General features: G+C 59.0%; 54 protein-coding genes (2 of these 54 running past the window's edge). 22 read left to right on the top strand and 32 right to left on the bottom strand.

What is annotated here, in order from left to right:
• The 4 genes from MEFOE_RS08815 to MEFOE_RS08800 all read left to right on the top strand — a co-directional run.
• On the top strand, positions 1–478 hold the 3' portion of the coding sequence (locus tag MEFOE_RS08815) for a YeeE/YedE thiosulfate transporter family protein (RefSeq protein WP_067051210.1). The gene continues 80 nt to the left of window position 1, outside the view; 478 of the gene's 558 nt are visible here — the last part of the coding sequence; the start codon falls outside the window, past its left edge; it ends in the stop codon at positions 476–478.
• A 157-nt stretch (positions 479–635) separates the two neighbouring features.
• Positions 636–1874, top strand: a complete 1239-nt coding sequence (locus MEFOE_RS08810; RefSeq protein ID WP_067051207.1) for a hypothetical protein — start codon at positions 636–638, stop codon at positions 1872–1874.
• A gap of 19 nt (positions 1875–1893) precedes the next feature.
• Positions 1894–2850: a hypothetical protein gene (locus MEFOE_RS08805; RefSeq protein WP_067051203.1), complete on the top strand. Its 957-nt coding sequence runs from the start codon at positions 1894–1896 to the stop codon at positions 2848–2850.
• A gap of 37 nt (positions 2851–2887) precedes the next feature.
• Positions 2888–3631: a class I SAM-dependent methyltransferase gene (locus MEFOE_RS08800; RefSeq protein WP_067051200.1), complete on the top strand. Its 744-nt coding sequence runs from the start codon at positions 2888–2890 to the stop codon at positions 3629–3631.
• Positions 3632–3702: 71 nt separating this feature from the next.
• Here MEFOE_RS08800 and MEFOE_RS08795 read toward each other — a convergent pair whose 3' ends face one another.
• The 3 genes from MEFOE_RS08795 to MEFOE_RS08785 all read right to left on the bottom strand — a co-directional run bounded on the left by MEFOE_RS08795 (position 3703) and on the right by MEFOE_RS08785 (position 7495).
• Positions 3703–5463, bottom strand: a complete 1761-nt coding sequence (locus tag MEFOE_RS08795; protein ID WP_067051198.1) for an ABC transporter ATP-binding protein — start codon at positions 5461–5463, stop codon at positions 3703–3705.
• A gap of 529 nt (positions 5464–5992) precedes the next feature.
• Positions 5993–6301 (bottom strand): Fic family protein, encoded by a 309-nt coding sequence (locus tag MEFOE_RS08790; RefSeq protein ID WP_067051196.1) that lies wholly within the window; start codon positions 6299–6301, stop codon positions 5993–5995.
• Positions 6302–6568: 267 nt separating this feature from the next.
• The gene (locus MEFOE_RS08785) at positions 6569–7495 is read right to left on the bottom strand and encodes a hypothetical protein (RefSeq protein WP_067051193.1); all 927 of its coding nucleotides are present in this window, start codon (positions 7493–7495) and stop codon (positions 6569–6571) included.
• Between the two features lie 166 nt (positions 7496–7661).
• On the opposite strand from MEFOE_RS08785, the gene MEFOE_RS08780 reads away from it, so the two are divergent.
• On the top strand, positions 7662–8549 hold the full coding sequence (locus tag MEFOE_RS08780; RefSeq protein WP_067051190.1) for a hypothetical protein: 888 nt from the start codon (positions 7662–7664) through the stop codon (positions 8547–8549).
• 10 nt (positions 8550–8559) lie between these two features.
• Here MEFOE_RS08780 and MEFOE_RS08775 read toward each other — a convergent pair whose 3' ends face one another.
• Both MEFOE_RS08775 and MEFOE_RS08770 read right to left on the bottom strand, forming a co-directional pair.
• Complete coding sequence (locus tag MEFOE_RS08775) at positions 8560–8790, bottom strand: GIY-YIG nuclease family protein (protein WP_153015921.1); 231 nt, start codon at positions 8788–8790, stop codon at positions 8560–8562.
• The gene (locus MEFOE_RS08770) at positions 8787–9434 is read right to left on the bottom strand and encodes a hypothetical protein (RefSeq protein WP_067051179.1); all 648 of its coding nucleotides are present in this window, start codon (positions 9432–9434) and stop codon (positions 8787–8789) included. The genes MEFOE_RS08775 and MEFOE_RS08770 overlap by 4 nt, the downstream gene beginning before the upstream one ends.
• A gap of 87 nt (positions 9435–9521) precedes the next feature.
• Between MEFOE_RS08770 and yaaA the strand changes: the two genes are divergently transcribed.
• Entirely contained in the window at positions 9522–10271 is a 750-nt protein-coding gene (gene yaaA / locus MEFOE_RS08765; RefSeq protein WP_067051177.1) for a peroxide stress protein YaaA, read from the top strand.
• A gap of 31 nt (positions 10272–10302) precedes the next feature.
• Here yaaA and MEFOE_RS08760 read toward each other — a convergent pair whose 3' ends face one another.
• The 9 genes from MEFOE_RS08760 to MEFOE_RS08720 all read right to left on the bottom strand — a co-directional run bounded on the left by MEFOE_RS08760 (position 10303) and on the right by MEFOE_RS08720 (position 22445).
• Positions 10303–14700 carry a coiled-coil domain-containing protein gene (locus MEFOE_RS08760; protein ID WP_067051174.1) on the bottom strand — a complete coding sequence of 1466 codons (4398 nt, stop codon included), beginning with the start codon at positions 14698–14700 and terminating at the stop codon, positions 10303–10305.
• A complete protein-coding gene (locus MEFOE_RS08755) occupies positions 14693–15442 on the bottom strand; it encodes a DUF6063 family protein (RefSeq protein ID WP_067051173.1) in 750 nt (249 codons plus the stop codon). The genes MEFOE_RS08760 and MEFOE_RS08755 overlap by 8 nt, the downstream gene beginning before the upstream one ends.
• Complete coding sequence (locus MEFOE_RS08750; RefSeq protein WP_153015920.1) at positions 15432–16961, bottom strand: hypothetical protein; 1530 nt, start codon at positions 16959–16961, stop codon at positions 15432–15434. The genes MEFOE_RS08755 and MEFOE_RS08750 overlap by 11 nt, the downstream gene beginning before the upstream one ends.
• Positions 16939–18033 carry a Wadjet anti-phage system protein JetD domain-containing protein gene (locus MEFOE_RS08745; RefSeq protein ID WP_067051171.1) on the bottom strand — a complete coding sequence of 365 codons (1095 nt, stop codon included), beginning with the start codon at positions 18031–18033 and terminating at the stop codon, positions 16939–16941. Before MEFOE_RS08745 ends, MEFOE_RS08750 begins: the two co-directional genes overlap by 23 nt.
• A gap of 162 nt (positions 18034–18195) precedes the next feature.
• Complete coding sequence (locus MEFOE_RS08740) at positions 18196–18723, bottom strand: CHAT domain-containing protein (protein ID WP_067051168.1); 528 nt, start codon at positions 18721–18723, stop codon at positions 18196–18198.
• 5 nt (positions 18724–18728) lie between these two features.
• Complete coding sequence (locus MEFOE_RS08735; protein ID WP_153015919.1) at positions 18729–19418, bottom strand: hypothetical protein; 690 nt, start codon at positions 19416–19418, stop codon at positions 18729–18731.
• A 160-nt stretch (positions 19419–19578) separates the two neighbouring features.
• Entirely contained in the window at positions 19579–20259 is a 681-nt protein-coding gene (locus tag MEFOE_RS08730; protein ID WP_067051160.1) for a sensor histidine kinase, read from the bottom strand.
• Between the two features lie 216 nt (positions 20260–20475).
• Positions 20476–21858, bottom strand: a complete 1383-nt coding sequence (locus tag MEFOE_RS08725) for an N-6 DNA methylase (RefSeq protein ID WP_067051157.1) — start codon at positions 21856–21858, stop codon at positions 20476–20478.
• The gene (locus tag MEFOE_RS08720) at positions 21855–22445 is read right to left on the bottom strand and encodes a restriction endonuclease subunit S domain-containing protein (RefSeq protein ID WP_067051154.1); all 591 of its coding nucleotides are present in this window, start codon (positions 22443–22445) and stop codon (positions 21855–21857) included. Before MEFOE_RS08720 ends, MEFOE_RS08725 begins: the two co-directional genes overlap by 4 nt.
• A 202-nt stretch (positions 22446–22647) precedes the next feature.
• Between MEFOE_RS08720 and MEFOE_RS13760 the strand changes: the two genes are divergently transcribed.
• Positions 22648–22836: a hypothetical protein gene (locus MEFOE_RS13760; protein ID WP_153015918.1), complete on the top strand. Its 189-nt coding sequence runs from the start codon at positions 22648–22650 to the stop codon at positions 22834–22836.
• Between the two features lie 49 nt (positions 22837–22885).
• Positions 22886–23080: a hypothetical protein gene (locus MEFOE_RS08715; RefSeq protein ID WP_153015917.1), complete on the top strand. Its 195-nt coding sequence runs from the start codon at positions 22886–22888 to the stop codon at positions 23078–23080.
• A 111-nt stretch (positions 23081–23191) separates the two neighbouring features.
• On the opposite strand, the gene MEFOE_RS08710 is transcribed toward MEFOE_RS08715, so the two are convergent.
• The 6 genes from MEFOE_RS08710 to MEFOE_RS08685 all read right to left on the bottom strand — a co-directional run bounded on the left by MEFOE_RS08710 (position 23192) and on the right by MEFOE_RS08685 (position 36805).
• Entirely contained in the window at positions 23192–24430 is a 1239-nt protein-coding gene (locus MEFOE_RS08710) for a hypothetical protein (protein ID WP_235809596.1), read from the bottom strand.
• A gap of 92 nt (positions 24431–24522) precedes the next feature.
• Positions 24523–26520, bottom strand: a complete 1998-nt coding sequence (locus MEFOE_RS08705; RefSeq protein WP_067051145.1) for an ATP-binding protein — start codon at positions 26518–26520, stop codon at positions 24523–24525.
• Complete coding sequence (locus tag MEFOE_RS08700) at positions 26521–27402, bottom strand: DNA adenine methylase (RefSeq protein WP_083523401.1); 882 nt, start codon at positions 27400–27402, stop codon at positions 26521–26523. It lies immediately after the preceding gene.
• A gap of 362 nt (positions 27403–27764) precedes the next feature.
• The gene (locus MEFOE_RS08695) at positions 27765–31046 is read right to left on the bottom strand and encodes a DEAD/DEAH box helicase family protein (protein ID WP_067051142.1); all 3282 of its coding nucleotides are present in this window, start codon (positions 31044–31046) and stop codon (positions 27765–27767) included.
• On the bottom strand, positions 31024–34053 hold the full coding sequence (locus tag MEFOE_RS08690) for a site-specific DNA-methyltransferase (protein ID WP_067051139.1): 3030 nt from the start codon (positions 34051–34053) through the stop codon (positions 31024–31026). Before MEFOE_RS08690 ends, MEFOE_RS08695 begins: the two co-directional genes overlap by 23 nt.
• 10 nt (positions 34054–34063) lie before the next feature.
• Positions 34064–36805 carry an ATP-dependent DNA helicase gene (locus MEFOE_RS08685; protein WP_067051136.1) on the bottom strand — a complete coding sequence of 914 codons (2742 nt, stop codon included), beginning with the start codon at positions 36803–36805 and terminating at the stop codon, positions 34064–34066.
• A gap of 177 nt (positions 36806–36982) precedes the next feature.
• Between MEFOE_RS08685 and MEFOE_RS08680 the strand changes: the two genes are divergently transcribed.
• From MEFOE_RS08680 to MEFOE_RS08655, 6 genes are all read left to right on the top strand, one after another.
• Entirely contained in the window at positions 36983–37441 is a 459-nt protein-coding gene (locus MEFOE_RS08680; RefSeq protein ID WP_067051133.1) for an EVE domain-containing protein, read from the top strand.
• Positions 37442–37445: 4 nt separating this feature from the next.
• Positions 37446–38357, top strand: a complete 912-nt coding sequence (locus tag MEFOE_RS08675) for a DUF5655 domain-containing protein (RefSeq protein ID WP_067051130.1) — start codon at positions 37446–37448, stop codon at positions 38355–38357.
• Positions 38358–38421: 64 nt separating this feature from the next.
• Complete coding sequence (locus tag MEFOE_RS08670; protein ID WP_067051127.1) at positions 38422–38850, top strand: DUF365 domain-containing protein; 429 nt, start codon at positions 38422–38424, stop codon at positions 38848–38850.
• A gap of 19 nt (positions 38851–38869) precedes the next feature.
• The gene (locus tag MEFOE_RS08665; protein WP_067051123.1) at positions 38870–39388 is read left to right on the top strand and encodes a TATA-box-binding protein; all 519 of its coding nucleotides are present in this window, start codon (positions 38870–38872) and stop codon (positions 39386–39388) included.
• A gap of 38 nt (positions 39389–39426) precedes the next feature.
• Entirely contained in the window at positions 39427–39735 is a 309-nt protein-coding gene (locus tag MEFOE_RS08660) for a hypothetical protein (protein ID WP_067051120.1), read from the top strand.
• Between the two features lie 124 nt (positions 39736–39859).
• On the top strand, positions 39860–40867 hold the full coding sequence (locus tag MEFOE_RS08655; protein ID WP_067051116.1) for a hypothetical protein: 1008 nt from the start codon (positions 39860–39862) through the stop codon (positions 40865–40867).
• Positions 40868–40906: 39 nt separating this feature from the next.
• Here MEFOE_RS08655 and MEFOE_RS14020 read toward each other — a convergent pair whose 3' ends face one another.
• Positions 40907–41074: a hypothetical protein gene (locus MEFOE_RS14020; RefSeq protein WP_160329520.1), complete on the bottom strand. Its 168-nt coding sequence runs from the start codon at positions 41072–41074 to the stop codon at positions 40907–40909.
• A 58-nt stretch (positions 41075–41132) separates the two neighbouring features.
• Between MEFOE_RS14020 and MEFOE_RS14015 the strand changes: the two genes are divergently transcribed.
• Positions 41133–41288: a hypothetical protein gene (locus MEFOE_RS14015; protein WP_160329519.1), complete on the top strand. Its 156-nt coding sequence runs from the start codon at positions 41133–41135 to the stop codon at positions 41286–41288.
• 161 nt (positions 41289–41449) lie between these two features.
• Here MEFOE_RS14015 and MEFOE_RS08650 read toward each other — a convergent pair whose 3' ends face one another.
• Positions 41450–42646, bottom strand: a complete 1197-nt coding sequence (locus MEFOE_RS08650) for an ORC1-type DNA replication protein (protein ID WP_067051114.1) — start codon at positions 42644–42646, stop codon at positions 41450–41452.
• 65 nt (positions 42647–42711) lie between these two features.
• On the bottom strand, positions 42712–42855 hold the full coding sequence (locus MEFOE_RS08645; protein WP_328585449.1) for a hypothetical protein: 144 nt from the start codon (positions 42853–42855) through the stop codon (positions 42712–42714).
• 180 nt (positions 42856–43035) lie between these two features.
• Here MEFOE_RS08645 and MEFOE_RS08640 point away from each other — a divergent pair, with 180 nt between their 5' ends.
• Both MEFOE_RS08640 and MEFOE_RS08635 read left to right on the top strand, forming a co-directional pair.
• Entirely contained in the window at positions 43036–43539 is a 504-nt protein-coding gene (locus MEFOE_RS08640; protein ID WP_067051111.1) for a hypothetical protein, read from the top strand.
• A 278-nt stretch (positions 43540–43817) separates the two neighbouring features.
• Positions 43818–44582, top strand: a complete 765-nt coding sequence (locus tag MEFOE_RS08635; RefSeq protein ID WP_067051108.1) for an NYN domain-containing protein — start codon at positions 43818–43820, stop codon at positions 44580–44582.
• A 63-nt stretch (positions 44583–44645) separates the two neighbouring features.
• On the opposite strand, the gene MEFOE_RS08630 is transcribed toward MEFOE_RS08635, so the two are convergent.
• Complete coding sequence (locus tag MEFOE_RS08630) at positions 44646–46013, bottom strand: ATP-binding protein (RefSeq protein WP_067051105.1); 1368 nt, start codon at positions 46011–46013, stop codon at positions 44646–44648.
• Between the two features lie 66 nt (positions 46014–46079).
• A complete protein-coding gene (locus MEFOE_RS08625) occupies positions 46080–47297 on the bottom strand; it encodes a cation diffusion facilitator family transporter (RefSeq protein WP_067051103.1) in 1218 nt (405 codons plus the stop codon).
• A 111-nt stretch (positions 47298–47408) separates the two neighbouring features.
• Here MEFOE_RS08625 and MEFOE_RS08620 point away from each other — a divergent pair, with 111 nt between their 5' ends.
• Positions 47409–48623: a hypothetical protein gene (locus tag MEFOE_RS08620; RefSeq protein ID WP_067051100.1), complete on the top strand. Its 1215-nt coding sequence runs from the start codon at positions 47409–47411 to the stop codon at positions 48621–48623.
• Here the strand turns inward: MEFOE_RS08620 and MEFOE_RS08615 are convergent.
• The 3 genes from MEFOE_RS08615 to MEFOE_RS08605 all read right to left on the bottom strand — a co-directional run bounded on the left by MEFOE_RS08615 (position 48571) and on the right by MEFOE_RS08605 (position 51302).
• A complete protein-coding gene (locus MEFOE_RS08615; protein ID WP_067051097.1) occupies positions 48571–49455 on the bottom strand; it encodes a DUF308 domain-containing protein in 885 nt (294 codons plus the stop codon). The two genes, MEFOE_RS08620 and MEFOE_RS08615, sit on opposite strands and share 53 nt — an antisense overlap.
• Before the next feature lie 73 nt (positions 49456–49528).
• Positions 49529–50131, bottom strand: coding sequence for a hypothetical protein (locus tag MEFOE_RS08610; protein ID WP_153015914.1), 603 nt, complete (start codon positions 50129–50131; stop codon positions 49529–49531).
• A gap of 301 nt (positions 50132–50432) precedes the next feature.
• A complete protein-coding gene (locus MEFOE_RS08605; protein WP_067051091.1) occupies positions 50433–51302 on the bottom strand; it encodes a CPBP family intramembrane glutamic endopeptidase in 870 nt (289 codons plus the stop codon).
• Between the two features lie 140 nt (positions 51303–51442).
• On the opposite strand from MEFOE_RS08605, the gene MEFOE_RS08600 reads away from it, so the two are divergent.
• Positions 51443–51994, top strand: coding sequence for a GNAT family N-acetyltransferase (locus MEFOE_RS08600; protein ID WP_067051088.1), 552 nt, complete (start codon positions 51443–51445; stop codon positions 51992–51994).
• Here MEFOE_RS08600 and MEFOE_RS08595 read toward each other — a convergent pair.
• A complete protein-coding gene (locus MEFOE_RS08595) occupies positions 51948–52682 on the bottom strand; it encodes a flavodoxin family protein (RefSeq protein ID WP_153015913.1) in 735 nt (244 codons plus the stop codon). The genes MEFOE_RS08600 and MEFOE_RS08595 overlap by 47 nt on opposite strands.
• 320 nt (positions 52683–53002) lie before the next feature.
• The gene (locus tag MEFOE_RS08590; RefSeq protein WP_067051082.1) at positions 53003–53242 is read right to left on the bottom strand and encodes a hypothetical protein; all 240 of its coding nucleotides are present in this window, start codon (positions 53240–53242) and stop codon (positions 53003–53005) included.
• 23 nt (positions 53243–53265) lie between these two features.
• On the opposite strand from MEFOE_RS08590, the gene MEFOE_RS08585 reads away from it, so the two are divergent.
• The gene (locus MEFOE_RS08585) at positions 53266–53589 is read left to right on the top strand and encodes a protein kinase domain-containing protein (RefSeq protein ID WP_268872636.1); all 324 of its coding nucleotides are present in this window, start codon (positions 53266–53268) and stop codon (positions 53587–53589) included.
• Between the two features lie 169 nt (positions 53590–53758).
• Positions 53759–54406, top strand: a complete 648-nt coding sequence (locus MEFOE_RS08580) for a YczE/YyaS/YitT family protein (protein WP_153015912.1) — start codon at positions 53759–53761, stop codon at positions 54404–54406.
• A 159-nt stretch (positions 54407–54565) separates the two neighbouring features.
• On the opposite strand, the gene MEFOE_RS08575 is transcribed toward MEFOE_RS08580, so the two are convergent.
• Positions 54566–55177, bottom strand: coding sequence for a hypothetical protein (locus MEFOE_RS08575; RefSeq protein ID WP_067051077.1), 612 nt, complete (start codon positions 55175–55177; stop codon positions 54566–54568).
• Positions 55174–55809 carry a hypothetical protein gene (locus tag MEFOE_RS08570; protein ID WP_083523400.1) on the bottom strand — a complete coding sequence of 212 codons (636 nt, stop codon included), beginning with the start codon at positions 55807–55809 and terminating at the stop codon, positions 55174–55176. Before MEFOE_RS08570 ends, MEFOE_RS08575 begins: the two co-directional genes overlap by 4 nt.
• Positions 55810–56114: 305 nt before the next feature.
• Here MEFOE_RS08570 and MEFOE_RS08565 point away from each other — a divergent pair, with 305 nt between their 5' ends.
• Positions 56115–56431, top strand: the 5' portion of a protein-coding gene (locus tag MEFOE_RS08565; RefSeq protein ID WP_067051071.1) for an acetoacetate decarboxylase family protein. It continues 478 nt past the right edge of the window; 317 of the gene's 795 nt are visible here — the first part of the coding sequence; its start codon is at positions 56115–56117; the stop codon falls past the right edge of the window.

Here is a 56431-nt window from a genome sequence, read left to right as displayed (position 1 = left end):
CCAGAAGGGGGGCGTCACCAGTTATGACGTCATCATGGGCCAGCTCCTCCTCCGGGACTTCACGGTGGTGAAGCTGATGCTCTCGGCGGTGATCGTCGGGATGATCGGCTTCTACCTCCTCAAGGGGAGGGAGATGGTGCGTATCCACTGCAAGAACGTGACCCTCGGGACGGTGGGGATCGGCGGCCTCATCTTCGGCGCCGGTTTCGCGGTCCTCGGCTGGTGTCCGGGGACGGTCGCGGGTGCGGTCGGGGCGGGCGCTCTCGACGCCCTCTTCGGCGGCATGGTCGGGATGGTCGTCGGCGCCGGCGTCTTCGCCCGCCTGTACCCCCGCCTGGTCGGCGGCATCCTGGGGAGGGGCGAGTACGAGATCCTGACGGTCCCGGAGTATCTCCATGTGAACGCCTGGGTGGTGGTCGTCCCCTTCGTGCTGGTGATGATCGGCATCCTCTGGGGGCTCGAGGTGCTCGGGCTGTGATGGCCCTCCCGGAGATCGGCCCGGTAAAAACCGATCATATTTTTCAAATAACTTTATAATTACAAAATCAATATCGAACTCTTTTTATATCGTATTTTCCATTACTGGTACCTGTCCGGGCCGCTCTCCCCCCACCGGCCCTGACCGGAGCATACACATGAAAAGAGGCACGACCACCCGATCCGAAGACCAGACGCCGCGGCCGGCGGCGGCCATGGGACTGTTCCTTCTCTGTATGATCCTCATCTGGTTTGTCCCGGGTTTTTTCGAGCCCGGCCTGTTTATCTGCGGCTCCGACTCCCCCGACTCTTTTATGAAGCATGTCTGGTTCATTCCCGACGGGTCGGGCACGCCGGGATCCCCCTTCACCGTCCACACCCGTGCGGGCGACTTTCACCTGGACCCGGGGGATGTCGACGACGGCCCCTTCCTCTCTTTCTCCTCCCGGTCCGCGACCGCCCTCCATGCCGTGTGCACGCGGGGGCAGACAGGCGAGGAGTACGTCGTCGGCCAGTGGTGGTACACCGACGAAGAGGCCTTCAGGGACGAGAAGAAGGTGTTCTTCGAGTCGCTGGCCGCCCGCGGCGAGGTATCTCCTGTGACTCTCGACCTCGGCGACCATCTCCCGGCCGCCGCGGCGGAGCAGGTATGTCCGGCCTTGTTCTTCACGAACGAGACGGCGATGGGGTACGTTCTCACCTACGTGAGGCCGTTCGATAATGGAGATGATTTCTTCATCGTCTATTACGGGACCCAGGGGGACGTCGTCGGCCCCGACCCGGAGGGTGCGCTGGAGGCGCTGATCGCGGAACGCTTCTCCCCGTCCGCTGTCAGGCCGCCGGGAGAAGATCCCGAACCGGCGGTCAGGATGCCGGACATAGGCGTCCCCCCTATCGTCAGGTGCGCCGCCGCCCTCCTCTTCCTGGGCGTGAAGACTGAGGTGCAGGCCAGGCCGCGGCGTCTGTTGATCCTTTTCGCCCTCCTCGCCGCCCTCTATCTCGTCCCCGCCTCCCTGATGGGGGCGTCGACGCGTATGGACCTGCCGAATTTTATCTCCGGGTGGTCGTACTTCGACGCCCCTCCCCTCCTCGACGCCCTGCTGAGCCTTCTGACATTCCTTCCGGGACTCAGCCTCCTCTTCCTTGCGACGGTCGCACCGTTCCTCCTCCTCACGCGTCACCTCCCGCTGAGACGGCCCATCCCCGCCGTCCTTCTCTCAGGCACCCTCCTCTTCCCGTACCTCGTGGTGCTCGTCCTCTGGACGGACCCGCTCGACCTCTCCCTTCCCCCCTCACTCGCCCTCCCCGTCTCGACCCTCCGGGGCGTCTGCATCGCCGCTGCAGGAGCGGTGGCACTCTTCGCGGCATGGGCGGCGGTGGAGAGGGCCAGAACCTGAACCTTCACCTGGTGATATCATGAAAAAAGAACAGACACTCACGGCCCTCAAACGTCTCCTCCCCGCCTCGCTCCTTGCCGGGCTTCTTTGCGGCGGACTGCTCAAATTCCTGAGTTCGTATGCCGATACGTGGTGCTGGCATGGAATCATCTGTCTCAACCACGGCATTTTCGACACCGTCAGCACTCTCCATGCACTCGTGCTCAGCATCCTGGCCCTCTTCCTTAGTGGGATGCTCGCGGTCGCGCTGCAACGGGGCGAGGTCGAGAGCCAGGTGCAGGCCGCCTTTGCTGGCGGGGTTTCGGGGTGTATGGTCTGCCTTGTCATTATGGTCTATGCTCGGGTCTCAGATCTCCTCAGTCGCGGGAGCACCGATCTGGTTGAGGGCCTTATTTACGAGGTTTCCTTCATTCTTCGTCTGGCTCCCTCCGTCCTCCTCTGGGCCCTGATAATGGCGGTCCTTGCCGTCCTCGGCGCCCTCCTCCTCTTCTCCTCGCAGGAGAAGACGGCCACCCCCGGAGAGAATGCCCGGGCATCGCGGCTGGTCATCGGCTCGACAGCCTTCATCATCCTCGCCCTTATGGTCATCCCGCCGCTCGTCGCCCACCTGATGCTCGGTGCCGGGATGATCGGGGTGCACCCCTCGGCGGCGATAGGTATGACCGTCATCTCGGTCGAACGCACCGCCCCCGACGCCATCGTCCTCACCGCCCGGGACATACCCTCCGCTTCCGCTCTTGCGGACCCCCCCTTCTCGGTCTATCTGAACGGTGTCGTGGTCTCGAACGCCTCCGCCGCTGCCGCGAGCGGCCTTGACGTCTCGGTCGACCCTGCCGGCGGACTGCAGGCCGCCGAGGGGTCGCGGGCCGCCTGGAAGGGGACGGCGGTCATGAACAACGGCACGCCGGTGAGCGTCGCCGTCGCGGTCCACGGGATCGACGGTTCGAAACAGTTCGTCCTGGACATTCTGGTCTGACCACAAACAGTTTGAATGAGGGGGTTTCACCTCCTCTATGGACATTTCCCTTATCTGTCGCCTCTTCGAGACCCTCCCCAGGCAGGGGCCGGGCAACGACGAGAGCACGGCCCGCGCCTTCCGCATGATCACAGACCTCCCCGAAAGGCCCGAGGTCCTGGATATCGGGTGCGGGGCCGGGACGCAGACCCTCGCCCTGGCGCGACTCTGCCCGGGGGCGAGGATCACGGCGGTCGACATCCACCCGCCTGTCCTCGCCACCCTGGAGGAGAGGGCGAAAGAGGCAGGGGTCGCCGACCGCATCAGGACGGTCCGGGCCTCGATGGACGACCTGCCCTTCGAAAAAAATTCCTTCGACCTCATCTGGGCCGAGGGCTCGATCTTCATCATGGGCTTTGAGAAGGGGCTCCCGTACTGGAAAGAGTTCCTGAAGGACGGCGGATATATGGCCGTCTCCGATGCGGTCTGGTTCACCGCCGCGCCGTCGGCCGAGACGAAGGCCTTCTGGGAAGATGTCGACCCCTCGATAAAGACCGAGGAGGGGGTGGCGAGGATCATCGCCTCCTCTGGTCTCGACCTCCTCGGCTCCTTCCGCCTCCCTGAAGAGGCCTGGCTGGAGGAGTACTACCGCCCCCTGGAGGCGAGGCTCGAAGAGTTCTCTGCCGAGTACGCCGGCAACCCGGATGCGGACGAACTGGTCGGAAATCTCAAAAGGGAGATCGCGGTGTACCGGGCGCACGGCACGGAGTACGGGTATACCTTCTTCGTGATGCAGGGGTGAGGGAAGACCCCGAGACGATTTTTTTACCGTCAACTCCTGTTAAAGGGAAAAACGGAACAGCAAATTCTTTCTCACGCCGCCTCGCCGGCCGCGGCCCTCTCCACCAGGCGGCCGTCCTCGATCGCGTACACCCGGTCGGCGAGGGCGAGCAGGGATGTCCGGTGCGTGATCAGCACCACCGTCCTGCCCTCCGCCAGGTCGGCAAGGGACGCCTGCAGTCTCTCCTCGGTCAGGGCGTCGAGGGCAGAGGTCGGTTCGTCCAGGACCAGGATCGTGCTGTCCCGGAGGAACGCCCGCGCCACCGCGATCCTCTGCCTCTGCCCGGTCGAGAGCTGCATCCCCCTCTCCCCGACGACAGTCTCGTAGCCCTGCGGGAGTCCCAGGACCTCGTCGTGGACCTGCGCCTTCCGTGCGGCCGCAACGATGTCCTCTCTCCCGGCCTCGGGCCTCCCGTACCTGATATTCTCCTCGACAGAGGTGTGGAAGAGGAAGAGGTCCTGCGAGACGACGGAGACCTGGCCCCGCACCCAGCGGGGGTCGAGGTCTGCGAGGTCGCGGCTGTCCAGGGTGACCGTGCCGGCCGTCGGGGCATAATACGCCAGGACCAGGTTGATCAGGGTCGTCTTCCCGGCGCCGGTCCGCCCCACGAGAGCGACGACCTCGCCCGGCCCGACGGTGAAGCTGACGTCACGCAACACCTCCGTGCCGTCGGGGTACGAGAAGGAGACGCCCTCGAAGGCGATCCTCCCCTCGACGGCGTCGGGCACGAGTCCGCCCGCCTCCTCCTCGGTCCCGAAGATCTCGCGGAGCCTTTCTGCCGAGGTGACGACGGGCTGGAGGACGACCGGGAGGGAGAAGAACGTCCGTGCGGCCGCCGAGAAGGTCACGATATACGCGATATACGCCACAAAGCCGCCGATCGTCATCGCCCCTTCGATGACCTCCTGCCCGCCGACCCAGACGACGGCGAGGAGGAGGAGGAACTCGGTGCCGAGGAGGGACTGGCCGGAGAGGGAGGCGAGCATCGCGTTCCTGACCCGCATCCTGACCACGCCCCGCAGGGTCGCCACCACCCGCCCGACCTCCCTCTCCTCGGCGGCATGGGCCTTCACCGTCTCGATGCCCGCGAGCACCTCCTGCAGGTCCCGCGAGACATGGGCCTCCCTCTCCCTCTCCTGGTAGGTGACGGTGCGGATCCGACCCAGGAAGAGGAGGTTTGCGATGAGGAAGAGGGGCGTGAAGACGATGAGGAGGACGGTCAGCCTGGCGCTGAGGGCGTAGAGGATGACCACGGAGAAGGCGACGTAGAAGACGTTCGAGATGATCTGGGGGAGGAACTGGGAGAAGAGGTACTGCATGACCCCGACGTCGCCGGAGATGCGGGACATCAGGTATCCGGTCTGGCCGGATTTGAAGTAGGAGAGGGGGAAGCGGAGGACGTGGTCGAAGAGGTCGGCCTGGAGGCCGAAGGTGTACTCCTCCCTGAACCGCACCAGGAGATAGGTCTGGACGAGGCCGAGCACCCCGACGGCGGCGCCGAGGACGAGCATCGCCAGGAGGAGGGTCGGGAGGGAGAGGGGGACCGGGAACGCGGGTGGAGGGGCGCCGGCGCCCGGCACCAGGTAGTCCAGGAAGACCTTGCCGGAGAGGGGGATGACCGCCCGCAGGCCGACGAGGACGAGGGTGCCGAGGAGGCTTGCGGCCCCGAGTCTCCGGATGGGCTTTGCGTACCTGAGGAAGAAGCGGAGGTCGCGGTACCGAAACTCCGTCTTCTGCGGGGCGGCGAGGACCTCCCGCATAAAGGCGATGCCGCGGCCCAGGGTGTCTCTCATCTCTCCTCCTCTCCGGGGGGCGTGGATGTGCCCGTATGGGCCGTCCGCATATATAATTGTCAGGGGCGGGGGCAGACTGCCCGCACGGCGGCGGCGAGGTCGTCCCTGAATGCCTCCCACCCCTCCGCCGTCGCGAGGGGGTGGGCGAGGCTGACCGACCTGATGAGGAGGGTGACTTTCCGGCGTTAGAATTGAAGATATGACTAAATGGTTCTCATTTTCGTCGCGCAATCCCCCCAAAATCCCGCCCCTCCCCCTGACCCCAGGCCGGAGGGCGGTGAGGGGGCAGGGTGTTCCCTCCTCCGCGGGACCGACAGGCGCAGGAGGGCGATATAAGCAATGAATATTGTTCATTTTTGAGATCGGAGAGACGGGTTCGGCCTGTTCGGATGCCCGCCCTGCGTCCCTGGGAGATAAGGGATACAGCCGAAAAGGAGGCGGGATTGAACGTTTTTCGGGACGGAGGGGGTTGCCCTATCGGGGATGATCGCCCGGGGACGTTTCCCGGTTCGATCACCTGATGCCCTCCTCACTTTCCTGTGGCCACCACCGCCCTGCCCTTCGGCGTCATCCGGTATTTCCGTGTCTGGCCGGGTCCTGCCGGCATCGCAGGCTGCAGATAATCGTACAGGAATGTGGGGCGGTGACTCAGGCCAGGGCAGTACATGGCTTCTCGCCGTCCCCGCGGTCCTGCCTCCAGGCAGAGGAGAAACCGTCGTACCTGTTCGGTTACCTGTTCGGTTGCTCCCCTGGCGACGTCAACGGTCAGGGGCTCTGCCAGGTACATGGTGAAGCGGTCAAGGAGGAGTGTCGTCCAGTCCCCGGGTCTCAATGGCATCCCCGTCTCCAATCGTTCTCCCGTACAGGTGTTAAAATATCACACCATAGCCTGCCGATGTTGGATTCCAGGCAGAACTATTGTAGTCGATCCGCCAATCTTCGCTAATACTTCCGCCAATATTGAGATGATTTGATCAGACACACCAGGGAGTGCAGGGTTGCGACCTCCCTTTTCTTCTGCCGATCCCCCGCCTCTCATAAGGAAGTGATTACACCCTGGCATTTCATCACCCCTGAATCGCCAGGGGTTTTCTGTACCCACCGTCTATCGCGGGGTCGATCTCTCCGTCTCCACCACCGCCCTCTGCCCCTCGATCTCCACCCGTCCCTTCACGCAGTATGCGCCCATCTCGCACGCTTCCCTGAGCGGGCAGAGGCCGGTCCTCCTATCCCTTCTGCCGCAGCCTGACCGGGAGAGGTTCCAGAGGGGCTCGTCCACGTCGAGGGCGATCATCGGCCGCCCGCCGGCCGCGTGCCCCTTCACGCTCTCCGCCCACGCCTGCCTGATCGCCTCGAAGATATCCTCCAGCCTCCCCTCGTACGTGCCGCGGACGATGCCGAGGCAGAGGGAGGCGCGGGCGACGTGGATGTCGACCGGGATGGGGACGCTCTCCAGGTTCGTGAGGGCGGCGAGCCCCGCGTTGTCCCTGAGCATCCGCAGCCAGAGGGGCCCGATCTTCTTCCCCCGCAGGAAGGGGAAGTCCGGGGTCATGCGGCCGTCGGCGAGGTGCCGGTCATCTCTCAGCCGCCTGAGGACCGTCGGGCCGTCATAGCCGCAGTCGGCCAGGAAGTTCTGCGGGTCCCCGCCCCATTTCTTGGAGAGCGAGATGCCCACCGTGCGCCAGATGAAGGTGTCGTCATTGTGCTTCTTCGAGAGCCCGTGCTTCTTCAGGTCCGCGAAGACCTGTGCGTAGGATGCCTCGTGCACTGCCTCCGGGTCGAAGAGGTACCGCGTCGCCGGGTCCTCGTAGGTGCGCCGGGCGCTCTCCCAGAGTGCGTACGCGTCCCTCTGGTAGTCGAGGGAGACGGCGAGGGTGAGGAAGAGGAGGTGGTCACGCGATCCCGTCTCGACGCCGGCCGGCGGCCTGTCCTCCGGCATATCCACCCGGCCGAGAATGCCTGTCGTCCTGAACGCGTTGTAGAGGAGGGGGGCCACCTGCTTTCCTTTTTCGGTATCGACGAAGAGTGTCATATCTCTCGATCGCAACGGCGAGAGTTAACTCTTCCGAAAAAGAAGCACTTTTACTGAATTATTTGTGGCTCACATAAATAGTCGGCAGACTCTTTTTGCAATATCTAATCCTCTGCGGAACAATTCAGCAAAATATTAGGTCTTCGGACCCTTTTTCATACCTTTGATGACGACCGTCTCCTATGTCTACCCCAATGTGGCGAGCCTGAAGCAGAGGGGCGGCTTCGACGAGAGGTGGAGGCTGGCGCGGGAGCATGGCTGTGCGTACATCGAGGTCCCGGCCGACTTCATCAAGAACAGGACCGAGGTGCGGGCCACCGGCCTCGACCTCTGCGCCGTCCCTGACAGGGCCGCGATCGAGAAATTGTATGACGGCGATTCGGTGTTCCGGGACGAGGCGCACTCCATCCTCCACACCGAGCCCTCCCTCAGGCGCACCGACGGCTACGGGATCTCGGCCCAGGCCCCTCTCAAGTGGTATGATGCCGGGTGGCGGGAGAGGTTCGTCCAGATGGTCCTCGATGTCTCTGACGTCCTCGGCAGACCGGCAGACCTGATCGAGGTCCACCCCGGCGACCGCAGGAACACCACCCAGGACATCATCGGCTCTGTCGTCTCCCTCCTCGACGCCTATGAGGGGGCGTTCGGCATGCGGCCCGCGGTCATGCTGGAGAACAGGACAGGGCAGTGCATCCAGGAGGGGAGGGAGATCCGAAAACTTGCCGACGACGTGGCCGCGAGGGGCGACGACCTCCTTGCGTCCTTCGGCTGCGTGCTCGACGTCCAGCAGCTGCACACGGTGACGAAGGAGAGGTGCTTCGCCTCCTTCGACCTGGTCCCGCCGGCCTTCCTCCGGGGCTTCCATATCCACCGGAAGCACGGCACCCCGTCGGTCGGCGACCCGATCCCGTGGGAGAGGATCTGTGCAAAGATCGGGACGTTCGACCACCCGGTCATCATCAACCCCGAGGTCCACCATAAAAATAAGGTCGGGGAGACGATCGGGTTTTGTCGGGGGATGGTGGGGGGAGGGAAACCGTCGCCGCAGTGGTGAGCCATCCCCCTCACCGGTTGGCGAACTGGTACACCGGCGCCCGCTTCATCTCCCAATAGTACCCGGCGATGAGGTCGTTCTCCCACTCCTTCAACTGGTGAGGGAGGATAGCCGCAGGGCAGACAACATACGAATACGCCGCCTCGATCCCGCCCCAGTCCTTCTGTGCATGGGTGGACAGCCGTGCTTTCAGGTTCGCCGACTGCCCGATATAGACCACATCGTCAGCCCCCATGCTCATGATCCGGTACAGGCCCCCGGCCCGTGCGGAGCGTCGGGCGACCCCCCGTGTAAGGTACGGGGCTCGGTCCAGTGCAGTCCCATCCAGTCGGCCGAGCACGGCAAACCGGCAGAATGGAGGGGTGGCAGGCTCTGCCCCCCGGCAGGGTTGGTGCGGCCCTCGGGCAGACGCCCGCCCCTCTTCCGACTCGACAGGTCCTTCGACTTCAGGTAGTTCGGGTGGAACCGCCCGAAGTTGCAGAGCGTTGAAGACCCGTGTTCACAGCGGTACTGCCAGAGGAGATAACTCTCCACCGTCTCGCGGGTGCGGGCGTCCTCCGTCGCGGGGAGCGGGGCGCCCGCACACTCAAAGTCCATCCCGGTCGCATCCCGCCAGGCCCACAGGGAGGGGGCCGCGGTGTGCGGGTCGTTGTACGGCATCAATTCGGGTGTCTTCCGGTATTTCGAGAGTTCGGAGAGGCGCTGCCCGAGTGTCCGGCCGGTTTGGCCGATGTACATGAGGTAATCGCCGTCGACCGGCCTGACGCGGTACACGCCGGGTCCGGGCGGGAGGGCGGCCTTTCGATCGGAGAACTCGTCGAAGGGGACCCACGCCGACCACCGGAGGCCGCACCACGAGGAACTGAGATATGTGCTCTCGGTCATGGTGGGGGATGAGGTGTGCTTCTGGTGCGTGAATATGTTCCCCGTACCCCACTGTTCGCCGCATTTCACGGGCCAGCAGGGGAAAAAATGATTGTCCTCCCTCCCAACATAGAGAACATGGACGACGCACTCATCCTCATCCCCTGCTGCAAGGTCAAGAGAGTAACTCCGTCGAGAGGGCCGGGCCACAGACCCCCTTTTGACCTGGGATCTTCACGGTCCGGCCTGGTGTCCCGGATCAGGGAGACGGCAGAGATCGCGGGGAGAAAGGAAAATCTCGACGGCATTCTCAACGAGGCGGGGACCCCGGTCCAGGCCGTCGGACTCTATGACGGACACTTTTATCGGAAGACGCATGATGTACTCCGCGCCATCGCCCGCGGGGATCATCCATCTCTTCATCTGTTCATCGTGTCGGCATTATACGGCCTGGTCGATCTGAACGAGCCCCTGAAGACCTACGACCTCATGATGGGCGAGAAACTCCACGGTGGTCTGCCGGTGTGGAGGTACTGGCAGGAGAATGGCCTTGCAGAAAAACTTGAGGAATACGTCGAGGGCCATGCGATAACACATATCTGGAGCCTGCTGCCTGACTCAAAACCTGCCTATCCCTATCAACAGGTGTTTGAGGCGTTCTGGGACCACGCACGCGACACGGACGTTCGCTGCGTCCATGTAACATCGCCCGGTGCAGGGAGCGGGAGCGGAGCCAGACGTGCGGCATGGCTCCATGACGTCGTCACGCGCTGCCCCGGCCATCTCTGTCAGGACGAACTCCCTCTTGACCGGACGCTGACGATCGCAGGTTACGACTATCTCTACCGTCGGTGCTGAGGGGATTTCATACCCGTTTTTCTTCCCCCGCTCAGAGCCAACCCCTGATATCTCCCCACTTCTGCCGCTCAAGCCGGTCCAGTTCCTTCCCCGCCACCGTGAACCTGGTACTGATCCTGGTCCTCCCCGACGCCGACCTCTCCTCCGTGAGGATATGGCTGACCGGGAAGAACACCCGGACATCGACACCGATATTATGCCCGGAGCAGATGATCTGGACATTGTTGCGCTCAAGGACCGACCCGATCTTCTCCCAGAGATAGTGTGCTCCTGTCGACCCGAAGGGATTGTCGACGATGAGCACCTTTGCAGTCTTCATATCATACCGGTCGACGACGATACTCCGGATCGCGGAGATGATGACCACGAGGAAGATGATATACATCGTATTCTCCTGACCCTCGGAGGCCTTGATCTTCTCCCACTCCTGTAAGGGGTGAGTGTCTATGTTGATCTTGCGTATCTTGACGGTGATCTGCTCCATGTCCAGCACCTGGCCCACCAGCTGGTCTGGCATGAGCGCCTTTTCCAGGTCTTCCCGCCCGATCTCCCCGGCCTGGATCTGGCGGGTGAGGTTCTGGATGTACTGGTGCATCCTCCCCTCCGCAACCTCGCTGGAGTACTCGCACGTCTCGAAATTGATATGCACCATCTCATACATCCGCCCCTCGATCTCGATCTTCGAGGCCGCCGGGAACCTCTTCAGGTGGTCCCTGTACTGGATCGCTATACCGAGGGCCTGAGCGACAATCTTTGTCTCGACGTTGCGCAGACCGTCGACCATTTCCCTGGTTATGGCGATCTTCGACCTGATCATCTCGGCAGACCCGTCCAGACTCTGGCGGGTGGCGCAGGCCCCGTCCAGGTTCTCTGCCGCCCTGAGTTTTGTCCTGATCTCGTTTACGAACTCGACTGCGACGGTGACCCCGCCGAGGTCTCCGATGACCTCCTCTTTTCTGGCCTCAAGTTTTTTTCTGCTTTTTGTAACCCGGGCATTGTTTGAAGCAAGTTCCTTCTGGAGAGAAGCAGAGGGGACCAGGTCTCCGGCCGGACGAGGCGTCATCCCCGAAAAATGGTAGACGCCGTCGAGCACCTCATAGCCCTGAAACTGGCTCTCCAGGTCCCTCCGTTCGTCCTCAGCCTCCGTGCGTGCACTGTGCAGGGCCGCGATCTCGTCACGGGTACGCACACGTGCGTCCTCCAGCCTCTCCAGGTCCGCTTCAAAGGGGGAGGCGTCGAGGAGGGCCGGGTCCCGGAGATAGGGCTCAGGGGCGTGGCTGTTGAAGACATCCTCCGCTTTCTCCAGGACGTGGGACGCAAAGCGGTAGTCTCCCTCTACGGTCTCATACCTTTCCGTTGCCTTCTTCAGGGGACCGAGAAGGGCCTGCACCCCGCCTTTCAGCACCTTGATGGCCTCGTCGGGGACGGGTTCCTGGGGGTCACGGGCTTCGATCTCGGCGATGGAGACCTGTGCATTCCTGATGTCGGCCAGTGCACTCTCGGCCTCACGTCTGTCTCTGGCGATCATTTCCCGGACATGGCCGATATTTGTGTTGACCCCGTCGACCGCATCCTTTGCGGCCTGGTAGTCGGCCGTGAGTCGTGAGACGTCGGTGTCAGGGAGAAGGTCGACCTCATCCTTCTCATAGGCCCGGTACTCCGCACATGCCCCCGTCACCGTCCGGAGATAGGCCTGCACCTGTCTGTTCGCCTGCTCTTTGTTCTTCAGGTCGAGCGTGCCCCGGGCGACACCGGCCTCGGTCTGCTCCAGAGCCGCCTCGCACTCCTGCCCGTACTGGATTTTCTGCTGCAGACTGCTGGAGGCCTCTTTCTTCTTCCCTGATATCTCCTGGATTTTTACAAGCAGGAGACGTTTTCTCTCGAACAGGTCAACCTCGTCTCTTTTTTTCTCCAGGCGTGCCTGCAGATCAGGAAGGGCGTTTTTGTCGTCCTCGATCTCTTTCTGCACGGCGGCATGCCGGGCGACCTTTTCATCCCGTGCATTCGCATATCCCTGGACCTCGGCCTCTTTCTCCTCCCGGTATCCTGCAGAGAACTTGTGGATAAATTTCGAGAGAATCTCTTCGTCTTTCCCGGCGCCCTTCAGATCCTCCCCGGTCCGACCAATCTCATCGTTGATGCCGTCGATCTCCTTCCTGAGGCGTTCTGCCTCGCGGTCACTGTCGAGAAGGCGGAGAGTGTGTTCCTGCGGTCTGGACGGGATATAGACGTCGCCGAGGGTGAGGGGCCTCTTATCCCTGAGATGACCATAACTGGTGATGATGACCGATGCGTCCTGGACACGGGCCGGGAGGACGGAGGGACTGCGGACAACTGCCTCGTAGTCCCCGGGGAGGAGGAGGATGGCCTTTGAAAGCCAGGGAGCGTTGGCCAAAGTCTCCTTTCTTTCTTCGCCGGAGAGACCTTTCAGGTACCCGGCACCGCTCATGACCTCCGCATATTTCTCGCGCAGGGTGTCGAGGGCGTCCAGAGTGTCCCTGTTCAGGGCGACGCCGTAGTGCAGTACACCCTCCAGCTCCTTCTCCAGAAAAGCGCGACGATCTTTCAGGTCTCTCAGAGATTCCTGCAGTTCATTGATACGGTCGGTGAGATGTGCACGGCAGGTCTCGACCCCGTCCATCCCGTAGAGGCTGGCGACCTGGTGTGCCGCCTGCTCTTCGGCAGTACAGGCCTCCACCTCCCTCTTCACCCGCTCGATGTCCCGGTTCCTTAGAGCAATCTGCTCTCTCAGTCCCTCTCCTGACGCCTCGTTTCTTGTGAGCCGCATCGCTCTTTTTTCGATCTCTGCAGAGAGAAGAGCACAGGCCTCATTTTCGCGTGTGATACGCCTCTCCGTCGCCTCGATGAGAGTGGGGACATGGTCGGAGAGCCCTGCATCGACGCGGGGGCATAGGTTATGTTTCTGGCGGAGGTCTGCCTCCTCCTCGTCCAGTCCCGCGATCTGCCGCTCTACATTAGAAATTTCGCGTCTGTTCCCCTCGATCTTCTCCTTGATGGTGCCGAGGGCCTCGGTCAGTTTTGTGTTCGCCTCTCTGAGGGCTTCCTCCTCCTCCTCTCCTCTCCGGAGGTCGTCGGCGACCCTCTGCTTCTCCCGCAGAGAATGGGCGAGGAGCGTCTTTCCCAGTCTCTGGAGCCGGGTGAAGACCTCCTGGTGACCGCGTGTTGTATTCTCGATGTCCTCCTCGTATTTCCTGATCTCTGCAAGCGCCTCCCTGTACCGGAGATACTTGTTCACCGCCCGTGCACATTTCACCTTGTGTTCCTGTGCCGCCACCGCCTCTTTGAGGTGTGTCTTCTCCTCTCCGGCCTTTTCAAGGTCCTGCCTGAGGAGATTGACCCGGACGTTCTGCACGATGAGCCCGGTCCTCTCGATCTCGGTTTCTATGGAGCGGAGTTCCGCCTCTTTCCCGGCGGCCCTCTCCGTGAGGTCACGGATCTCCTCCTCCTTGCGGGCGAGTGCGTCCCGGTGTGCGGCGTACTGCGATGCGGCCCTCTCTTTCGACTCCTCGAATGCCTGGAACGACCCGATCACCTCCTGGTTTGTCTCCTGCAGGGCGGTGATCCCGTCCAGGAGGCGTTCATAGTCGTGCAGGCATTTCTGCTCCTCCTGCAACCTTGTGAGTTCTTCCTGGCACTGATAGAGGGCGTCAGCAAGATATTTCTCGTTTGATCCGTCTGTCTCTTCTCCGGTCCGGAGCGATTGTTTATGCTGGAGGCACCTCTCGATCGTTTTTATCAGGAGTTTTTCCACAAGCGTCCGTGAGGACCTGAAATCCCGGAAATACGACTTCAGGAAATTTTCCTGCCTGTTGATCTGTTTGATGAACTCCCATTCGGGTTCGAGAAGACAGTAGGTCCTGATCTTTTCCAGGTACTCCTTTCTGGTTTCAGTGGCCCAGATGTCGTAGCCTGCCCTTGCCTTTTCCCTGAGCATTTTCAGGGTGTCGGCATAGTCCCTGACCACGAACTCATCTTTCTCCCTCCGGCAAAGGGGGATGTGTTCGAGGTCGAGGTCGTTTGGCCCGTCGTAGAGGTGGATATAGGAGAAGTACTTGATCCCGTCGTTTTTTTCTCCCTCGTCCTGGTCCGACCTCCTCTTCGCACAAAAACCTGTCAGGAGATATTTTTTCTCTGCAATGCCCTCTTCCAGTTCCCACTCGGCAAGGACGTGCGTGGTGCGGTTCTGATCGCCGCCGCGGAACATATCCTTGAACGGGTGGTTTGGATCCAGCGAGGTGTTGGGGAGGACGCACTGGAGCATGAGCATCAGCAGGACCGACTTCCCTCCGCCGTTCCTCAGTTCATAGGTGGCGTTCCGGCCATAGAAGGGCATCGTAAAGTCCTCGTATATGCCCCTCCCGTCGTCGAACTGGGCGTTCACGACTCTGATCTCTCTGAGTTTAGGCATCGTCTTCCTCCCCGGCCTCGCCAAGCCCCTCGATGAAGGCCCGCACGTTGGCCTGGACCTCCTCGGTGCTGTATGTCCCGGCGATGATCGCCTTGCACCGCGGGGTGAGGTAGACCGCCCCGTCGTTCTCCCTGACAAGCTGGTTTTTCTCCATAAAGGCGATGGTGCTGTTGACCAGGGCGTTCTTTGAACCGATACCGCGCTGTTTGATCTCGTCGGGATCGTCTGGCCTGAATTCGACCGGGGGGAGTTTGTTCCAGGTCTCGGCGATCACTTTGAAGTTGAACTGGTGGCCTTCGCTGGTCTTCTCCAGGTCTTTGAGCCCTTCCATTGCCTTCATCTTCGTCTCGACCACCTCAAGGAGACGGTTGGTGTACACTTTCTCCAGGTAGGGTTCGCGGGTGGAGTCCCGGTAAAACTCGGCGATGAGGACGTGCATGATAAAAAATGCCGTGTACATCTCGGGGTTGTTGAACCCGATCCCCAGGGCCTGCTTGATCTCGGTGTTCGAGAGGCCGAAGACCGGGTTGTTTATGCCGGGGCTGAGATAGAAGGCATCGTGGTACCTGCACAGGACCAGTCCCTGCTTTCTTGCACAGATTTCCAGCGCCTCCCTCACCTCGACCTCCTGGTCGTACCGTAAAAATTCGCGGGGGTGGTCAGTGCGTGTGACCGACCCGTTCTTCAGGATGGAAGAGAAGATCTCAAGGGCGACCCCGAGATTTTCTTCGTCAAACTTCATTCTGTCGTTCTCCCATAAAGTCAAGGTACGAGACGTACACGTCTCTCTCATCGGTGAGCGGCACCCGGATCTCGGGCCTGGACCTGACCCGGATCGTGTCGATCCCGGCCTTCTTTTCGGTCGCAGCAGAGACCAGGGCCTTCTCGATCACGCCCTGCCGTTCTTCTGGTGCGTGGAGGTCGAAGACAGTCTCGTACGCTTCTTTTTCGTCCTGCCGCACGCCCTTGTTCAACTCGATCAGGAAGGGGATCAGGTCGATGTGGTCCATTCCCTCGTCCCCGTACCGTGCCAGGACCAGGTCCAGGAACCCGGGCAGGTCAAGGCGTCCGCCGTCCCGGAGGGCGTCGAGGAGCACGGACGCATAGGCGGTGAAGGCCGTCACCTGCCTATCGTGCATGATCTCGTCGGGCGATTTTTTTGCATTGCCCCACTCTTCTTTCACCCGTGTCTCCGCAACCTCTGCCTTTTTCCCGATGATAGTCTGCGGCTCGAAGAGTTTGCAGAGACTGAATGTTTTCCCCGGGTCAGGGAGGAGGAGGGGGAGCATCTCCACCACATGTACCTCATTGGGGAGGTTGGCCTGGATGTGGTTTTCAAGGTTTTTCTGGAACTGGTAACGGCGGTCAAAGAGGGAGTGTAGCCTGATCTTCGAGATCCGTTCATACTCCGCGGGGATCGTGGTGTAGTCTTCGAGGAGTTTGTTATGGAGACTGTAGCCGCGGTACAGTTCATCTTCGAGTTCCTTGATGGTGATGAAGTCCTCTTCGTCACCCAGGGAACGGGAGTGATCGGTGATCCTCTTTGTGTCCCCTGCGATCTCCTGGAGGGTTTTCTGGACCTGGCGGAAGAGTTCCTCTTCCTGCTCAAGCTGGGAGATGACGTCCCTCGTGTAAGCGGTGTATATCTCCACGACGCCGGGGTCGCCGTAGATCATGCTGTCGATCAGGGCCTGTCTTTTTCCCTTTTTCCGGTAGACTTCGAGGTTGAGGTTCCTCACCGTCTCCAGGGCGTTCCTGAAGGACCCGCTCTCGATCTGCTTTTTGAAGAGGATGAGGGCGACCGTGACCCTGGACTCTTCGGGGAGTTCCTTGATGGTGATCATGAACTCGAGACCGGCGTCGGTGATCTGGTAGGCGCCCTCGCTCACGGTGTACTCGACGAGGTGGACATAGCGGTTGACCTGCTGTTTTCTGACCGGGTCGCGGTACTGGAAGCGGTAGAGTTCGCCACCGGGGGTGGTCTCAAGGTCGCCAAGCACTGTCCGTGTCACCTCCTGGTAGTCGAATGTCTGCCCGGGGTACATCTCTTTCATCATTCCTTCGATGTATTCCCTAACCTCGTCGGGCCTGACGGTGCGGCCCTGGAGACGGCCTTTTTCGATGAGAAATGTCAGCACGCCAAGGGCGAGGGAGGGTGCGTCATAGTCCCTCTTCTGGGCATAGGCCTTAAAAAAAGGATAGAAGCACACCAGGTGCTCCATGCGTTCGTTGATATCTTTACAATGTCTCTGATAGTCCAAGGGCCTTCATCCTCCTGAGGTCGACGGCGGTGAGGACCTCCTGCGGGAGATATCTCCCTTTGTTGATGATCCACTCGATCGCCGCCCTGCTCTCGTCGTCAAATGCGTCGATGAAGGGGGAGAACGAGAACTGGCCTCTCTTCTGGTCTTTCCTGAGAGGGTGAGCATTCCGGTATCCCGCCTTCTTCAGGACAGCGGTGTAGAGGGAGGTGGCAGGCCTGATGCCGTAGTCGGGGTAGCGTTCCTGCAAGCGGTTGAAGATGGCGATGCCCTCCCTGTCGATGTCCCCGAAGTAGAAATAGAGGTCGTCCCGCGTCCCGCCGACGGTTTCGATGTACTCGAATTTTTTCTGGATCGCGTTCCCCTCCCCGTAGATGATGAGGGTGATGCCGTCGAACTCTCCTGCGGTCACCGCCTGCTGCAGGGTCCAGAAGGTGTCCTTGTTCTCGACGATCAGGACTGTCCTCTTTGTTTTCCCCTGCTGTGTGCCGAAGCCCTTCTCAATGTAGAAGAAGGGTTCAAACACCTTTTTCGCCCTGATGTCTGCGAGTGTCAGGCCGAGGTTCCTGAGCACGGCCTCGCCGTCGACTGCTGCGTGCCGGGGTTCATCGATCGCCTTCTCGTCGCCGAAGATCTCGTAGGAGCGTTCGTTGACGGTCAGCACCTCGTCGCCGCCTCCTTCGATCAGGTCCCTGATCCTGAGGACGGCTTCCCTGTCCCTGCGATAGTCGTCTGCATGTTTTGCATAGTAATCGATGGACATCGGGCGGGGGAGGGAGATGAGTTCGTTTTTGTGCTCCGCGGAGAGAGGTGTTTCCTTCTCTGCGAGCAGGTTCTGCCTGATGGTGTACCTGTCGGGGAGCCCCCCGTACCCGGTGAGCGGCCGTGCGCTCTTGAGGGGGACGAGCACGCCCGCCTGGATGAGGTCCCTGACTGTGTCGATGAACTGCTTCTGCCTCTCGGTGTCGGCGAAGAGATTGATCCCATCGCCTTTGAGGAGGGTGTCCAGATCGCCGAGGGTGATCCCCTTGTTTTTATGCCGGAGGAGGATAGCCCTGATGAGGTCGTGCATGAGATCATCTGGTTCTATCAGCCTCTCTTCTGATAATTCATTCGGTCATGGTGGGTGAAATGTCTCTGTCGTTCTTTTTGTGGTAGGTCTATCTGGTCACGGCGACGGGTTGGCCCGGTCCGGGGAGGGATTGTGTTTGACCGTACGGGGACGGCCCTCCCCTCACATGTACCGAAACGCCCCTCTCACGTACAGCCGGAGAGACGCCTCAGTCCTCTCGAAGGCCGTTACGTCCATGGTCCCGTGCTGCAGCAGAAAATAGTAGTAGTGCACGAACCAGACTGCCGCGTCCAGGAACAGGACCTTCCTCTGCGGGGCGACGACGACCCGCGCCCCGGTCCGCCTCTTGAACGGGTCGATGAAACGCCGCCGGCCCAGTTCGCATGCCGAGAATGCGACTGCCTTCCCCGCAAAGCACCCCTCCGGGAAGTCCTCCGCGAACATCCGCCCGCGGGGCAGTTTAAAGTAAGGGACGCCGACCCCTCTCGCCCTCCCGTGCCCGCTCAGGTGGACGTGGCTGTAGCCCTGCAGGCCCGCACCGTCCTCCAGGAACGCGGTCAGGTCCCTCCGGGTGGAGAAGGTGAAGAGGGACGCCACCTCCGGCCCTCCCATGCGGAGGAACCCGGAGAGCATCTGCCCCTCCTGCCTGCCGTCGCCCTTCGGGACGCACTCGAGGATTGCAAGGGGCATGGCCCTCAGTCCGCCTTCTCTCCGGGTGTCGTGTCCATCAACCCGGCGTTCCTGTCCCTGAGGGCCTTCACCTGCGCCCAGGTGAGGAAGCACAGCGGGAAGAGCGGCATCGCCGCGGTGATGCCAAAACCCGTTGCGACCTCCTCGAATGCCGGCAGGTCCCCCTCCTCCTGGTAGTGCCTCCTCATCATGCGGTACACCCCCCGGACGATGACCATGCCCCGCAGGTTCTTTTCCCCGCTCCCGGAGGGCACACCCAGGAGGGTGCTGCACACTTCCTCCGCTCCGGGGAACGGGAGTCCGGCATCGTCCTCGCCGCGCCACAGGGCCATCTCAAGCCCTCGGGTGAACAGGTTTTTCTTTTTCCGGGGCACCTCATCATCTTCAAAGAGGGTGCTGTCCAGCCGGGCAAGGACGCCGACGACCGCCGCAGCCCTGGCGAGATATACGGCGTGCTCTTCGGCGGGCGCCAGCCCCGCATTTTTGATAAAGCGGCGGACAAAGGCGGTGGCCGTGCACCGCGGCTCCTTCGGGAGGAGGGACCGGACACCGCAGTAGATCTCCCACTCCTCCGCGGGGTTGCGGCCCACTGCCTCCGGCAGAAAACCGTCCCTGAAGTCGGCCGACAACCCGCTGACCACCTGCCCGAAGCAGGGGATGGCGGTGGGGCCGCAATTGCAGTCACCCTCAGGCATGGGCCTGCCCTCCGGCGACGTCCTGTTCTCCTCCCCTTCCTGCGCCGATAGAGACGGCGCGTCCGCTACTGTTTGATCCTTCCATAATCCACCTCACGTTATGTTCTGCCCGTGCTCCCGGCGGGATCAGGGCCTCCGACCTTCCGTACCGACGAAAATATCAGGTGTTCCTGCGGGAGTGGTACAACCCCGGGGGGACTCGGATCTCAAACCGGGCACCATACCCCTCCCTCCCGTTCTCCCGGATCGAGAACCTGAGGATGCTCAGGGCCCTCCGGGTGAAGAAGAGGCCCATGCCCGTGTGGCTCCCGAAGCCCTGGCCGAAGATCCGGGACTTGTTCTGTGCGGGGATCCCGCAGCCGTCGTCCACAACGGTGATCCTGCCCCCGGCCTCGTCTTCGGAGAATGCGATCTCAATCTTCGAGACCTTTCCGCCATGGGACAGCGCGTTCTCGACCAGGCAGAAAAACACCTTCTTCAACAGCTCATCGGCGTAGACCTCGGCGTTTCCGACGTCGACCACGAGGTCGACATGGTCGTGGGGGACTGCGGCCGCTGCTTCCCCGACCACGTCCTGGAGGGGGAGCCAGGTCGAAGGGGGTACACCCTGGCTCAGGTAGGACCCGGCGGTCTCGGCGTTCCACTGTATGCCGCCCACCACTCTCATCATGCACATATGGTGCCTGTACAGTTCGGGGTATTTCCGCAGCTCGCCGGCGATAAACTCATCGTATTCCCGGGCCGCAGAGGCCAGATTGAGTATGTCATGGAAGGCCGTGCGGCTCATCAGGGTCATCTTCTCATGTGCCGACCTGAGGCTTTCGTCGTCGTCCGGTGTCATGCAGGCCACGTCCTTTTGTGCGGGTGTGCGCTCTGTTTTCTCTTCTTTTCCGCTGAAGGCACCCTCCAGGCGGCGCCTCCGGTATAGGTAATCCTTTTTTCGGTCATAATTATCGTTATATGCTGTCTTCTGTCGATTCGTCTCTCGGTGCCTCGCTAAGCGGCACCTCCGGTACTTCTAGCATGTGCCTCTCACATAGTCAGCCTCCGGTCCTGTCTATCTCCGCGTCTCCTTCAGGCGTGCGACGCTCGCCAGGAAACGGTCGAGGGCCTCCGCCTTCTTTCTCCTGACCTCGTCGAGGTCTGCGAGGGTGGCGTCGAGGTCGATTTTTTCGACCTTCTCCTCCACGGGGAGGACGTAGCGCGAGACCTCCAGGGTGAAGTCGTTCTCCGCGATCTCGTCGGTGGTCGCCACGGCGCTGAAGCCCTCGATCTCTTTGAAGGAGGTGTAGGCGTCAAGGACTGTCGTGATGTCCTCGTCTCTGAGGATGTTCCGCCCCCTCCCCGCCAGGAACAACCCGGTTGCGTCGATGAAGACCGTCCTGCCCTGCCTCTCCGCCGCCTTGCCCGTGGCGATGACGAGGACCGCGAACGGCACCGCCGTCGCGGGGAAGATCCGGGGCGGCAGGGCGATGACCGCCTCGACGCGGTCTTTGTGGATGATGTTCGCCCGGATCTTTTTCTCCGTCCTCGCGCTCCTGAAGAGGATGCCCGCCGGGACGACGGCCACCAGCCTCCCGCCGTCGGCAAGGGAGGCGATGGCGTGGCTGAGGTACGCAAAGTCCCTGCTCGTCCGCGGCGGGACGCCGTAGATGAACCTGACATAGGGGTCGTGCTGCAGGACCTCAGACCCCCAGTCCATGGCACCCGCGGGGACGGTGCCGACGACCCGGTCGAAGAGCGTGAGGCGCCGGTCGTCCTGCACGAACGATGGCGTCAGGATGGGGTCGCCGGTGGCGATGTGCACGTCAGGGCAGTTGTGCACGAGGAGGTTGAGGGCCGTGACCAGCCTGCTGTGGTCGTTCGGGGTCTGGGCGTAGAGGGTGATGCCTCTCGTCCCGTGCTCTCTGGCCGCCTCGGTCAGGACCGTCCCGTCCTGACAGAAGGGGTCGAGGACGGACGCCCCTCTCTCCGGCGCCAGCAGGCCGGCGAGGAGGCGGGCAAGGTCGTGCGGGGTCTCGAAGGAGCCGGGGCCCTCGCGGTAGAACTGGAGGAGCATCTCGGAGAAGGCCCCGGGGTCGGTGTCCTGGAATGAGAACTCCGAGATGATGGCGGCGACCTCCCTCCAGAGACTGTCCCTCTTCGGGCTGAATATCAGGGCGTCGAACCAGGTCTCTCCACCGGGGTGTGCCTCTTCCAGACGGGAATATGCCGCGGTCAACGCTTCCCCCGGACTCTGTGCGGTGCGTATCTCGTCCCAGACCGGGGCGCAGGCAAGAAAGCCGGTGAGGTCGCCTGCGGCCCTCAGGTCTGCCGCGCGTTTGAGGGCGAGGAGACTGGTGAGGGCCTTCGGGTGGTCTCGTGCGTCGAGGTCGCTCTGGAGCAGGGAGACGATATGAAATACGCTCTCTCTGAACGCCCGGGACTCAAGGTCGGTCACTGCCGCACCCCCAGGTACTCCGCGACCAGTGCGTCTCTGATCTGCGCTGTCAGCTCCGCCTCCTCGTGTGCGAGGGCCTCGTACTCCCGGTATGCGGCCAGGCACGCGGCCAGGTCTTCCCGGTCTGCTCCGCCGAGGGCCGGGACCTCCAGCGTCTCCAGGGCCATGATGGAGAGGAGGGGCAGCGCCGTCCCGCGGGAGAGGGCGGCGAGGGCGTCCCTCCCCTGCTGGCTGTTGAAGTACTCGACCATCAGGGCTGCGTCGGCCTCCTCCCTGAACCTGAGGATGACGAGGTTCTGGGAGAGGATATGGCCCTCGCACTTTTCGTCGGCAAGGGCTGCGCGGAACTGCCCCCGCATCGAGAGGAGGACGTCGCCTGCTTGGATGCGGGAACGCTCGATGTCAGTCTCGTTCCTGACCGCGAGGTGCTCGACGTTGTCGTGGTCGACGGTGCCGTCCTCAGCCAGCGCCCTGATGCCCACCACCGGGTACAGGGGGTCGCTCTCTGAGGTGGGTTTCCCTGTGTGGGCGCCGCGGAGGATTTTTCCCCCGATGAGAAGGTTTTTGAGGGGTGTTGTGGGGGTCATGGTCTCTCCCCTCTGCAGTTTGCAGTTTGTCGTATAGTAGTGGAGTTATCCATTTTTTCTCTACGTGTTGTCACAGTATACTCATACTAGCATGCGGCGAATATATACCTTGCGGATGCGCCGGGCGAGAGGGACCAGATGGCTGATTGCATGCCTCGTCAGGATCGGATCAAAAGAAGGAGGCCAGGGGGGGTATTTTTGGGTGGCCCCGGATCTTTTCGCGTCGCAATGCCGGCGGCCGTCCTGTCACGTGAGGCGCTGCACCAGGGTCCTCGTCTCCCTGGAGCACGACTCGATCGCCAACCACGTGGACAACCTCGATGGCATGGTGGTCTTTTGTCGGTGCAGGGAGACGATGAGGCAGTGCGGCCTCTCTCCTCGCCGTGCGTGAACGGGTCGAGGTTGGGTATTCCCGGCATACTGAGTATTTCACCTGGGTCGTGCTCTCCCTCGCTCGGCGAAACCAGTGGGAGGAGGTGGGGACGATCGCCTACGGGAACGGGGACCACCGCGGGATCTTGGAGGTGGCGGAGGGATGGGAGGACGCGTACCCGCGGCGGCTGCGGATCTTCTACCTTGAGGTGGGGGATTTTGCGGATGTTATGGGGGGGGTTGGGGAGGGAGTATTTGAATGAGAGAATCTTGGGTCCCCTGAGAGGTATTTCCCAGAAGGGTGGGTAAGGCGGTATGGAACACTGAGGAATGTGGTGATGATGGAGAGAGAAAATGGGAGAGATTCAACTTCGTCATGACGACCCAGTCCCGTTCTGACACGAATCGGTGAACAACTTGAGAATGCGAGCTGAGGGGTAGGTTGACAGAGACACGACTCCATGTGCAAGTTCTATGGGAATCAACCCCCCTTCATGTCGGTAACTGATGATCTGAGGTATTGTTGCAACAATATTTTTCAATCCGATGAGGTCTTCAGGGTGAGGATTTGCCGTAAAATCGCCAAAGGGCACATTCAATACCATGGTAGTGTAGTCATCAATTTTTAGGAACACCTTGGCACCATAATTTGTGTCCTTCCCATATTCCGCTCCATCGAGAGGGCGATGCTGAATCTGTCCTTTTATGTAGTGGTCTTGGGGAAGGAACATTGAATTTGCAGGAGCATCTCTTTCAATGAACTTGAGATGGTCAAAAAAAGTTCCTGACTTTTCCTGCCCAATTATGTGCACAGGATACCCCTGATCCCGGGCATATGCCAGGAACCTCCGAATGGGCTCCACAAGTTTGGAGTACTGGGCACGAACAGAAAGAGGCCCATCCTTCACAAAAAGACACTGTGAAATGAGGTTTCGCTGGTGTTCCCAAAAGTAGTGTATTGCTGTGAACAACAGCAGAGTTTCATGAATGGTCATATATGTGGAAGGTATACCTTCCGGGGCGGTGTCGTCCCCCATGTCCAGATGAAAACCGAGCATGTCGGTAATATAGATTTCATTCTTGCAATTCTCACAAAAACCCTTTTCACTATCATAGGGAAGAGTGGCAACATTTTGATGACAATGGGGACATTGAAAAACGGGTAGTTCCTTCTTTTTTCCGCTCCACTTTTCGTATACTATCCATTTGAAGGTCTCCATGACCTCGCCCTCCATATGGGACGACTTGTCTTTGATGGATTCGTACACGATCTTCCGAATTGCGTGATAATTGTTCATGCCGGGAACCCAGACATTCTGGAGGGGAAATGCGGTTGCATGATACACCACAGAATCCTGGAGAATATCCTGAACCATAAGAGGATGGGGGTTTTCTTTATCCAGTTTTGAAAGAGCGTGCGTGTCCAACTTCATGAGGGCGGTCTTCACGAAACCAATTGATGAATACGGCGATGTGTCCGAGCGTACGGTCTGATACGAACCGTCCACGCCAAAAATGTACTTGAGGGGTTTACCCCCTTCTGGCAGTGTGACCCAACCCGGATCTCTGTATTCCTCTGATGCAGTCGGTTTTTTAAAACTCTCTACTAACATCTTCACCAGAGGACTCTGGAGTACCTCCAGATGAGCGGTCCTGCTTGAATGTTCCCCCGGTAACCGAGATCCACCCTGATATGGCATAGTGCTTATGCCCCCTTGCGTGAGATCGGAGAGAATTTCCGGACCTGGACAGGCACAACAAAACGGTGTGAACGGGTTAACATGCGCACATAACCCGGTGTTTTTGTCTGGAGAATATCCTCCTGCAGGTTTTCATAGGCAACATTCAGTTTCGCAAGTGTTTTCACTTCATCGCGGGAGGACATGTGGGCGATGAAGAAATTCTCTGTTTGTGCAAGGAGGTCTTTGTTGATTGTGCTGGGGGACTGAGTGGAGTAGACCATGCCGATATGGTATTTCGCTCCTTCTTTGGCAAGACGGGAGTATATTGTCGTCACATCATCGTTTTGGGGGAAGAGGTTGTGCGCTTCCTCGAAGTAGAGCTGGACATAGTGCTCTCCCAATGCGTTTGTTGTGAATTTTTCTGTCTGGTGCCTGAAGACCTCCCAGCTGAGTTCATCGGAGTAATAGGTCATGACGCGTGGATCGGCATTTCCAAGGTCAAGAATGATCGTTTTTCCGTTGTCGACCTCCTCGATGATATCCTTGAAGATGTTCCCGGCATTGGCATCATGATAGAACTTATATGAGTAGATGACGCGCGGTCCTGATCCCACATTTGGTTTTAAGAAATTGAGTAATGCACGGTCTTCGCTGTCGAAGAGGGTTTTTCCACTGCCTGATGACTTGAGTAAGGGATCATCCTGTTTTGTTCCTTTGATATATTCCTGGATTTTTTCGAGTTCGGTGACAAGATCATCCAATGTCTCAATCTTTGGTGGATTATCTGATTTGTATACTGCCTCTCGCAATTCTTTATTATACTGCGGATCAAAGGAGCTTGATGCAGTGTGACTAATTTTTTTGAGCTTATGATTAAGCGCCTCTTCATCTGCCTTGAATCCTGCACTATGTAGGATTGCCCAGTAGAGAAGAATCCGCCTTTGTGCCCGTTTTTTGTCTCCTCTGTCTGTAATTACCTCAAGGGATTCGATGGAGGGTATTTCTGTGGTTCTGAACCCTTTGATATAGTTAGAATTTTGCCCGTCTTTCTCCAGGAGATTATCCAGAATCTGGTGAGATCGATCCGGGTGCTCATAGAAGTTTATCTTCAGTACCTTTGCACCACTATTGGGACGGGGATTGAATGAGTACACCTCACACCGCTCTGTATACACACTCTTCAGGGATGTACTTCCATCCTGGGGATTGTCGTTTGCATACTCTCCGTTGATGTCAAAGATGATCTGACCCACGCTCTTGGATTCCTGCGTTGTTTCGATGAGACTCTGAGCAATGATTTTAATGGTGTTACTCTTGCCAAGACGGGTTTTCCCGAACATGGCCGTCCGTGTACCCATGAAGTCAAGGGTGGATACATGGGCTTCAACATCTGGTGAGGGTGTTCCGGGGACGGGGAGGCGGCACTCGGTGAGTCTAAGTTTTCCAATGGGGAAACAGTTTTCAGAGGGGACCATGGAGTTGATGATAACATGCAGAACCTCGTCAGTTGGCGCATATAACTCATATTTGTGGGCGCTGACGAAGTTGTTGATGTCAGATGAGAACTCAATTTTTTCCAGATTATCCGGGTTCGGGTAGAACATGCCAAGAACTTCGGTTTTGAGAGCGCCCCACTGCAGTTCGCTCTGGGTAAAGACGTCGAGTTCAGGCATGGACCGCTTTTGCAACTCAAAGTAGGTCTGCTGGACTTCCCTGCTCAGGGGGGTGGGGGCCGACTCAAGGACACGAAGGAGTGTGAAATGGAGGGGGAGTTCGGTGTAGTTGCGGGGGACCATGATGAGCAGGGAGTTTCTGGGTATGCCGCCGACAGCAATTTTGTAGGGATCTGAGGTGATAATGGTGGCAGAGGAATATCCGAGTTCGAGTACATATCCCACAAACCGCCATTTCTTGTATTCTCGGGCCTTTTTATATCCCGTTTGCTGCTCCATGAATTCCTTAAAGCACTGGATGGGGTTGTTGTCCAGTGGTGCATCGCCACATAAGCTGTTAATTCCCATTTAATCTGTCTCCGTGTTCATTATGACCACTTCTTCCGTGTGTTCTGCAAGGTGCCCGGGGATTTTTCCGGTCCCTTTCAGGAGAGAAATGCACTGACAGTCTTCATACAGTCTGGTTATGTCCTCGTGTGAGGAGTTGGTCATGAGCCATTGCACGCCGCGTTCTGATGCGCGGTGAAGAGCCTGAGCCAGCCTGATCTGGTCGTCGTATCGAAACGTGCCGAAGGTGTAGTGATCGTTGAGCAGGTCCCTTTCTCCGGGTCGATAGGGGGGGTCGAGGAACAGAAAATCGCCGGCGCTGCATGAGTCGATTATGGGTTCGAAGTCGCTACAACAGAGAGTGGACCGCGAAAGGTGGAGGGAGACTTCAAATAACCGCTCTTTTGATATCACCCACCGGCGGTCCTGACCTCCATATCCCACGTTGAACTTGCCCTGCGCGTTATGCCGCCACATCCCCTTGAAGCAGGTCCTGTTCAGGTACAGGGTCCTTGCCGCCCGTTGCGGTAAGGTCAGTTCATCAACGGAACGATCTCGGACTGCATAATATCCCTGTTTTGTGTCGGGGAAAGTACGATAGAGTTCCCATACGGTTTCGGGATGATCACGGATACCGATATAGAGGTCGATGAGTTCTGGGTTTTTATCTGAAAGAACGGCGACCCGCGGGTTTGTGTGGAAGAAGATTGCACCACCTCCGACAAAGGGTTCCACATACCTGCCGGAGATGGAGTCAGCATCCGGAAGAAGATGATCAAAATATAATACCTGCCGTTGTTTCCCGCCCGGGTATCTCAGTACAGGTGTGGCCTTCTCAGAATTGGGGTTGTAGGTCTCTTGATGTAGATTTGAAACTGTTTGAGGGACGCATTCGACATCCATTCCATTTCACCAGATGAAAGGGGAATTAAATGCCATTACATATATATTCTTCTAATTGGGGCAAATATAAGAAATATTTATGCCACGTCATTAGAGGCAGTTGCAATTAATGTCACGATTCCATCTCGGAAAATAAAATTTTTGATTTTGTGCTGGGTTACCTGTGGACTGATGTGATCCGCTGGTGGTCCTCCTCGGGGATGGTCCGCATGGCTACTTGAAATGTGATGTTTACAATGACATTGGATCTCAGCGTGAAGAGAATATAAACAGAATGAACTTTTTTCACAAAATGGAGCAGTTCAGGCAATTTTGTGGGTTCCCATTATAGTCGCACAGAAAAAATTTGGTGGTCTATGTTTTTAGTTGGTATCCAGAATAATTCCAAGTAATTTCTCGATATAATTTTCATCTTCGGGGAAGAAAACATGATTTTTGTTGTATTCAGCATCATTGGATACACCAAAATTCTGTTTGATCACCGCCTTTGGTGTGTCGGGTGCGGCAATAATCGCTGAATCAAGATACACTGATGTTCCGGGTTCGATTTCTTTGTGCTGCATCAGACGTTCCTGGATCCGTGGTTCATAATCCGTTTTGATTGTTGTTGACAGTTCAATTTTTTCTTCTTTGAAACTGTTGATTCTACCGAGGCCGTGCGGATCCACGAAGAGGAGGTGCTGAGTTTTACCACATACTGCCCAAATAATGAAATCAGGATAGAAATTCACCGTTTCAAAGAACTTCACCCCCGACTTCACCCGATTTCGGATCACAAACAGGTGTGTGGAATCTAAAATCTGGGGATTCTGCTCCAGATACGTACGGAGGTTCATAATGAATTTCTGCTCGCTCTCTTGTAGCCCAGTTGGTTGAATCACTAAGGGCGAGCCCTTGCTTAGGGCAAGGAGGGGCTGGTAGAGGTGCTGCTCGATATGAACATTCTTCAGGCCGGTGTTGAATTCATCTCCTTCCCCGGCGTTGAACTGCTTCAGGCCCTCTTCGATGAGTTGTTGAAGGTTGGCGATCAACTCGGTGTTGGTGGATGGGGCCTGAATGGTGTAGGTGACGGTCATGTTGCGGTTTTTGGCGTCCAGAATCTGGACATCGACGGTCTCCTTGGCATACTGACTGACTTCCTTGTTGTAGTACCGCAGGAGATATTTTTTGAGGATGCTGATGACAATCTGCTCGATTTTCCAGAGGTCTTCATAGGACCGTGGTGTGATCTGGGCTGCAGGGCAGATGAGTGTGTATGGCTTTGCATCCATGATGGCCCTGAGCGTGTCCTCCCCGAAGACCATGTTGTACCAGCCGCGTTCATTCCGGTAGTCCATGAGCTCAAAGTAAATCCGGGTCCAGTTCAGCATGTCAAGATATTCTGGTTTGATATGAATGGGGAGGGTCAGGGTCTGATCTCCGATCCCGGTTCCCTGTGTGGTCCTCTGGTAGGTCTCGACCTGGGGCCTGAGGTCAAGGTCCACCTGAACGGTGGAGCGAGGTCCACTGGGGTCCGGGGTAATTACCCGCCGGGAAATGAACTGGGCCTCGCTGAAGCGGGGGATCAGGAGTTTGTATTCCAGATACTTTCGGGACGGGGTGGTTGGGATTGTCCATTTTTTCGGTTCCGGTGGGAGATCCTCTCCCATTTCGGTCTTGAATATCTCCATGTAGTCAGCGCCGATGCCAAAGACATGGAGCGTTTCGAGGGCGGGAATATATGATGGCACCACATCGCCGCTGCCAGCACTTCTCTTGAGTGAGAAGTTCTTACCCCGCAGACGGACGCCTCTCCCAAAGGTCTGGACGATTTCGGTCCCTGCATTCTGGCCGACGTTGATGAGTCCCATGCAGCTGACGCGATAGGAATTCCAGCCGGTTGAGAATTTTTTTGCGCCGATGAGGACATTGGTGGGGGAGTCCCTGTACGCCACGGAGGTAAAGAGAGACGGCGTGAATTCGTCGTCCTGCCTCTGGATTTCTGGGATTTCGGCCTGGACTGCGTCAAGGAATGTTGCCGTGTCCCCAATATTGATGATACCGAAGTAGGGACTGACTGCAGGGTTACCCGATGAGGTAGCGCAGCGGAGGCCTATCTCGCCGCGGGCTTTTTTTATGTCGGCGATCTGGAGAGAACCAGTGGTGGAGGTGTGGAAGAGTCTGGAGAGTATGTCCTTGTAGATGTCCTCGGCAGTACAGTCATCCTTTTCCATGCGCTCCCGCAGATAGGCGAGGCGGGTTTCGGGGTAGTTGCGTGCAAAGAGATCCCGGTTGAGTTTCTGGTCGACGAGTCCGGACCTGCCGTCAAGGATGGCGGCCATGGTCTCCACAATGCGGTTGCCCTCATTTGCCAGCACGGCATGGAGGAAGCGGAGTACTTCAAGGATGTCGGAGGTGTTCTGGATGTTTTCGTTGAGAGCAGTACTTAACTGGACGGTGCGCCCCACAAAGATCCAGAGAGGTGCGTCCAGGTTGTACTCTGCCACCTCGTCGGGGTATGTGTCGTAGATGAGGCGCTGCTCGTAGAAGGTGAGGAGGTTGGCGAGGAGAACAAGGTGCTTGAACTCGGAGGTGAAGGGGGTGTCCCCGGATCGCTCCAGATTGAGAAGACGGAAGTCCTTCCCAAAGTAATCGCCATAGAAATAGGGATAGGAGTAGTTGAAGATGATGGCACGGCCGTAGGTGCGGAGAAGATCCTTATCGATGTTACCTCCTTTTTTTCTGATGGCCTGCCCGAATGTGGCGCTGTACTCGAAGGTGAAGCCGTTCTCGCTCACCTTATCGCGGAGTTCCCGCCAAACTTTCCCACTTGATCCAACATGGCCTTCGTCGACGAGGATGAGGTTGTGGCTCCCGATGGTCCTGACATCCACCCGAACGCCCCCACCACTCGATCCCTTGTTCTTTGGGTTTCTGGGCTCCAGTTTATTCCTAGTGTTTTCGCGTTCTTTCTCCTGATCGTAGAGTTTGTTGATGTCGATGATGTGCACGGTCTCTGGGCTCAGCATGCCTGCAAAGTAGCCGGTTTGATACATTTCCGCGGGAATGCCGCTCTTCTTCATCTCGTCCAGATGCTGGGCCGAGAGTGATTCACTGGTGGTGATGAGGAGGATTTTGTCAATCGGGATGGCATCTGGGCCCCGGTTGTAGTGGAGCCACTGGAGGATGTTGATGTGGAGGATGAGGGTCTTGCCGCTGCCGGTGGCCATCCAGTAGGCGATCTTTCTAAAATCGGTGGGGGTGTAGGTGAATTTGGATCCATAGTGTTTCAGTGCAAACCGATTGAGTTCTGCGATCTGGTTCTTACGGTCATTGAAGTAGCGATCGAGGTAGATCTCGGTGTACAGGATGGCAAGGTACTGGAAGTACTTCAGCGTGATGGGCATGGTGCCGGTGCGCTTGGTGTTGATGTGGCGCACGTACGAGAGGATGTGCTCGTCGTATTCCCGCAGTTTGCAAAGGATACGGGGATCCCCGCCCTCCCAGGTGGCAATGTTCTGGGCGTAGTAACTGCGGTCCTCTTCGTCGAATCCCTCCCTGACTTCACGGAGACGACCCTGGATGGTCTCAAAGGAGTCAGCCCCGAGGAGATGGTGCATGAAGGAGCCGAGGACGACGTTATCACGCAGCAGGTCGGATGGCATCCCAGTCTCCCTCCATGAGCCGGTGGAATGAGTCCTCAATCTTCTTGGCCTTCGCCACAGTGAAACGGTCGTTCATGTGGATGTGGTCGAATTCACGGCCTGCCATAATCTTCTCGGTCACGAATGTGCGGTCGGATGCCAGCTCAGCTGCGCCCCACCCCGCAGTGGTCCGCCAGATGATGAGGTAGGTTTCCATGCCGTTTTCACTGGCCTTTTCGCCGGTGACAACGCGGTATTTGATCTCGCCGTTGTACTCGGTCCGCAGCGTGGTGACGTGGATGCCGAGGAGGTAGTTGAAGGTCTCCACCAGGTCCACGGGCATCCGGGCAATGTTATCCTGGCTGGCGGTCTTCCGGGCCAGGGTGTAGTCGAAGGGGCGGTCCAGTGTGCTGTGGTTCATGCGGCATAGGCTCTCCCGGCTCTCCACGTCGAGCATGTAACGGAGGAAGTAGCCGTCCAGATCAAAGAGGCTCTTCTGGACCGAGTCACGAGCGGAGAACTCAATGTTGTTGAGGGTGTCCTCGTAACTCTCCAGTGTGAGGTACTTGAACATGTGACTCTGGCCGTCGGTGTCCTGCGGCTTGCCGCCTTTCCAGTTGGAGGAGTAGGCGACCTTTTCGATGCGGGGTTTCATGACGGTGTCGAAGTAGTCAGCCATCTCCACGAGGATGTACTTTCGGGTGCCGTCGTCCTCCTTGTTCATGTTGAGCACGGCGTGGGCGGTGGTGCCTGAGCCGGCAAAGAAGTCTTGAATCAGGGAATCTTTGTTAGCTCCGATTTGGATTAGGTGGCGAACTAACCGCGTCGGTTTTACAGTAAACTTAATGTTAGGGAAAAATGCCCTCAATTCTTTCGCAGCTTCATCGGTATGGCCAACGGTATCATGAAATAGTATTGTAGTTGGCATTGAACCCTGCTGAATTTCTGATAAGAAATTCTTAAGAGAGGGGACATTATTACTTCCATCTGAGCCCCACCAAATTCTATTCTCATTTTCGTTTATTTTGTGAACTTCTTGTGAAAACGCCCAAGCACGCGAGTAATTGGGCCAAATCTCTTGATGAGTATAAGGATTAATTATTGGATAGTTTAAGTTTGATCTTTCGTCCACGGTATAACGGCAAGTGTAGTCCGTGGGCTTCCAAGGACCCCTAGGATCATTATCAGGGTTTCTGTATCTGCCTATTTGTTCCTCGGTTAGAGGTAACAGATTTCTTTGAAATTTTTCACTTGAACGAAATGCGAAGATTAACTCATGCATATAACCAAAATTACTCGTATCTGGTGGAGGAGAGTATCTTTTTTGCCAAACAAGTGTAGCTAAAAAATTTGTAGGGGAATATATTTCCTTTAAAAGAACTTCGTATAGATCTGCCTCATTATCATCAATACTAGAGAAGAAAGAACCATCATCCGATAAAAAACCCATCGAGCAAAGAATTCTGTCCTTTATCATACTCAACCAGCTCGAATGCCGGTAATTATCCTTGTACAGAAACCCGTCATTTCCTGTATTATATGGCGGATCAATGTAGATGCACTTCACCTGCTCCTTATACCGCTCCTGCAGGAGGTTCAAAGCCTGCCAGTTCTCCGACTTGATCAGCAATCCGCCGATGGCCTCTTCGAGGTCCGTCACCGGCGTGCCGTCCGGGTGCTGCAGGTCTTCGAGGAGGTGGTCCTTGAAGGTCGCGTCGAAGAAGGCGGTATCCAGCATCAGGTAAGGGTGACCCTTCAGGAAGGCCACGTCTATTTTGCCGCCGCCGAGCGTCTGCTGCGCCCCTTCTCCGATCCCATAGAGGTTCTTCCACTCCTGCACCTGCCGCTCGTTGGCGCAGATTGCCGGGTAGTGCTTCTCCGGGATGTGGTCGATGGTCATGCAGTAGTCAGTCTGGAGCACGAACTTCTTCTTCTCCCACAGTTTCTTCTGGAAGTTCTCCATCTGCGCCAGGAAGTCGATGACCTGGTTTGCCAGGTACTTCATGACCCAGATGCGATCCACGTACGGCTGGAGGTTGGGCTTGGCACCCGTGCCGATGGCATCCAGGTTCATCATCTCGTTCTTGATGTAGAAATCCAGTTCCTGGCGCAGGAACGGCCCCAGGTTCTTGTGGATGAAATAATCCGAGGTGTTCCGGCGTACATACTGCGCCAGTTTCCTCTCAAGGAGACTTTTCTGGCCTTTTGCGGGGGACTGACAGAGCGAGGCCTGAAGCCCGGTGAATGCAATCCCGTCCCACATCCGGATGGCATCGTACGCCTGCTCAACCAGTTTTGCCTGGGCATTCTGACCAAGGGCCTTGTTCTCCTCCGTGCTGATCTGCCTGTACTCAAACCAGATCGTGAGCGTCTTTGCTTTTTCGTCATACTCCAAGGGATATTTGGGATGGAGCATGAAGTAGCGCCGCTCGTCACGGGTGTTGTTCTGCTCTGTTTCCGCATCCCGGAGTCTGAACCGCACCGTGTACTCCCCGACCCGGAAGAGGAAGTTCTGGAAGTGCTCTCCTGTTTTGATGTAATATTGGTCCTTGTTCGCCCAGTAGAGCATTACTTCCTCACCGTTGTAGGGGACCGCGTATGTACGGGATGACGACGCCCGGGGCAGCGGCATGAAGTCGCCCTCATCATAGTAGCGGGAGAGGAAGGAGATGAGGTGATTAAAGACATCATTGCGTCCTGCCTCACCAATATCGGCAGCCCGCCGCAGAAGATCCCTCTTCGTCCGGAACAACTCCGCATTTGCCGGATTTACCTGCTGAACACGTTCTAGTTCCGCTTCATCACATTCTGGATCCACTCCCAGTTCGCGGGCCAGCGATGACACAGCCTCCTTCAGGGCCGCCATATCGGCAATTTGTGCAATGTCGTTCTGAATGAATGCATCAACGGCGCCCTTTTTCAGGTGCATGATACGGTAAATGCCAAAGTCAAGATCGGCGGTCTCCTCGTTAATTTGAAACAACTGCCTGAGCAGTTTCTGCAATGTGGATACTGAATTGTCGCTCATACTCGCTCACTTATGTCATATTTGAAAATTTACAAATTGTGTGGTAATCACAGTTCTTGCAGTTCTCGCCCGGCTGTGCCGGGAACTCGTGGTTCTGGATGCCCGTCACACGCTGCTCAGCCATCGCCACCACTGATGCCAGATCCTCCGGGCAGACACTCACGTCAGCCACGGAGGCGTCATCAAGGTAGGCAATCGACCCCCTTTTTACCTCCTCCCCCAGCATTGACAGACCCTGCGCGTACAGACGCACCTGGAACGCCGCCTCATCCCGGGAAACAACACGATCTGAGGTCTTGTAGTCGCGCACTTCGATTCCCTCCCTATCATGGAGGATCACATCCACTTTTCCGACGACAGTGGCATTCTGGAGAGGAAATTCAATACGCGACTCCACCTCACGGATATGGTACATGTCAGCCTCATGTGTGACAGCGAAGTTGATCAACTTCTCCCGGGCAGCATCCTTCATACCCGCTCGTTGTCCGCGCCCTGCAAAGGGGAGGTAAAAATGGGTTTTAACGGCCTCAGCGACTCCGGTAATGGGATCCAGTTTCTCCTCCCGGATCAAGTCTGCTGCCTCTCGCAGGCAGTGATGAAGCGTGCGACCATATCCAATCCGCGGCTTCAAACCTGGTTCATACCCCCACATCCGGTTCATGCGGTACATGTACGGACACCGGCCATAGATGATCAACTCGCCCGTGGCGTAGGTGACCACCTCCTCAGAATCATGACTTGGTGTAAGGGAATGAAGGGGCAACAGATCAGCCTGCGATAAATGCTGCAGTTTATCCCGTAATGGACCTGCAATCACGAAAACTCCAGGACTCCGGGCATTCCCGTTCATTGTTGTGAAATAGCTGACCACCAGGACATCCTTGGCCCGGGTGCATGCCACGTACATCAACTTCCGCTCACTATTCAGATCACCTTCATACCGTGCCTGCCCAAAGAGATCCCCGGGCATTAACCAGGTGCCGTGACGGCCCATCAGATTTGACGGAAAACGACTCTCTACAACAGCAGGCACGAACACGACCGACCACTCAAGCCCCTTACTCTGGTGTATGGTCATGAGTTGGACCGCGTTCACGTTCCGGATGTCATCGCCGGGTTGCTCCTCGTAGGCTGAGTTGGCGAAACTATTCAAGAACCAGCAAAATCCCTTCAGATCCTTTTCCCAGTTCCGCTTTTTTCCATCCAGCATGATTGCAGTTTCGTAGTCGGTAAGCAGCGTGCTGAATCTGCCCAGATTTGCCATGACAACGGCATCGTTGACATTGTCCGGATCCAGACGCTCATACCCGAGAACACTGAGAAGGTCATAGTACATCTCTGTGAAGTTGGTGAAAACTCCGTCAAGCACGTTCCCACGCCAGTTCTCCAACTTCCCAGGCAGACTCTTCAATAAAGTCTCATCGTCGATGATCTCACACCAGTCCGTGATCCCTGAAACCAGAAGTTCATTCCCGCGTATCTGGTTATGAAAGTCCCAGCGGCTCTTCTGGAAAAATCCCTTATCTCCATTGATCCAGGCGATCAACTTCCCTACCGCCTGTGCTTCAGGGCGGCGGAACAAACCGACCTTCCCACCGACAATGTAGGGGATATTCAGACGACGGAACTCATCAATGAACACCGGACCGGATGTGTTCACACTGCGCAGTAGAATCCCGATGTCCTTGTAATTGCATGTGCCTTCATCCACATACCTCTGGACCTGCTCGGCAATCCACCTCGCCTCGTCCAGATTGGATCGCATTTCCACCAGGTACGCACCGCCGTCATCCCTGCGGACAGATACCATGGGATCATACTGCACACCGTCAAATGTGTGAGCAAACGCATTTGCTGTGTCTACAATGGCACGTGCACTTCTCCGATTCTCCGCAATCGTGAATCCCGCTGTAACCGAGGCATTTTTCTCGTTCACAAAGTTCTCGAAACATCTGTCGTCGGAACCGCGCCACTGGTAAATAGTCTGGCGGGGATCGCCGACCACGAATAGTTGGGCATTTCTGCTGAGCAACTGTATTAGTCGTTCTTGTGCACGATTAATATCCTGATACTCATCCACGATGAGATAGCGAATGTGCTGGGTTTTTTCGGGGTGCTTCTCCAGTTCCTTTACTGTGATGTCGATTATCCGGTCGAAGGTGAGCTTTCGGTGGTCGTCCAGACTCTGTTCATATGTCTGGATTGCCACCGCAAAGTCTTCTGCGCGTTCTTTAAGAATATGCCGGGGGAGCATGTCGGCATAGACGACATTAAGATTTCTCCGAAAAATCTGGCATTTCTGAGAATGGGACTTATCTGAGAGAATATTGAGATCCCATCCGAATCGATGGAGATATGCCATCTCCTGATTTTCATCGAGGATACTGTACCCTCCATACCCAAAGAAATCTTCAAGCAGCCGTGCACAGTAGGCGTGGATGGTCCCTACGTACATGTCACCTAACTGGGCGCAGACTGCATCCCCCCCAAAATATCGGATTCTATCGTATACGCGGCTTTTCATGCTTTGAGCCGCCTTTTCGGTAAATGTGAATGCCACGATGGATGACGGGGAAGCCTTTTTCTCCATCAGCAGGTGCACTATTTTCCGTGTGAGTGTTTCTGTTTTTCCTGCACCTGCACCGGCAACAACGCGTACCCTATTTTTTTTGGAAAGGACCGCTTCTATTTGTGGGCTAGATAGTTTAAATGGTTCGTTTAATATTCGATATTGCAGTTTATCCTGTGGCATAGACTTATATCTGGATTTACGGCATTCCCGATAAATATTCCGAAAACTAACTCCCATTTGCGTATACTACGGAAATAGATAATATTTAGGTGGATTATATTGTTCTGTAGTTAAATTGATGTTTCGATCATATTGCTAATGTAAGCCTTTTGTATTACTGCTACTATTATTCATCCTATGACCCACTGGCTCGCCATCTCCAACCGCACAAACTCAGACGTCACGATCACAAAGCAGATCTGGGGCGTCCCGAAGAGGTACATCAACGCGATCAGCAAGACCCACCCCGGCGACACCCTCCTCGTCTATGTCGGGCAGCAGGTGATCGATAAGGACACCACCCTCCCCCCTGCCATCACCGGGTGCTTCGAGATCACCTCGGCGGTCTATGAGGACGAAAAACCGATCTTCACCGCGCCGCCCAAACTCGGGAACGAGGTCTTCCCCCTCAGGATCAGACTGAAGACTGTCCAGGTCTTCGACCCGCCGGTGGAGTTCAAGCCCCTGATCCCTGACCTGACGTTCATCACGAACAAAAAGATGTGGTCAGGGCATATCAGGGGGCAGGCGATGCGGGCGATCCCGGAGGAGGACTTTGCACTCATCATGAAGGCGGCACAGACGCCGCGGGACTGATCCAATGGGCGACACCCGCATCTTTCGCATCGACACCCCACAGGCAGAGGAGTTGAAAGGATCGTCCGTCGCCCTGGAGAAGTCCCTCCAGACCTACATGGAGCAGAACCTCGACCCTCTCCTTGGCGTCACCTTCCTGGCCAGCGAGTACGCCACCGGAAAGACACACGGCGGCCGGATCGACACCCTGGGCATCGACGAGAACGGCTTTCCGGTCATCATCGAGTACAAACGGGCGCTCAACGAGAACGTCATCAACCAGGGCCTCTACTACCTCGACTGGCTCCTCGACCACAAGGCCGAATTTGAACTCCTCTACCTGAAGACGTTCAAGAAGCAGGGCGACGAGGTCATCGACTGGACCGGCCCGCGCCTCCTCTGTATTGCCGGCGACTTCACGAAGTACGACATCCACGCAGTCCAGCAGATCAACAGGAATGTGGAGTTGATCAGGTACAGGAAGTTCGACACATCTCTCCTCCTTCTCGAACTGGTGAATGCCACGGTCCAGAACGGGGATTCTGTCCCCGCCCCCGCAGCCGAGAAAAAAGTCTCAGGGAATAGAACATTCAGCGAAGCGCTCGAACTCTCCCATGCTGATCAGAAGGACCGCTATGAGGCCTTGAAGGCATTTGCCCTCGCTCTGGGCGACGACGTCCAGGTGAAGGTCACAAAGTTGTATGCGGCGTTCAGGCGGATAAAAAATTTTACCTGTGTCGAACTCCGCCCGCAGTCGAACCTGATGCTCCTCTACCTCCGTCTCAACCCCGACGACATCCCTCTGGAGGAAGGTTTTACGCGGGATGTACGGAACATCGGCCACTGGGCCCCCGGCGATCTGGAGATTTCCATCCGATCAGATGCCGACCTGGAACGGGCCAAGACTCTCATCGTAAAGAGTTATGAGGAGAACTAAGGCCCCTACAATCTGGACTCAGTAAACGTGACATTTATGACAGTAAGAAGGAAAGAAGGAAGAGATGACCACGATCACCGGCGTCACCTTCCCCATACCCAAACCCTACATGACGCGCTTCTTTGACGAGGGTAGGACCGTCTTTGTCAAACCGGCCACGGTCTTCAAGGAACTCAAAGCCGGCATGAAGTTCGTCTTCTACCAGTCCCACGAGGACACCGGCTATGTCGGCGAGGCGAGGATCAAACAGGTCCTCCTCGCGGACGACCTCCTCACCTTCTTCGAGACCTTCGGCGACGCTGTCTTCCTCGCCAGAGAAGAGGTGAGGGCGTACGTCGAGAACCAGGAGCGCTGGCAGGGGGTGCGGGTCAGAAAGGGAGAGGGAAAAAAGAAGACCTGGATGGCCCTCGAACTCGAAGGAGTCCGCCGCTATACAGACATCCAGAAACCCACGCGCTTTGTTCCTGTCGGCGGAAAGTATCTGAGAGAATAAACCCCATCTATTTTCGGGAATGAAAATCGTCAATATCGTCTGTTCGGGCGACCTCCACCAGCCCGTCCCCTTCCAGAGGTTGCCTGAACTCGGGCCTGAGACCTACACGTATGACCCCAAGGTCTATCACGGCGCCTACGTCCTCCTCTCCCGGGGCAAGGCCACGGTCTACCGGAGCGGGAAATATATCATCTACGGCCTGAAGTCCCTCGACGAGGTAGGGCCATCATACGAAGAGTTCCTCGCCCTCCTATCCCCCATCATCGACCCCTCCCTCGTCTCGCCGCCGCGGGTCCAGAACATCGTCGGCATGGACGACATAGGGACGGAGGTCCCCCTGACCCGCCTCGTCGTCGCCCTCCAGATGGAGCACGTGGAGTACGAGCCCGAGCAGTTCCCCGGCGTCATCTATCGCGGGGAGAGGGGGACCGCCCTGATCTTCTCGTCCGGGAAGGTGGTCCTCGCCGGGTTCAGGGACCTCGATTCGATGGAAGCGTTTGCATCCGGGCTGAGGGAGACGATCCGGGCGATCGCATAACCCCCACCCTTTATCCCCTCCCCCTCCGACTCTCCCCCATGCCACCCTCCCCCCCGGCCTTCACCGTCGTCATGGACCTCTCCACCATCCTCGACGTGACAGACGAGCACGGCCACCTCGCCCGCCTCCTCAACGCCCGCATCGACAGGGCCGGCGGAGTGTGGGAGGACGAACTCGACGCCTTCATCTTCGCCATCCTCGACGACCTGGAGGGCCGTCTCCGGGACCGCCTCGCCGGGGGCCTGACGGCCGCGGGGCTGAAGGAGACCGTCTCTGCGATCATCGACGAGATGATAGGAGAAGACCCGACTCCGTCGAGCAGGACGAGCGTGTCCTCAGGCACATGAAGGAGCGGGAGGCGCGTGAGGACGACGGCGACGACGAGGATCCGGCCCTCGCGGTCTGCCGGGCGATCTGGGAGAGGGCCTCAAAGAGGAGCGCCTCCACGTCTCTATCCCGTACGCACGGCGGGTGCACTTCTCCGCCACGGCAAACCGCCGTAACCCCGGCATCCTCTTCGACCTGATCAAGGCCTGCGCCCTCCTCCACCGCTTCCAGCGGGAGACCTTCGATGGAGGGATCCGTGCCGACAGGTCTGACTTCGCCGCCACCGCCCGGATCTACGCCGCCATCAACGGCGAGGCCGGCGGGCAGGAGACGAAGCTGACGAAGAACGAGGCCGCCGCCCTGGAGACCGTCGAGACGATGGGCTGGGACGTGTTTACGATCAAGATGCTCCAGGAGACGCTCGGTCTTTCGTACCACCAGACCCGCCGCATCCTCCACGGCTACAACAACGGCGGCACCACCTACTCAGGTCTCCTGGAGAAGTGCCCGGCGGTCGGGTTCGCGGACACGACTATCTCCGAGGACGCCGGCGGGTACCTGATCCGCCGGCGGGAGCACCAGTTCTCTTTCAACCTGGAGGTCTACCGCCGCTGGACGGCCGGGGCATATGTCTGGATCGATCCCGACCCGCCGGACGACGACACTTTTGCACCCGGTGCGCACCGAAATTGCACCGGAGATGTGCAGGGAGCGGGGACGGAGGAGAGAGGGCAGAATGACTATTCTATAGAGAGAGGAGAGAGTTCTCTCTCTCATAGTACTCTATTGCACGAAAAGGGAGGCACACACTCTCCACCTGATCTGTCGGGGCCTGTGGGTGACTGTGTGTGTGATCCGTGTACAGGTGAACATGACGGGAAAGATGGGGGTGAAAGGGGCGGGATTGGAAATATCGGCCCGAAAATTCCTCTGATTGTCGACAACTCCAGAGTGCAGGGCGGTGCAATCCGGTACACCGGTGCAAATGGGAAGGGGCCGACGACCCTGCCTGGCGTGCTGGAGCACACCGAGTTCACGCGGACGAGGACGGACCTCGGGCGCTGCAGCGTCTGCGAGGAGGGGAGGGCGGTGTTCCGGTCGGCCGACGGGCGGGCTCTGCTCTGCGAGGTGCGACGGGCGGGAACGAAGTGACCGGCAGGAGCATGAGAAACCCGGAGGGTTTCGAGGGTGTTACGGCCGTCTGGTGCGGGAATGGAACGCGGCGAAGGGGGTGAGCGGCTGATCCCCCTCGACCCTCTCCGGACGCCGGCGGTGCTCCTCGGCATGGCGGGTGCGGCCCTCGCGGCCGGGCGGGCAGTTTGTCCCGGTGCTGCGGAGGCCAGGGCAAGATGGGACCAAGTTGGGACCAAGTTGGGACCAAGTTGGGATTAAGATCGATCTCGGTCAGGAGAGTATCGTGGTTCTGCGTGCGTGTGTGGCCGAGCGGCCCATGGTCGAACTCCCGGCGGTTGCCGGCAGGATGAACCGCACCAAGTTCAGGGACCAGGTCCTGAGGCCCCTGCTCGATGCAGGGCTTGTCGAGATGACTCTCCCGGAACATCGTCGCAGCTGATGAGAAAACCCGATAGGGATTGAAGCATAGGGAGGCCATGACATGAGAGGGCCGTCAACGCCCACGGTGGGTTTGGCACCTGGCACGCCGACGTCTCGTTCAACCCGGCCGACTTCGACGCCCCGAAATCCTTCGAGAGGTCGACCGTGATCACCAACATATCACCGTCCCGTTTCATATCGACGTTTTTCATCGTCAGCAACTCCTGAAGAACACCTCGCCGCCACCCCCGATGAACCTGCCGAAACAGGGGCGACCACTTCCTCCACCCCCTCCCGCACCACGACCACCCGCGTCCTCCCCCGCCCCGGCCACACCGCCAGATCCACCAGGCGCAGCGCCTCCAGCTTCCGCACCCTCTCGTGGAACGCGGTATAACTCATCTCATCACAGACCCGCCCGTACACCTGCCCCGAGGTCGCTGTCCCGCCCTCCCCTTCCAGGGCGAGGGCCGCGTCGAGCACCGCCCTCTCCCCTGCCGTGAGGGACCGCACCGCCAGGGCCGCATGGAGGTGCTTCGAGACCGGATACGCTGCGAGCACGTCCCCGGCCGTCACCTCTGTCCGCCCCGCCCCCTCGGCGGCACGCACCGCTCTCTTCACCAGGTCCAGGCCGACGCGGAGGTCGCCGCAGGCCATCGTCCGTTCAACGACGAGGTCGAGGACGGCGGGCGGCATCACCCCGGGGTACAGCCCGGCCTTCACCCGGTCCCCCAGGATGCCCCGCACCTCCGCCGCGGTGTACGGGGGGAAAAGGACCTCCGAGGCCTGGAGCACCGAGCGGGTGGCCGGGTCCAGGGCGCGGGAGAGGTCGGTCTCCGGGGAGGAGAGGGTGAGGACGACGCCGGTCCGCACACCCGGCCAGGCCTCGTGCATCCTGAGGAGGGGGGCGAGGACACTGTCGAGCGTCCCGTCGGGGAGGAGCCAGGTGGCGTCGTCCAGGCAGACGACCAGGACCGCCCCCCTCTCCGCGAGGGCATGGGCGATCCCGGCCATCAGCCGCGTCGTCGAGACCCCGGACGGCGGCGGCAGGTGGCCGACGAGGGCGGTGAAGATCCGGGAGAAGACGGCGTACTCCGTCTTCTCTGTCTGGCAGGGGACGAGCACGGGCACCACCGTCTGCGTCGTCTCCTCGACCTCGGCGAAGAGGAGCCTGACAGCGGTGGTCTTGCCGGTGCCGGGCGTGCCGCGGAGGACGGCGTTCAGGGGCAGGGTGCCCTGGAGGGCAGGCCGCAGGGCGAAGGCAAGGTCTTCGAGTTGTGTGTCGCGGTAGTTGAAGACCTCGGGGAGGTGGGTGATCTCGAAGAGGTCGGGGTCGCGGAAGAGGGTCTGGTCGCTCATGAGGGGGGCGTGTGTCATGGGTGAGTCCATGCAAAAGGAAATATAAAAGGGGGCGTCGGGCGGGGCGTGAAAGTAAAGGGCCCTCACCCCATGCCGAGCATCTGCAGCACGATCGCCACGGCCCCGGCGGCGATCGGCCTCTCCCTCTTCTCCTCGCCCGCCGCCTCGCTCCGCCACCCTTCGAGCACCCGGAGGCGCCCCTCCATCTCCTTGTCCTTCTCCTCCATCCTCCGCAGGGTCCGGCAGGTCCACGTCCCTGTTCGTCTCGACGATCTTCTCCCGCAGGTTTTCGGCCATCGTCATCTCCTGAGGAGAGAGTCGCGGTTAAGGCAGATTGATATTACTTATGGTAATATGAAGATATGCCTGCGACGGACCCGGGACCTCCAGGCAGGAGACAAGAAAAAATGGCAGACTTTACCCTGTCCACCACGAACAAGACGTCGGTGCGGAAACTCTCCGTGCCGATCGCCGATGCCGCCACCTTCGACGGCATCGTCCAGGACATCCTGACGAACAACCCCTGGGGCTGCACCCCGTGGGAGAGTGCGGGCGAGTCCCACGCCGCCGTCGAGAAGGCGAGCGAGGCCTACACGGCCCGGATCGTCTACGAGGACGGTGTCGGCAAGGTCGTCGGCACCGCGTCGGCACGTGCCCCGACCCTCGCCGGGTTCACCGCGGCGAAGACCGAGGTCCTCAACAACGCCGCACTCGAGACCGCCATCGGTGGGTCTGCGGTCGCCGACCCGGACCGCGAGGCGTACGCGTGCCGCCTCCGGTGCCACGACCCCGACGGCGAGGTGTACTCCGTCACCCTCACCCGCACCTCCGTGCGCATCTCGTCCTACGAGGACGATGCCGTCCTCGCCGCGGTCGAGACCTGGGCCGACGGGGTGCCTGCCCTGGCGTGAGGGGAGAACCACCGGGAGGGGGGACCACTCCCCCCCTGATCTCGTCGTTCTGCCATCTGATTCTGTTTTTCATGCGCTTAATGGCAGGTGTTAAACCCCGTATTTTCAGACCTGCCTGATTTGGGGTTTTGTATCGGAGTGAAAATGGCGCCAAATCACGCAGGAAAAAATGGCGTTTCAGGCCCAACAAAACAGGCATACGAGAGATATATGTTTACCATTTGTAAAAATAAAACAAAATCGGAAATATTATCGTGTTCCATGGTTCTTGCACTGTCGTGGAGTACATCGCACGCCCAATAGAGCCCCAGAAAAAATTGGCTGTTCTCATCGATGCGGATAATGCCCAGCCCGGCATAATCAAAGGTCTTCTGGATGAAGTTGCAAAATACGGCACGGCAAATGTGAAAAGGATCTATGGCAACTGGACCACCCCTCAACTCCAGGGATGGAAGGAAGCTCTTTTAGAATACTCCATTCATCCGGTTCAGCAATTTAATTATACGAATGGAAAAAATGCCACCGACAGCGCCATGATCATCGATGCGATGGACATTCTCTACACCGAAAAGATGGACGGTTTCTGTATTGTTTCGAGCGACAGTGACTTTACCCGGCTTGCGTCAAGGATCCGGGAGTCCGGGCTCACTGTCTATGGTTTCGGTGAAAAAAAGACGCCAAAACCCTTTGTCGAGGCCTGTGACAAATTTATCTATACGGAGATCCTGCGGCCTGTCCTGGAGGAGAGTGATAAAGCCGGCATCCCGAAGATAGAACGACCCACGGAAAACGAACTGGTGCAAAACAAGGAACTGATCCGGCTCTTGACAGACACCATAGAAGACTCTTCCGGGGAAGATGGATGGGCGCACCTCGGACTGGTCGGGCAAAACATCCAGAAAAAAGCCCCTGATTTTGATCCGAGGAATTATCATTTTAAAAAACTCGGGGACCTCGTGAAGGCGATCGACCTGTTTGAAACACAAGAAAAAGATCTCAGGAGTTCTGGTTCTAAAACGATCTATGTCCGGATAAAATCCTGATAGTGCAATGGTGATGTCACATGAGGACGAGGTCGAGGAGACGGCAGCGGCGTGCGGGGTCCGTCACTCTTCCCTCACGAAAACCTCGATGTCGGCCAGGTCGTACACCAGGTAGCCCTCGTCCCGCAGGTCTTCCTTCCCCTCCACGCTGCCTGCAACGAGGAGATAGCGCTCCCTCGGGTATCGATCGTGCCTGACCATCTCCGCCTTCGCCTCCAGGCGGGCGAGCACCCCTCTCGCGTCACGCCGGTCCAGAGCACCCCATTTACATTCCCCGAAGACGATGCTGTGCTCCTGTTCGTCGACCGCCACGACATCGATCTCCTCGCCCTTCCACCACCACCGGCCGATACGGCTGCCGGGCAGGATGCCGGGTACGACCTCCTGGCGCACAAGCCTCTCAAAACGCTTCCCGAAGTAACGGTCCATGTCAGAGGCAGAGGGGTGGAAGGCATCGGTCTCGATCCTCTCCCTGTTCGGGAAGACGAAGGAGTACCAGAAGTCAAAGAGTGTATCTTTTATCTGGTAGACACCGTGCCTGGTGTCCACCAGGAGAGGCAGCTCGCGCTCCACGATCCCGAGGCGGGTCATGCCCTCAAGGTAGGGGTAGATGCGGCGTGCGTCCATGCCACAGAACTGTGCGATGGCTCCCGGTGCGGTGTTGCCGTCCGCGATAGCATGGAGGATCGACTGGTAAGTCTTGAGTTCCCGAAACTCCTGCGAGAGGATGAAGTAGGGCTCACGGTAGAAGTAGCCAAAGCGGGAGAAAAATTCCCTTTCGACAAATGCTGAGAACGAACCGTAGTCAGCTGCCTTGAGTTGATATTCGGGGATGCCGCCGATGGTGAGGTAGGTCCGCAGGGCGTCGGGGAAGGGCTGGTCGAGGAATGTCTTTGCATGGGCAAAGGGCAGGGCCTCCAGGAGAATGTCCCTTGTCCGCCGCCCATAGAGGGGGGAGGTGGCCGAGAGGGCGAGGTCACTCATGAGACCGAGCATGGAACCGCAGAGGAGGATGCACCAGTTCGATCCGGAAAGAGCGGTGTCCCAGGCTTTCTGGAGAGCCGAGAGGATGGAGGGGTCGTTTTTGATCAGATATGTGAACTCGTCGATGACCAGGTAGGCCCGTTCTGTGAGGGGTTTTCGGGCGAGGTAGGTGAAGATCTGGTCCCAGGTCTCTATCGTGAGGGAGGCGAGGAGGTCGTCGTTGAAGAAGGCTGCGCATTCCGCCTGGAACTGTTTGATCTGGATCTGGGCGGCGACGTCTTCGGAGAAGGAGAGGATGCCCCTTTTCCCCTGCACGAACTCGGTGATGAGCCTGGTCTTCCCGATGCGGCGCCGACCGTACAGGATGATCATCCGCCCTCGCGATTTCTGCCACTCCTCGTCGAGTATGCGCCGCTCCTCCACCCGGTCGACAAAAACCCTAATCATGATTAGTACTAATTTGGATTAGTAATAATGCTTGCGGCTCGATCCGGATCCGGCGAAGTCGTTTTTTCAGAGAGTCTGCACCTCCTCCTCGACCTCCCCGACGAGATCGGCAAGCCTCGCCGCGTCGGTCGTCCTCATCCGCACCCTTCCCGACGCGAAGATATATTCCGGCGACTTCCCCGCGAGGGACTGGCGCGAGAAGACGACGTCGGGTTTGTGGAGGAGGAGCATCTCCGCCGCACGGAGACCCTTTTGCTTCTCCATCCCGACGGCCGGGTTCGCGATGACCTCCTTCCTCTGCAGCCTCCTCTCCTTCACGCCGATGTCGAGGAGGGCGAAATAGGGCGCTTCCCCGAAGTGGGGGCTGACCGCGCCCTCGAGGTCGTCGAGGGGGACGGCATAGCGCACCCACGCCCTCTCCCCGGGTTCCGGGTGGATGACCACCCTCTCCACATTGGGGACGAGGCCCCGGATCCTGGCCTCGATGCGGTCGCTCACCAGCGCCGCCTCTGCAAGGTCGGTCTGCTTCATCGCCACGGTCGCCTCGACGAAGATGTACCTGCCCGAGTTCCGGCCTGTCAACTCCCTGATGCCGATCACCATCGGGTCGGCCAGGACCGCGGCCCTGATGACGTCCCGCGTCCCGTGGTCGACCGAGGCGTCGAGGAGAGTGCGCATGCTGTCTTTGAGGATGCCCCACCCCGCATACGCGATGAAGGCGGCGACCACGAGGGCCGCCAGGTTGTCGAGGGGGAGGCCGACGTTCCGGCCGAGGAGGGCGAAGAAGACCACCGAGGTCGCGAGCACGTCCACCCTGTGCTGCCTCCCGTCCGCCACGAGACTCGGGGAGTGACAGGCGTCGCCCACCCGCACCTCATAGGTGCCGAGCAGGTACGGGACAGAGACCAGGGCCGCGACGGCGACGAGCACCCACCCGCTGACAGGCAGGGCCGCCGTCTCGCCGGCGAGGGCCTCGGCCGCGATCTCCCCGGCCGTCAGGAAGACCAGGAGGGAGATGACGACGGCGACGATGTTCTCCACCTTGTAGAGGCCGTAGGGGAACTCCCTGCTCGTGCGGGACGAGAGCCAGATGCCGGCAAGGAGGGCGAGAGACGCGAGCACGTCCAGGGACGAGTGAACCGCGTCGGCCCCGAGAGCAAGACTCCCGGAGGCCCCCGCGAGGACGAGTTTCACCGCGACAAGACCGGCATTCACGGCGAGAGAGAGCCCGGCGACCTTTCGGATCGTGGACTCGGCCGTCTGCCGATCGTCACTCCCCACCATGCCGGGGAGTATCCTGCTGCCCCCTGATACCTGTTGCGGAGGAGAAGGCCCGCCCCTCCCTGGCACAACAGAAACGATAATGTGTCACCGGGGCCATTCTCTCATCTGAAAATGGATTTTTTGACCTGGCTGGACGACGCATTCCCCCGCGACTTTTTCGATGAGACGATAGCGCAGAGGGCCCTCCGCCACCTGGGATACCATGAGAAATGGAACCTCTTCTCCGGGGACTACGCAGTCCAGCGCGGGGCCGAAGGGAGCTGGTACGAGTACCTCGTGTACGAGATCATGCTCGACCTCTCCCTCCGGGCCGACCTCATACACTCCATCGTCAGGAAAGGGGACGACATGCAGGAACCCCACGTTGCCCCGCACCCCGGCCAGAACGGATTTTTTTACTCGGAGAAGGGAAACCTGACGGTCCGGGGGAACGGGCAGACGATCGCCGAGATGGACCTCCTCTTCGTCGACGACCGCGGGGACATGGGCTTTGTCGAGGTGATCACCTCGGCCATGGGCCTGAAGACGTTCCACGAGGAGGTCTGCTACAAGAAGAGGTTGCTTGGCACCCTGCTCGGGCAGAAAACCGTGCCCTTCGTCCTGGTCTCGTCGGTCGACGTCTCGCAGTACGCGAGCATCCAGAGGATCGCGGCCGAACCCGCCTGCCTCGTCCTGATCACGCACCCGGTCGAGGAGATGAGGGACCTGATCTACGAGGGGTCGTTGCGGAGGAGGCCGGAAAGGCCGGGGCCGCACCCGAAGGCCGTCAGCCTCACCTCTTTCCGCCCGACGCGCCCCTTCGACTACAGGGGGGCCCACGACGGCACCCGGGAGAGGGTCGTTCGGGCCCTGCTCTCCGGCACGGACGGCGGGATGGACGCGGTTGCGTCGGTCGTCAACCCCCTCTCGAAGAAGATCATGCTCGGCACCCTGGACGAGGCGGGCGTCCGCACCATGCTCCGCGACCGGGGGGTGAGGATACAGGACGCCGTCCTCTCTGCGGACGATGTGGTCCGGAGGTTCTGCAGGGCGGTGATCGCCTTCGATATCCCGGCGTACACCCCGGTCGTCTACTTCAAGATGCGGGAGAAGGAGGCGTACCTGAAGATCGTCCTGGACAGGGGGGGCGACCTGGCCTTCGAGAGCATGCGGACGCCCGCCCGCTCGATGGCGGGGTTCTACGCGTGGCTTGACGCGGAGAAACCCTCTCTCCCCCCCCGCGTTGCGGAGAGGTACGCCTCCCTCTTTTTCCCGACGCGGGAGGCGCCTCCCCTCACCGGCGCCTCGTCCTCTCCCGCAGGCGCAGACCATTCACCACCAGCGTGAGACCGGCAAGGAATGTGATCGCCCCGAGGACGATCGTCAGGAGGGCGACCGAGGCCACCGGCGTCACGACGATCAGAAGGGCGAGGAGGAGGGAGAGGCCCCCGACCGCACACCAGGTGTACAATCCTTCGGGGACGGCCGTGCGCCCGCGGGAGACGCGCTTGAAGGTCGCGACCGCACTCCCCAGTCCCCATATCCCGATGAGGACGAAGATGGTCACGCCCCACACCCGCACCGGGAGGGCGTAGGAGATGGCGCCGATGAAGGCCACGACCGCACCGGCGAGGAGGCGCCGGCCCGAGACGATCCTGACCGGCCCAGATCCCATACCTTTCCCGGCGATCAGGACGCCGAGGACGAGGAGGGCGAGGGGGAGCAGGATGTGGATGATCGCCGAGAAAGCGACGATCGGGCGGAGGACGACGGACGCCCCTGCTGTCATGCCGGCAAGGCCGAAGAGGACGAGCATCTGCCAGGCGGTCGTCTGCTCCTCAAGGACCGCTCTCGTGTCGGCGGCGTCCGTCCTCCGGACAGTGTCGACGAGCGCCACGAAGGTTGCGGCGATCATGAAGACGAGGGGGGCGTCGTCCACCAGGTGCATCAGCGGGTGGACCGCCGGGTCGTAGCGGTCCAGGTGGACCTTCCACTCCGTGGAGGTCTCGTGCACATGGTAGCGCCCCTTCCGGTAACTGGCTATCGTGCCGGGCGTCGGGACGTTGATCGCCGACTGTATCCAGGCAGGACCGAGGGGTTCGGTGACCGAAAATTTCGGCACCTCCACCTCCCATACGCCGCTGTGCAGGGGTCCGAGAAAATCGTCCAGTGCCGCCATGCTTACACTCTCAGGGTCGGGAATAGATGGAACGCACCGCCTATTTCACCCCTGTGGTTGAGAGAGGGCGCTCTCAGTTCTCCGGCGGCCTCTCCAGGAGGGCCGAGCAGATGCCGCAGAGGTGGACCGTGACCTGCCCTCCCTTCGCGGTGTGCAGCACTCTCGTCCTGATCGCCAGGGCGTCGGCGATCGCGTCTCTCTCCTCTTCGAGAGACCGGATCTCGTCATAGGCCTCCTGGATCTCCGGGCGGTCCTGACTGATGTCGTACTCCGGGTCCGTGGAGATCTGCTGTATTGACTCTCTCAACCTCTCCGCGACGGCCTGGACGGTCTCCGAGTCGGAGCGGCTTTTCAGGATGATCTCGTTGACGTTCGGGATCTTTTTGCCGAACTGAGGGATGTCGGTTTTTATTGTCTCGATCTTAAAATCGAGGTATTCGTTCCCGGCAAGGTGATCGATCATCGATTGATAATACTGGACGACCTCGTCCTTTTTCGATCCGATCTTGTCGCGGAGAAGACTGATCTTCACGTCGACCTCTTCCGTCATCGCGGTCGTCAGTCCGGCGATGTCCTCCTCCGACCGCCTGCATATATAGCACTCAGGTTTCGAAGACTCGACCGGAACGGGTTCTGCTTTCTGGTTCCGGTTCTTCAGCATGTCGAGTAGAGCCATAGTATATCAGATGAATTCTTGAAATATAGATTTTACGATTTTCATTTCTCGTAATTTGCAGTTTAATAGATTGAATGTCGAATTTAACCGGGATGAAGGATGCATCTTGGGAGTCCCTGTCCCGGGGGGTGGAGAGAGAAGGGGGATAAAAGAAACACTCTACAGTCGGTGAAAAACATTCTCTTCCTTGAAGGGGCGAACACCTGCGGGAGGGCCGTCATGGCCCTGCGGTGCAGAGTGTATCGGGGCCTCGATGTGTACCCTGCCTTTTTGACAGGGGAGCGGCTATTCATTTTTCTTCTCAGACCGTCTGCGTTCCTGGCTCTTTCCGGGAAGAGTCTCTTCCGGTCGCGGGCAGGAGGCTCCGGTAGTGCCAGAAGACGAGGGCCAGGACGACGTAGATCGCCGGGGAGGCCCAGCCGAACTCGCCGAGGATCATCTCCGTCCCGGCCGTCTGCACGGTGAGGGCCGGGTAGAACTGCTGGATGAAGTAGTTCCAGAAGCCGTGGAAGAGGATGGCCGGGACGACGCTCCCGGACTTCAGGGTGAGCCAGGCAAGGACGAGGCCGGCACCCATGACCGAGGGGATGAAGACGGCGATCGAGAACCAGAGGGGGCCGGCGCCGTGGTAGCTGGAGAAGAGGATCATGGGGAAGTGCCATGCCGTCCAGATGCCGCCGGAGAGGAGGGCGAGTTCGGTGAAGCCCATGAACTTCGCCATCTCCGGGACAAGGAGGCCCCGCCACCCGATCTCCTCCCCGGCGGCGGCGAAGAGGTTGAAGAGGATGGAGACGAGGAAGGCGGGGACGAAGGCGAGGCTGAAGACCGTCGCGGCGCTCTCGGTGTCGAACGCGCCGACGCCGCTCGCCCAGACGGCGCCGAACATCAGGAGGCCGACGGCGATGGGGAGGACTATCCCGACCAGAGGCCAGCGGAGATCGCCGACGCGAAAGCCGAAGCCTTTCAGGTCGCGCTGGACGTACAGGCGCGTGAGGGCCGCGGCGATGCCGGGGCACCACATGGTGACGAGGGTGAAGAGGAGGACGCTCTCCCGCGTCGTGCTGCCAATCGTGAGGGCCCAGCCGACGCTGCTCAGGGCAAGGGTGAGGAGGAGAAAGAGGAGCACCTCTCTCCGTGCTGTCGACGGGGAGGCGGGGTCGTACGGTGTCATCGATAGCGTTTCTCCGGCGGAGTATTAAGGATTTTTTTATTTCGCGGTTTGTGACGGCGTCCGGACATCGCGGGAGAGATCACTCCGGGGAAACCTTTCGTGGAAGGTTTATGCGGGATGAACTCCCACCCGAAGTCCGTATGCGTTGCGAAACCCCCTCGTCCGTCCTCCGCGACTGGACACCCGCTGACGCCCCCGCCCTTGCCCGCCATGCCGACAACCCCGCGGTCGCCTGCCATATGCGGGACGCGTTCCCCCACCCCTATACCCGCAGGGACGCGGAGACCTTCATCGCCATGGCGACGCACACCCCCTCCGCCCTCATGCTGGCTATCGAGGTGGACGGCGAGGCCGTGGGCGGCATCGGCATCCACCCGCTCCTCGATGTCTATCGCGGGACCGCCGAGATCGGGTACTGGCTCTCTGAGGAGTACCGGGGCAGGGGGATCGCGACCGATGCGGTGCGGGCGGTCGTCCCTCTGGCCTTCGACCTCTTCCCGATCGTCCGCCTGCAGGCCGGGATATTCGAGAACAACCCGGCTTCGATGCGGGTGCTGGAGAAGTGCGGGTTCATACGGGAGGCGGCCCACAAATCGGCGGTCACGAAGGACGGCGTCGTCATGGACGAGTACCTCTATGTCCTCCTCACGCCTGCTTCCGTCCGCCGAGGGCCTCGTCCCAGTAGCGGTTGACCGCCTGCCGATAGATCCCGGCAAAGTCCGGCGACGGGATGAGGGGTTCTTCGAGGCGCCGTCTCGTCCCCTCGGAGAGTCGCCCTGCCGCCACGACCTCTTCCCCGGCCTCTCTCACGAGGTCCGTGTACCTCGCCACCACCTCCGCGGCGGCCGGTTCTGTCAGCCACGCCCCGCCGCCCCGGTAGATCTCGGCGACGAACTCTGTCTTGTAGTTCCGCGCCATCCGTTGCGCGAGGAGCCTGAGCACCTGAAAATGGCTCTGCTCCGGAAAACCGCAGTTTGCGATCATCACGAACGTCGGGCACTCCCCGCCCCTATTGGGATGGACGGTCTCTCCCCCCGCGTCCACGGCAAAATAGGGGTTGCCGAGAGGGAGGAGGCGGTCGATGAAGATCTTCAGGCGGCTGGAGATGTTGTCGTTGTGGAGGGGCGTCGCGAAGACGACGATGTCGGCGGAGGAGAACAGTCCGATCAACTCCGCCATGTCGTCCTTCAGGACGCACTCCGCCGCGGGCGACGCCCAGCACTGAAAACACCCGAGGCAGTGATCGATCTTTTTCTCCGCGAGGAAGACGTTCTCCACGTCTGCCCCCGCCTTCGCCGCCCCTTCCAGGAAGGCGCCGACCATGACGTGCGTGTTGCTCTCCTTCCCCTTCGGGCTCCCGTTGAATGCGACGATTTTCATGTGGTCCACCGGTCTGCGATCGATGCAGGGGGGTGATAAAGGTGTGGGCCGCGGAGTGTGAGGGGTTATACCCCGGTTTTTGAGTGGTTATAACCCTACAAAAATAGAGATTTACGCCGGGTTATAACCCTACAAAATGTCGTGGCCGACCCCCTTGAACCCCTGGTGGAGCGGCAGAGACGTCGAGACCGGTGTGTCCCCCTCTGGAGGTGGTTGCTCGGGGTGGGGGATATGTAGGGGCCTGCAATCGCGTTTTTTCTCTTGCATCTGTGGTATGGAGATATGGGGGACCTCCCGGGATCATATTCCGAAACATCTTCTCAAAAAGTGTCAATCTCCCCATAGTGTATCCTGTGGACGATGAACTCCGCTTTTTTCAGGATCTCCTCCGGGACCGCGGGGATCTGGTTCTCGACCCTGACCCTGATCTGGTCGGCGAGGTCGCGGGCAGAGGCCTGCATGTCCCCTTCGAGATACCGGACAAGGTCGGAGGCGTACATATATGCCGCCGCACTGTCCCCGGTCCTGAAGTTCATGAGGACGAGGTCGCCGCAGTACATGGCTTCCTGAACGCGATCCAGAACTGGACCATGAAAACATCGTCACGGTCTACGATTACAATATCATGCCTGTGCCCTACTTCGAGATGGAACTCTGCGACTCCTCCCTCGCCGACGCGGACGGGCCGATGGCATGTGAGGAGGCTGCCGGGCTCCTCTTTAATGTCTGTGAAGGGCTCAAGTACGCCCATGTCCGGTCCATCGTCCACCGGGACCTCAAACTCCAGAACATCATGCTGAAAAACGGCGTGCCAAAGGTGGCCGACTGGGGCCTGAGCCATATGACTCCCGTTGAATGCGACGATTTTCATCTCTGTCACCGTCGTGCATCCTTTCCCGGAGAGTAATAGACATTGTTGTCGGTGGAGAGGACGCCCTTTTTGGTCGTGCTCTTGTCTGTGGAAATAAACGAAAAAATCCCGGCCAGCACACTGCATAGAGATCGGAAAAAGAAGATGGATGGAAAGGAGACGTCAATGCAATGAGACGGCTATATAGATTGCCAACAGACGCATTATGATGCCGGATCATTTGTTCAAAAGATATCTTATTTTTGCAACCGGGATTTTCATCATGGCACTTGGCGTTGCCCTCTCAACACGCGCCGATATCGGCATTTCACCTATTTCCTGTGTGCCGTACATTCTCAGTCTGGAGTTTCCTATGACGATGGGGACCTTTACGATCCTGCTCCATATTTCTTTCATTGCAGTACAGATCGTCCTTCTGAGAAATGAGTTTGAACTGGTTCAGTTACTTCAAATCCCCGTTGCATTTGTCTTCGGGGCATTCACCGACCTGACATTGTGGCTGGCCGGAGGTCTGACGCCGACGAGTTATTTGATGCGGTGGATTTTCCTGCTCGTGAGTTGCGCCCTGATCGCCGTCGGGGTCTGCATGGAAGTGGCCCCCCGTGTCGTGATGGTTGCAGGGGAGGGTGCGATTACCGCTATCGTAAAAGTTTTCAAAACCGAATTTGGGTTCACAAAACTGGGATTTGACGTGACTCTTGTCACGCTGGGGGTCATCCTTTCGATTGCGCTTTTCTCTGATCTGGAAGGTGTCAGGGAAGGAACAATCGTCGCTGCACTTCTTGTAGGGGTTATCGCCCGCCACATAAAAAAATACGTGGACACGGGTGTTGCTTTTTTTCTGCACGAGTGAAGGTGATCGAAATAATCTCCGTGAGTCGGGAGTCGAGATAATCTTTGATTTTCGCTGTCAGGGGGCAAAAGTCCCCGGGCGAAAACGAGGGGGAAGGCATCGCATCCGTTCGCTCGCGTGATAAAAACTGATGCATCCGGCATGCACCGTCATGACACCCTACTCTATCCCCATCAAAATCCCGGCCAGCGCAAAGAGGAGGAGGCCGTTGACCACGACGACGCCCGCGATCACCATGCCGGAGACGAGGCCGGGCACGAGCATGCTGATGCCGAAGGCGATCGCAACGAGGTTCAGCACCGTCTGGGTGACCAGCAATTTTTTCAGGGCAGGGGGGATGGGCCCGGCCGTCATGTCTCCGCCGCCCCGGAGCACCGGGAGAAACCGCCCGGCGAGGAGGACGCCGCCCCCCACGATGTTCAGGAGGCCGAGGAGCACCCTGAGCAGGTCGGTCAGGACGCCCGGCACGATGCAGGAGACGACGCCCAGGGCGGCGAAGACGGCCCCGATCAGGACCATGAGCCACGAGCGGGTGTACTGGCCCACCGGCGTCTCCCCGAGGGCCATCATCTGGATGGCCATGATGACCATCAGCAGACCGAGCTGGCCGTCAGGGGAGAAGGGGATCGCCCCCAGGTTGACCGGGAGGAGGAGGAGGCCGAGGAGCACCAGGAGGGTGGCGACCACGAGGACGACGGCGACCGGGAGGGAGACCGAGGCGTCCCGGAAAATCCTCCACCTGCCTCCTGCACGCGGGCCGTCGGGCGTCATGTCTCCCCCCGGGGGTACGCCCTCGCCGCCTTCTGGATGCTCCACGCGAGATAGAAGAAAAAGACACCGTAGAGGAGGAGGAGCACCGCCGTCTCCGGGTCGGTCGTGATGCCGGGGAGGAGGGTGACGAGGCCGAGGGCGACCGACAGCAGGTACACAGAGGTGCAGGCGAGAGTCAGGTGCCGCAGGACGCCGGGCACCTTCAGCCACGTCCGCGCCCTCCCTTCGGCGAGGAAGAGCTGGAGGAGAAGGGCGGTCCCGCCGCCGGCGAGGAGGACGCCGACCAGGACGCGGACAGGTGTGGTCAGGGTGCCGGGGATGAAACAGGCGACCATGCCGACGACCGCCGTGCAGATGCCGAGCACGACGACCGCCCACGACCGGCGGAGGTCGCCGAAGGGCGTCTTCCCCATCGTGACGACCTGGAAGGCGACGATGACCAGGAAGAGACCGTACGTGCTGTCAGGCGTGTAGGGGAGGTCTCCCGTGTGGATGCCGACGAGGAGGAGGCCGAAGAGGAGCATGAAGACGCCGAAGACGAGGAGGATGACGACCTCGAAGGAGAGGTCCGACTCTTCTCGCAGCGTCGAAGAGGTTTTTTCCTTCTGCTGGCCTTCAAGCACCAAATGCATCTCCCCCCTGGGATTTTTCCGGCAACAGGCGTACGAATGCTCCCTGCTGGATAAATGTTCAGTGTATCCTTCGATGTGTATTTATCTGTTGTGTTATTGGTCGCACCTTTCCCATCGCCGGCACGTGACCCTTTCTTCTCTCCTGCCCCCGCCCTCGTTCTGACCGTCCGATCCGGTTTCGACCGCACACCCGGTGATTCCATCTGCACAGATCGCATGTCGGGTATTTTTGAAATTCATGTGGTCATACAGGAATAATTCAAAAAATATATGTGCTCTGGCAATAATTGACGGATAGGGACACCATGTTCAGACCACAGAACGACTTCACGTACCTGATGCCGGTCCACTTCGGCGGCGGCACATTCGATCCTGCAACGCTTGTCACGCAGAGATCGACGGCCCTGACCCTCACCTACGAAACCGAGAGAGACCGTCTGGAGAACTACATCCCCGAAGGTTTCGAACTCCTGGCCCCGGAGGTGCAGGTGAGTTTCAACAGGTTCACCGAGATCAACTGGATGCAGGGCGGGCAGTACAACCTCATCAATGTGGCGGCGCCTGTCAGGTTCCACGGGAAGAAGGACCGCCTGGACGGTGCGTACACGCTGGTCGTCTGGGA

Source organism: Methanofollis ethanolicus (assembly GCF_001571385.1).
Lineage (GTDB): Archaea > Halobacteriota > Methanomicrobia > Methanomicrobiales > Methanofollaceae > Methanofollis > Methanofollis ethanolicus.
Note: the sequence above shows the minus strand (reverse complement) of the source record. Positions and strands in the feature narration are given on the sequence as shown.

Bases quoted from the DNA above. Each gene is read 5' to 3' on its own strand.
- MEFOE_RS08810 (WP_067051207.1), top strand. From the start codon at position 636: ATGAAAAGAGGCACGACCACCCGATCCGAAGACCAGACGCCGCGGCCG.
- MEFOE_RS08805 (WP_067051203.1), top strand. From the start codon at position 1,894: ATGAAAAAAGAACAGACACTCACGGCCCTCAAACGTCTCCTCCCCGCC.
- MEFOE_RS08800 (WP_067051200.1), top strand. From the start codon at position 2,888: ATGGACATTTCCCTTATCTGTCGCCTCTTCGAGACCCTCCCCAGGCAG.
- MEFOE_RS08795 (WP_067051198.1), bottom strand. From the start codon at position 5,463: ATGAGAGACACCCTGGGCCGCGGCATCGCCTTTATGCGGGAGGTCCTC.
- MEFOE_RS08790 (WP_067051196.1), bottom strand. From the start codon at position 6,301: ATGCCATTGAGACCCGGGGACTGGACGACACTCCTCCTTGACCGCTTC.
- MEFOE_RS08785 (WP_067051193.1), bottom strand. From the start codon at position 7,495: ATGACACTCTTCGTCGATACCGAAAAAGGAAAGCAGGTGGCCCCCCTC.
- MEFOE_RS08780 (WP_067051190.1), top strand. From the start codon at position 7,662: ATGACGACCGTCTCCTATGTCTACCCCAATGTGGCGAGCCTGAAGCAG.
- MEFOE_RS08775 (WP_153015921.1), bottom strand. From the start codon at position 8,790: ATGAGCATGGGGGCTGACGATGTGGTCTATATCGGGCAGTCGGCGAAC.
- MEFOE_RS08770 (WP_067051179.1), bottom strand. From the start codon at position 9,434: ATGACCGAGAGCACATATCTCAGTTCCTCGTGGTGCGGCCTCCGGTGG.
- yaaA (WP_067051177.1), top strand. From the start codon at position 9,522: ATGATTGTCCTCCCTCCCAACATAGAGAACATGGACGACGCACTCATC.
- MEFOE_RS08760 (WP_067051174.1), bottom strand. From the start codon at position 14,700: ATGCCTAAACTCAGAGAGATCAGAGTCGTGAACGCCCAGTTCGACGAC.
- MEFOE_RS08755 (WP_067051173.1), bottom strand. From the start codon at position 15,442: ATGAAGTTTGACGAAGAAAATCTCGGGGTCGCCCTTGAGATCTTCTCT.
- MEFOE_RS08745 (WP_067051171.1), bottom strand. From the start codon at position 18,033: ATGCACGACCTCATCAGGGCTATCCTCCTCCGGCATAAAAACAAGGGG.
- MEFOE_RS08740 (WP_067051168.1), bottom strand. From the start codon at position 18,723: ATGCCCCTTGCAATCCTCGAGTGCGTCCCGAAGGGCGACGGCAGGCAG.
- MEFOE_RS08735 (WP_153015919.1), bottom strand. From the start codon at position 19,418: ATGCCTGAGGGTGACTGCAATTGCGGCCCCACCGCCATCCCCTGCTTC.
- MEFOE_RS08730 (WP_067051160.1), bottom strand. From the start codon at position 20,259: ATGACACCGGACGACGACGAAAGCCTCAGGTCGGCACATGAGAAGATG.
- MEFOE_RS08720 (WP_067051154.1), bottom strand. From the start codon at position 22,445: ATGACCCCCACAACACCCCTCAAAAACCTTCTCATCGGGGGAAAAATC.
- MEFOE_RS08710 (WP_235809596.1), bottom strand. From the start codon at position 24,430: ATGTTAGTAGAGAGTTTTAAAAAACCGACTGCATCAGAGGAATACAGA.
- MEFOE_RS08705 (WP_067051145.1), bottom strand. From the start codon at position 26,520: ATGGGAATTAACAGCTTATGTGGCGATGCACCACTGGACAACAACCCC.
- MEFOE_RS08700 (WP_083523401.1), bottom strand. From the start codon at position 27,402: ATGGATGTCGAATGCGTCCCTCAAACAGTTTCAAATCTACATCAAGAG.
- MEFOE_RS08695 (WP_067051142.1), bottom strand. From the start codon at position 31,046: ATGCCATCCGACCTGCTGCGTGATAACGTCGTCCTCGGCTCCTTCATG.
- MEFOE_RS08690 (WP_067051139.1), bottom strand. From the start codon at position 34,053: ATGAGCGACAATTCAGTATCCACATTGCAGAAACTGCTCAGGCAGTTG.
- MEFOE_RS08685 (WP_067051136.1), bottom strand. From the start codon at position 36,805: ATGCCACAGGATAAACTGCAATATCGAATATTAAACGAACCATTTAAA.
- MEFOE_RS08680 (WP_067051133.1), top strand. From the start codon at position 36,983: ATGACCCACTGGCTCGCCATCTCCAACCGCACAAACTCAGACGTCACG.
- MEFOE_RS08675 (WP_067051130.1), top strand. From the start codon at position 37,446: ATGGGCGACACCCGCATCTTTCGCATCGACACCCCACAGGCAGAGGAG.
- MEFOE_RS08670 (WP_067051127.1), top strand. From the start codon at position 38,422: ATGACCACGATCACCGGCGTCACCTTCCCCATACCCAAACCCTACATG.
- MEFOE_RS08665 (WP_067051123.1), top strand. From the start codon at position 38,870: ATGAAAATCGTCAATATCGTCTGTTCGGGCGACCTCCACCAGCCCGTC.
- MEFOE_RS08660 (WP_067051120.1), top strand. From the start codon at position 39,427: ATGCCACCCTCCCCCCCGGCCTTCACCGTCGTCATGGACCTCTCCACC.
- MEFOE_RS08650 (WP_067051114.1), bottom strand. From the start codon at position 42,646: ATGACACACGCCCCCCTCATGAGCGACCAGACCCTCTTCCGCGACCCC.
- MEFOE_RS08645 (WP_328585449.1), bottom strand. From the start codon at position 42,855: ATGGAGGAGAAGGACAAGGAGATGGAGGGGCGCCTCCGGGTGCTCGAA.
- MEFOE_RS08640 (WP_067051111.1), top strand. From the start codon at position 43,036: ATGGCAGACTTTACCCTGTCCACCACGAACAAGACGTCGGTGCGGAAA.
- MEFOE_RS08630 (WP_067051105.1), bottom strand. From the start codon at position 46,013: ATGATTAGGGTTTTTGTCGACCGGGTGGAGGAGCGGCGCATACTCGAC.
- MEFOE_RS08625 (WP_067051103.1), bottom strand. From the start codon at position 47,297: ATGGTGGGGAGTGACGATCGGCAGACGGCCGAGTCCACGATCCGAAAG.
- MEFOE_RS08620 (WP_067051100.1), top strand. From the start codon at position 47,409: ATGGATTTTTTGACCTGGCTGGACGACGCATTCCCCCGCGACTTTTTC.
- MEFOE_RS08615 (WP_067051097.1), bottom strand. From the start codon at position 49,455: ATGGCGGCACTGGACGATTTTCTCGGACCCCTGCACAGCGGCGTATGG.
- MEFOE_RS08610 (WP_153015914.1), bottom strand. From the start codon at position 50,131: ATGGCTCTACTCGACATGCTGAAGAACCGGAACCAGAAAGCAGAACCC.
- MEFOE_RS08605 (WP_067051091.1), bottom strand. From the start codon at position 51,302: ATGACACCGTACGACCCCGCCTCCCCGTCGACAGCACGGAGAGAGGTG.
- MEFOE_RS08600 (WP_067051088.1), top strand. From the start codon at position 51,443: ATGCGTTGCGAAACCCCCTCGTCCGTCCTCCGCGACTGGACACCCGCT.
- MEFOE_RS08595 (WP_153015913.1), bottom strand. From the start codon at position 52,682: ATGAAAATCGTCGCATTCAACGGGAGCCCGAAGGGGAAGGAGAGCAAC.
- MEFOE_RS08590 (WP_067051082.1), bottom strand. From the start codon at position 53,242: ATGTACTGCGGCGACCTCGTCCTCATGAACTTCAGGACCGGGGACAGT.
- MEFOE_RS08580 (WP_153015912.1), top strand. From the start codon at position 53,759: ATGATGCCGGATCATTTGTTCAAAAGATATCTTATTTTTGCAACCGGG.
- MEFOE_RS08575 (WP_067051077.1), bottom strand. From the start codon at position 55,177: ATGACGCCCGACGGCCCGCGTGCAGGAGGCAGGTGGAGGATTTTCCGG.
- MEFOE_RS08570 (WP_083523400.1), bottom strand. From the start codon at position 55,809: ATGCATTTGGTGCTTGAAGGCCAGCAGAAGGAAAAAACCTCTTCGACG.